This is a genomic window from Bradyrhizobium sp. CB3481 (genome assembly GCF_029714305.1).
Taxonomy (GTDB): Bacteria; Pseudomonadota; Alphaproteobacteria; order Rhizobiales; family Xanthobacteraceae; genus Bradyrhizobium.
Window position 1 is genome coordinate 3782714 of record NZ_CP121647.1, and the last position, 55430, is coordinate 3838143.

At 63.7% G+C, this 55430-nt stretch carries 57 protein-coding genes, 1 tRNA gene and 1 pseudogene (2 of these 59 running past the window's edge); 36 read left to right on the plus strand and 23 right to left on the minus strand.

The window, feature by feature from the left end:
- Positions 1–27, minus strand: partial view of an outer membrane protein assembly factor BamE gene (gene bamE / locus QA643_RS18355; RefSeq protein WP_283034482.1) — the 5' end (the start) only. 450 nt of this gene lie to the left of the window's left edge; 27 of the gene's 477 nt are visible here — the first part of the coding sequence; it begins with the start codon at positions 25–27; the stop codon falls past the left edge of the window.
- 131 nt (positions 28–158) lie between these two features.
- Here bamE and QA643_RS18360 point away from each other — a divergent pair, with 131 nt between their 5' ends.
- The 6 genes from QA643_RS18360 to QA643_RS18385 all read left to right on the plus strand — a co-directional run bounded on the left by QA643_RS18360 (position 159) and on the right by QA643_RS18385 (position 4734).
- A complete protein-coding gene (locus tag QA643_RS18360; protein ID WP_283034483.1) occupies positions 159–704 on the plus strand; it encodes a ubiquinol-cytochrome C chaperone family protein in 546 nt (181 codons plus the stop codon).
- A complete protein-coding gene (locus QA643_RS18365; protein ID WP_283034484.1) occupies positions 701–1288 on the plus strand; it encodes a DUF177 domain-containing protein in 588 nt (195 codons plus the stop codon). The genes QA643_RS18360 and QA643_RS18365 overlap by 4 nt, the downstream gene beginning before the upstream one ends.
- A 311-nt stretch (positions 1289–1599) precedes the next feature.
- The gene (gene plsX, locus QA643_RS18370) at positions 1600–2655 is read left to right on the plus strand and encodes a phosphate acyltransferase PlsX (RefSeq protein ID WP_283034485.1); all 1056 of its coding nucleotides are present in this window, start codon (positions 1600–1602) and stop codon (positions 2653–2655) included.
- Positions 2652–3629 (plus strand): beta-ketoacyl-ACP synthase III, encoded by a 978-nt coding sequence (locus tag QA643_RS18375; protein WP_283034486.1) that lies wholly within the window; start codon positions 2652–2654, stop codon positions 3627–3629. The genes plsX and QA643_RS18375 overlap by 4 nt, the downstream gene beginning before the upstream one ends.
- 133 nt (positions 3630–3762) lie before the next feature.
- The gene (locus QA643_RS18380; RefSeq protein ID WP_283034487.1) at positions 3763–4098 is read left to right on the plus strand and encodes an integration host factor subunit alpha; all 336 of its coding nucleotides are present in this window, start codon (positions 3763–3765) and stop codon (positions 4096–4098) included.
- Between the two features lie 66 nt (positions 4099–4164).
- Positions 4165–4734: a MerR family transcriptional regulator gene (locus tag QA643_RS18385; RefSeq protein ID WP_283034488.1), complete on the plus strand. Its 570-nt coding sequence runs from the start codon at positions 4165–4167 to the stop codon at positions 4732–4734.
- A 28-nt stretch (positions 4735–4762) separates the two neighbouring features.
- On the opposite strand, the gene QA643_RS18390 is transcribed toward QA643_RS18385, so the two are convergent.
- Positions 4763–4840, minus strand: a tRNA-Pro gene (locus QA643_RS18390).
- Between the two features lie 224 nt (positions 4841–5064).
- On the opposite strand from QA643_RS18390, the gene QA643_RS18395 reads away from it, so the two are divergent.
- The 3 genes from QA643_RS18395 to QA643_RS18405 all read left to right on the plus strand — a co-directional run bounded on the left by QA643_RS18395 (position 5065) and on the right by QA643_RS18405 (position 6946).
- The gene (locus QA643_RS18395) at positions 5065–5646 is read left to right on the plus strand and encodes a hypothetical protein (RefSeq protein ID WP_283034489.1); all 582 of its coding nucleotides are present in this window, start codon (positions 5065–5067) and stop codon (positions 5644–5646) included.
- A 16-nt stretch (positions 5647–5662) separates the two neighbouring features.
- On the plus strand, positions 5663–6328 hold the full coding sequence (locus QA643_RS18400; RefSeq protein WP_283034490.1) for a hypothetical protein: 666 nt from the start codon (positions 5663–5665) through the stop codon (positions 6326–6328).
- A 117-nt stretch (positions 6329–6445) separates the two neighbouring features.
- On the plus strand, positions 6446–6946 hold the full coding sequence (locus QA643_RS18405) for a hypothetical protein (protein ID WP_283034491.1): 501 nt from the start codon (positions 6446–6448) through the stop codon (positions 6944–6946).
- A 32-nt stretch (positions 6947–6978) separates the two neighbouring features.
- Here QA643_RS18405 and QA643_RS18410 read toward each other — a convergent pair whose 3' ends face one another.
- Positions 6979–7107 carry a hypothetical protein gene (locus QA643_RS18410; RefSeq protein WP_283034492.1) on the minus strand — a complete coding sequence of 43 codons (129 nt, stop codon included), beginning with the start codon at positions 7105–7107 and terminating at the stop codon, positions 6979–6981.
- A 314-nt stretch (positions 7108–7421) separates the two neighbouring features.
- Between QA643_RS18410 and QA643_RS18415 the strand changes: the two genes are divergently transcribed.
- From QA643_RS18415 to QA643_RS18425, 3 genes are all read left to right on the plus strand, one after another.
- Positions 7422–8000: a group 1 truncated hemoglobin gene (locus tag QA643_RS18415; protein ID WP_283034493.1), complete on the plus strand. Its 579-nt coding sequence runs from the start codon at positions 7422–7424 to the stop codon at positions 7998–8000.
- 157 nt (positions 8001–8157) lie between these two features.
- Complete coding sequence (locus QA643_RS18420; RefSeq protein WP_283034494.1) at positions 8158–9063, plus strand: dihydrodipicolinate synthase family protein; 906 nt, start codon at positions 8158–8160, stop codon at positions 9061–9063.
- 147 nt (positions 9064–9210) lie between these two features.
- Complete coding sequence (locus QA643_RS18425; RefSeq protein ID WP_283034495.1) at positions 9211–10179, plus strand: SDR family NAD(P)-dependent oxidoreductase; 969 nt, start codon at positions 9211–9213, stop codon at positions 10177–10179.
- A 69-nt stretch (positions 10180–10248) separates the two neighbouring features.
- Here the strand turns inward: QA643_RS18425 and QA643_RS18430 are convergent, their stop codons facing one another.
- A complete protein-coding gene (locus tag QA643_RS18430) occupies positions 10249–10734 on the minus strand; it encodes a GcrA family cell cycle regulator (RefSeq protein WP_283034496.1) in 486 nt (161 codons plus the stop codon).
- A 42-nt stretch (positions 10735–10776) separates the two neighbouring features.
- Positions 10777–10977, minus strand: coding sequence for a hypothetical protein (locus QA643_RS18435; protein ID WP_225669173.1), 201 nt, complete (start codon positions 10975–10977; stop codon positions 10777–10779).
- A gap of 254 nt (positions 10978–11231) precedes the next feature.
- Between QA643_RS18435 and QA643_RS18440 the strand changes: the two genes are divergently transcribed.
- Complete coding sequence (locus QA643_RS18440) at positions 11232–11615, plus strand: GrlR family regulatory protein (RefSeq protein WP_283034497.1); 384 nt, start codon at positions 11232–11234, stop codon at positions 11613–11615.
- 8 nt (positions 11616–11623) lie between these two features.
- Here the strand turns inward: QA643_RS18440 and QA643_RS18445 are convergent, their stop codons facing one another.
- The gene (locus QA643_RS18445) at positions 11624–12565 is read right to left on the minus strand and encodes an acetamidase/formamidase family protein (protein WP_283034498.1); all 942 of its coding nucleotides are present in this window, start codon (positions 12563–12565) and stop codon (positions 11624–11626) included.
- Positions 12566–12718: 153 nt separating this feature from the next.
- On the opposite strand from QA643_RS18445, the gene QA643_RS18450 reads away from it, so the two are divergent.
- The 3 genes from QA643_RS18450 to QA643_RS18460 all read left to right on the plus strand — a co-directional run bounded on the left by QA643_RS18450 (position 12719) and on the right by QA643_RS18460 (position 15683).
- Positions 12719–13519 carry a YdcF family protein gene (locus QA643_RS18450; protein WP_283034499.1) on the plus strand — a complete coding sequence of 267 codons (801 nt, stop codon included), beginning with the start codon at positions 12719–12721 and terminating at the stop codon, positions 13517–13519.
- Between the two features lie 72 nt (positions 13520–13591).
- The gene (locus tag QA643_RS18455) at positions 13592–14377 is read left to right on the plus strand and encodes a DUF169 domain-containing protein (protein WP_283034500.1); all 786 of its coding nucleotides are present in this window, start codon (positions 13592–13594) and stop codon (positions 14375–14377) included.
- 127 nt (positions 14378–14504) lie between these two features.
- Complete coding sequence (locus QA643_RS18460) at positions 14505–15683, plus strand: saccharopine dehydrogenase NADP-binding domain-containing protein (RefSeq protein WP_283034501.1); 1179 nt, start codon at positions 14505–14507, stop codon at positions 15681–15683.
- A gap of 87 nt (positions 15684–15770) precedes the next feature.
- On the opposite strand, the gene QA643_RS18465 is transcribed toward QA643_RS18460, so the two are convergent.
- The 3 genes from QA643_RS18465 to QA643_RS18475 form a co-directional block, all read right to left on the minus strand.
- Complete coding sequence (locus tag QA643_RS18465; protein ID WP_283034502.1) at positions 15771–17048, minus strand: O-antigen ligase domain-containing protein; 1278 nt, start codon at positions 17046–17048, stop codon at positions 15771–15773.
- Between the two features lie 186 nt (positions 17049–17234).
- Entirely contained in the window at positions 17235–18749 is a 1515-nt protein-coding gene (locus QA643_RS18470) for an undecaprenyl-phosphate glucose phosphotransferase (protein ID WP_283034847.1), read from the minus strand.
- Positions 18750–18888: 139 nt separating this feature from the next.
- Complete coding sequence (locus tag QA643_RS18475; RefSeq protein WP_283034503.1) at positions 18889–20022, minus strand: glycosyltransferase family 4 protein; 1134 nt, start codon at positions 20020–20022, stop codon at positions 18889–18891.
- Between the two features lie 277 nt (positions 20023–20299).
- Between QA643_RS18475 and QA643_RS18480 the strand changes: the two genes are divergently transcribed.
- Positions 20300–22576 (plus strand): exopolysaccharide transport family protein, encoded by a 2277-nt coding sequence (locus QA643_RS18480; protein ID WP_283034504.1) that lies wholly within the window; start codon positions 20300–20302, stop codon positions 22574–22576.
- A 114-nt stretch (positions 22577–22690) separates the two neighbouring features.
- Here QA643_RS18480 and QA643_RS18485 read toward each other — a convergent pair whose 3' ends face one another.
- Positions 22691–23881: a GNAT family N-acetyltransferase gene (locus QA643_RS18485; RefSeq protein WP_283034505.1), complete on the minus strand. Its 1191-nt coding sequence runs from the start codon at positions 23879–23881 to the stop codon at positions 22691–22693.
- 164 nt (positions 23882–24045) lie between these two features.
- Between QA643_RS18485 and QA643_RS18490 the strand changes: the two genes are divergently transcribed.
- Positions 24046–25062: a polysaccharide deacetylase family protein gene (locus QA643_RS18490; protein ID WP_283034506.1), complete on the plus strand. Its 1017-nt coding sequence runs from the start codon at positions 24046–24048 to the stop codon at positions 25060–25062.
- Positions 25063–25073: 11 nt separating this feature from the next.
- On the opposite strand, the gene QA643_RS18495 is transcribed toward QA643_RS18490, so the two are convergent.
- The gene (locus tag QA643_RS18495; protein WP_283034507.1) at positions 25074–25286 is read right to left on the minus strand and encodes a DUF2842 domain-containing protein; all 213 of its coding nucleotides are present in this window, start codon (positions 25284–25286) and stop codon (positions 25074–25076) included.
- Positions 25287–25390: 104 nt separating this feature from the next.
- Between QA643_RS18495 and QA643_RS18500 the strand changes: the two genes are divergently transcribed.
- Positions 25391–26479 carry a COX15/CtaA family protein gene (locus tag QA643_RS18500; protein WP_283034508.1) on the plus strand — a complete coding sequence of 363 codons (1089 nt, stop codon included), beginning with the start codon at positions 25391–25393 and terminating at the stop codon, positions 26477–26479.
- Positions 26480–26630: 151 nt separating this feature from the next.
- Entirely contained in the window at positions 26631–27443 is an 813-nt protein-coding gene (locus tag QA643_RS18505; protein WP_283034509.1) for an FTR1 family protein, read from the plus strand.
- Positions 27444–27589: 146 nt separating this feature from the next.
- Here the strand turns inward: QA643_RS18505 and nadC are convergent, their stop codons facing one another.
- The 8 genes from nadC to QA643_RS18545 all read right to left on the minus strand — a co-directional run bounded on the left by nadC (position 27590) and on the right by QA643_RS18545 (position 35791).
- On the minus strand, positions 27590–28459 hold the full coding sequence (gene nadC / locus QA643_RS18510; RefSeq protein ID WP_283034510.1) for a carboxylating nicotinate-nucleotide diphosphorylase: 870 nt from the start codon (positions 28457–28459) through the stop codon (positions 27590–27592).
- Positions 28456–30009, minus strand: coding sequence for an L-aspartate oxidase (locus QA643_RS18515; protein ID WP_283034511.1), 1554 nt, complete (start codon positions 30007–30009; stop codon positions 28456–28458). Before QA643_RS18515 ends, nadC begins: the two co-directional genes overlap by 4 nt.
- Entirely contained in the window at positions 30006–30992 is a 987-nt protein-coding gene (gene nadA / locus QA643_RS18520) for a quinolinate synthase NadA (RefSeq protein WP_283034512.1), read from the minus strand. Before nadA ends, QA643_RS18515 begins: the two co-directional genes overlap by 4 nt.
- A 54-nt stretch (positions 30993–31046) precedes the next feature.
- The gene (locus tag QA643_RS18525; RefSeq protein ID WP_283034848.1) at positions 31047–32009 is read right to left on the minus strand and encodes a hypothetical protein; all 963 of its coding nucleotides are present in this window, start codon (positions 32007–32009) and stop codon (positions 31047–31049) included.
- Between the two features lie 26 nt (positions 32010–32035).
- Positions 32036–32623 carry a hypothetical protein gene (locus tag QA643_RS18530; protein WP_283034513.1) on the minus strand — a complete coding sequence of 196 codons (588 nt, stop codon included), beginning with the start codon at positions 32621–32623 and terminating at the stop codon, positions 32036–32038.
- A 208-nt stretch (positions 32624–32831) separates the two neighbouring features.
- Positions 32832–34112 (minus strand): O-acetylhomoserine aminocarboxypropyltransferase, encoded by a 1281-nt coding sequence (locus QA643_RS18535; protein ID WP_283034514.1) that lies wholly within the window; start codon positions 34110–34112, stop codon positions 32832–32834.
- A 150-nt stretch (positions 34113–34262) separates the two neighbouring features.
- Complete coding sequence (locus tag QA643_RS18540) at positions 34263–34847, minus strand: CoA-binding protein (RefSeq protein WP_283034515.1); 585 nt, start codon at positions 34845–34847, stop codon at positions 34263–34265.
- Positions 34848–34966: 119 nt separating this feature from the next.
- Positions 34967–35791: an enoyl-CoA hydratase gene (locus QA643_RS18545; RefSeq protein WP_283034516.1), complete on the minus strand. Its 825-nt coding sequence runs from the start codon at positions 35789–35791 to the stop codon at positions 34967–34969.
- An 87-nt stretch (positions 35792–35878) separates the two neighbouring features.
- Here QA643_RS18545 and QA643_RS18550 point away from each other — a divergent pair, with 87 nt between their 5' ends.
- From QA643_RS18550 to QA643_RS18565, 4 genes are all read left to right on the plus strand, one after another.
- Positions 35879–36307: a PaaI family thioesterase gene (locus QA643_RS18550; protein WP_283034517.1), complete on the plus strand. Its 429-nt coding sequence runs from the start codon at positions 35879–35881 to the stop codon at positions 36305–36307.
- A 154-nt stretch (positions 36308–36461) separates the two neighbouring features.
- Positions 36462–36926, plus strand: a complete 465-nt coding sequence (gene rplM / locus QA643_RS18555) for a 50S ribosomal protein L13 (RefSeq protein ID WP_283034518.1) — start codon at positions 36462–36464, stop codon at positions 36924–36926.
- A gap of 1 nt (position 36927) precedes the next feature.
- Entirely contained in the window at positions 36928–37404 is a 477-nt protein-coding gene (gene rpsI / locus QA643_RS18560; protein ID WP_283034519.1) for a 30S ribosomal protein S9, read from the plus strand.
- Positions 37405–37639: 235 nt separating this feature from the next.
- Complete coding sequence (locus tag QA643_RS18565) at positions 37640–38851, plus strand: GGDEF domain-containing protein (protein ID WP_283034520.1); 1212 nt, start codon at positions 37640–37642, stop codon at positions 38849–38851.
- Between the two features lies 1 nt (position 38852).
- On the opposite strand, the gene QA643_RS18570 is transcribed toward QA643_RS18565, so the two are convergent.
- The gene (locus QA643_RS18570) at positions 38853–39707 is read right to left on the minus strand and encodes an IclR family transcriptional regulator C-terminal domain-containing protein (protein ID WP_283034521.1); all 855 of its coding nucleotides are present in this window, start codon (positions 39705–39707) and stop codon (positions 38853–38855) included.
- Positions 39708–39856: 149 nt separating this feature from the next.
- On the opposite strand from QA643_RS18570, the gene QA643_RS18575 reads away from it, so the two are divergent.
- The 7 genes from QA643_RS18575 to QA643_RS18605 all read left to right on the plus strand — a co-directional run bounded on the left by QA643_RS18575 (position 39857) and on the right by QA643_RS18605 (position 46943).
- Complete coding sequence (locus QA643_RS18575) at positions 39857–40783, plus strand: dihydrodipicolinate synthase family protein (RefSeq protein ID WP_283034522.1); 927 nt, start codon at positions 39857–39859, stop codon at positions 40781–40783.
- 21 nt (positions 40784–40804) lie between these two features.
- On the plus strand, positions 40805–42253 hold the full coding sequence (locus tag QA643_RS18580) for an FAD-binding oxidoreductase (RefSeq protein WP_283034523.1): 1449 nt from the start codon (positions 40805–40807) through the stop codon (positions 42251–42253).
- A gap of 2 nt (positions 42254–42255) precedes the next feature.
- Entirely contained in the window at positions 42256–43362 is a 1107-nt protein-coding gene (locus QA643_RS18585; protein ID WP_283034849.1) for a four-carbon acid sugar kinase family protein, read from the plus strand.
- A complete protein-coding gene (pdxA, locus tag QA643_RS18590; RefSeq protein WP_283034524.1) occupies positions 43359–44396 on the plus strand; it encodes a 4-hydroxythreonine-4-phosphate dehydrogenase PdxA in 1038 nt (345 codons plus the stop codon). The genes QA643_RS18585 and pdxA overlap by 4 nt, the downstream gene beginning before the upstream one ends.
- A gap of 16 nt (positions 44397–44412) precedes the next feature.
- The gene (locus QA643_RS18595) at positions 44413–45543 is read left to right on the plus strand and encodes an iron-containing alcohol dehydrogenase (protein ID WP_283034525.1); all 1131 of its coding nucleotides are present in this window, start codon (positions 44413–44415) and stop codon (positions 45541–45543) included.
- A 52-nt stretch (positions 45544–45595) separates the two neighbouring features.
- Positions 45596–46567: a tripartite tricarboxylate transporter substrate binding protein gene (locus tag QA643_RS18600; protein WP_283034526.1), complete on the plus strand. Its 972-nt coding sequence runs from the start codon at positions 45596–45598 to the stop codon at positions 46565–46567.
- Positions 46568–46706: 139 nt separating this feature from the next.
- Positions 46707–46943 carry a hypothetical protein gene (locus tag QA643_RS18605; RefSeq protein ID WP_283034527.1) on the plus strand — a complete coding sequence of 79 codons (237 nt, stop codon included), beginning with the start codon at positions 46707–46709 and terminating at the stop codon, positions 46941–46943.
- Here QA643_RS18605 and QA643_RS18610 read toward each other — a convergent pair.
- Positions 46940–47130, minus strand: a pseudogene (locus QA643_RS18610) (IS5/IS1182 family transposase); the annotation flags it as partial. The gene QA643_RS18605 and the pseudogene QA643_RS18610 overlap by 4 nt on opposite strands.
- Before the next feature lie 530 nt (positions 47131–47660).
- Here QA643_RS18610 and QA643_RS18615 point away from each other — a divergent pair.
- Positions 47661–48758 (plus strand): C45 family peptidase, encoded by a 1098-nt coding sequence (locus tag QA643_RS18615; RefSeq protein WP_283034528.1) that lies wholly within the window; start codon positions 47661–47663, stop codon positions 48756–48758.
- Between the two features lie 8 nt (positions 48759–48766).
- Here the strand turns inward: QA643_RS18615 and QA643_RS18620 are convergent, their stop codons facing one another.
- The gene (locus QA643_RS18620; protein ID WP_283034529.1) at positions 48767–50920 is read right to left on the minus strand and encodes a carboxypeptidase regulatory-like domain-containing protein; all 2154 of its coding nucleotides are present in this window, start codon (positions 50918–50920) and stop codon (positions 48767–48769) included.
- Between the two features lie 209 nt (positions 50921–51129).
- On the opposite strand from QA643_RS18620, the gene QA643_RS18625 reads away from it, so the two are divergent.
- Positions 51130–51432: an antibiotic biosynthesis monooxygenase family protein gene (locus QA643_RS18625; RefSeq protein ID WP_283034530.1), complete on the plus strand. Its 303-nt coding sequence runs from the start codon at positions 51130–51132 to the stop codon at positions 51430–51432.
- Between the two features lie 5 nt (positions 51433–51437).
- On the opposite strand, the gene QA643_RS18630 is transcribed toward QA643_RS18625, so the two are convergent.
- The gene (locus tag QA643_RS18630) at positions 51438–52559 is read right to left on the minus strand and encodes an AI-2E family transporter (RefSeq protein WP_283034531.1); all 1122 of its coding nucleotides are present in this window, start codon (positions 52557–52559) and stop codon (positions 51438–51440) included.
- Positions 52560–52708: 149 nt separating this feature from the next.
- Between QA643_RS18630 and QA643_RS18635 the strand changes: the two genes are divergently transcribed.
- The 3 genes from QA643_RS18635 to QA643_RS18645 all read left to right on the plus strand — a co-directional run.
- The gene (locus QA643_RS18635) at positions 52709–53404 is read left to right on the plus strand and encodes a hypothetical protein (RefSeq protein ID WP_283034532.1); all 696 of its coding nucleotides are present in this window, start codon (positions 52709–52711) and stop codon (positions 53402–53404) included.
- A 123-nt stretch (positions 53405–53527) separates the two neighbouring features.
- A complete protein-coding gene (locus QA643_RS18640) occupies positions 53528–54298 on the plus strand; it encodes a gamma-glutamyl-gamma-aminobutyrate hydrolase family protein (RefSeq protein ID WP_283034533.1) in 771 nt (256 codons plus the stop codon).
- 122 nt (positions 54299–54420) lie between these two features.
- Positions 54421–55430: the 5' portion of a PAS domain-containing sensor histidine kinase gene (locus QA643_RS18645; protein WP_283034534.1), read on the plus strand. The gene runs 865 nt beyond the window's last position; only the first 1010 of its 1875 coding nucleotides appear in the window; it begins with the start codon at positions 54421–54423; its stop codon lies beyond the right edge, outside the window.

Here is a 55430-nt window from a genome sequence, read left to right on the forward strand (position 1 = left end):
GGGCACGCAGGTGCTCAGCTGGCTCATTTCGGTCATATCAGGAATTAGCCCGTCCTCTTGCATCGCGCGGTGCGTTGACGTACCGGGCACCACACTGGATTGCAACACGCGTGGCCTCTGGACAAAGAATCTAGGAGGGCCCGCTTGCGGAACCCACAATGCTTTGGCCGTTCAATCACTTCAGGAAACCCCGGACGCCGTTGCGCGGCACCATCGAGGCCATCTATGGCATGATCGTGACGCAGGCGCGAGAACCGTCGTTTTACCGGGACCTTGCGGTTCCCGACACGGTTAACGGCCGTTTTGACCTGCTTCTGCTGCATTTGTGGCTGGTCCTGCGGCGCCTGAGGTCGGTGGAGGGCGGCGGGGCCCTGTCGCAGGGGCTGTTCGATCATTTTTGCAACGATATGGACGACAATCTGCGCGAAATGGGGGTCAGCGACCTCAAGGTGCCCAAGCGCATGCAGGCTTTCGGCGAGGCCTTTTATGGCCGGACCGCCGCTTACGACATGGCGCTGACGGAAGGCCAGGAGGCGCTGGCGCAGGCGATCTGCAAGAATATCATGAACGGCGAGAACCTCGAAAAGGCCCGCCGGGTGGCGGCCTATGCCGAGGCGGCGATGATCGCCCTGGACGGTATCGACGAGGCGGCGCTGATCAGCGGTTCGGCCAGGTTTCCCGTGCCCGAGAAGGTGCAACCATGATCAAGACCGGCACGACAGAAAAGCCAGATCCTTGGCGCGTCCCCATAGCGGTCGCGCAGATCCCCGAGACCGGCCTGCATCGCGATATCGCGGCCGATCAGGCGGTTCGGCAGGCGCTGGCCGAAATGGGCGGCTTGCGCGAGGTAAAGTCGGCGCAGGCATCGCTCGACGTCACACCCAGGAGCGGCGGCCGATTCCACGTGACTGGCAACGTCCGGGCGCGAATCGGACAGACCTGCGTGGTGACGCTGGAGGAGATCGAAAACGACATCGATGAGCCGGTCGACCTGATCTTCGCGCCTTCAGAACAGGTCCCGCAGATGGCCGCTCTCGTCGATGAGGCCGAGGCGAGCGACGAGGAGACGCCCGATCCGCTGGAGCCGATCGACAACGGCATGATCGATCTTGGCAAGGTTGCCACCGATGCCCTGTATCTCGCGGTCGATCCATATCCGCGCAAGCCGGGTGCTCGATTTGAACCGATGGTTGAAGCCACTGATCCCGAGGATCACCCATTCGCGGCACTGAGGGCGTTGAAAGCAGAACCGAAAAAGTCGCGAGCCAGGAAGCCCAAGGGCAAATAAAGGGCAGATAGCAGGGAGCTAAAGCGGTCGCTGAAGCTGCCATCGCTTCGAGGTCGCTGCGGTGTTTCGCCAAGAGTCGTACCTAAGGCATTGATTATCAATTGGATATTGCATATCCTTGATTTCGGGCCACAGCGCTCCGCTTTCGCCAAAAGACCGTGGTCAAGAGGTTGTGTCGGGACGGGGACACGCTATTGTCGCGGCCCGATGGGGGCGCGAGTTGCGTTTCGCCAGGCACCGCCTAACGGTGCCGTTCCAACTGCGGTCGGGCTCGATGAGGGCCGCAAAAGATCAGGTTTTCCGGGACGTTCATGCCGCAAAAGGTTCGAATCGCGCTTGACGCCATGGGCGGCGATGTCGGCGCATCGGTCGTCATTCCCGGCGCTGCTATTTCTTTGAAGCGGCATCCCGACAGCGAGTTTCTGCTCTATGGCGACAGCAAGCGGATTGATGCTGAATTGGCGAGGCATCCCGCACTGAAGGCGGCTTCGCGCGTTATCCATACCGATGTGGCCATCAGCAATGACGACAAGCCGAGCCATGCGCTGCGGCGCGGCCGCAAGACTTCCTCGATGTGGCTTGCCATCGATGCGGTGAAGCGGGGCGAGGCGGATGTCGCGGTCTCCGCCGGCAACACCGGTGCGCTGATGGCGATGGCGCGGCTCCATTTGCGCACGCTGCCCGGGATCGACCGCCCGGCACTCGCCGCGCTCTGGCCGACCGTGCGCGGTGATACCGTCGTGCTCGATCTCGGCGCCTCGATCGGCGGCGATGCGCACCATCTGGTGACGCTTGCGGAGATGGGCAGCGCGATGGCGAGTGTCCTGTTCAATATCGAGCGTCCGACAGTCGGTCTGCTCAATATCGGCAAGGAAGAGATAAAGGGACACGAGGAAATCCGCGAGGCAGCAGAGCAGTTGCGGGCGATGAACCTGCCACAGCTCAACTATGTCGGTTTCGTCGAGAGCGACGACATCGGCAGGGGGGTGGCCGACGTGGTCGTGACCGAGGGCTTTTCCGGCAATATCGCGCTGAAGGCGGCCGAAGGGACTGCACGGCAGATGTCGGAATTCCTGCGCAATGCCCTGACGAAAAACTGGTTGAGACGTCTCGGCTATCTCCTTGCCCGCGGCGCCTTCCAGTCGCTGCGCGACAAGATGGACCCTAACAAATCCAATGGTGGTGTGCTGCTTGGACTGAAAGGTGTGGTAGTGAAGAGCCATGGCGGAATCAGCGCCGAGGGCTTTGCCTACGCAGTCGACGTTGGCTATGAGATGGTCCGCTGCGATCTCCTCACCAAGATCACTCAGATGATAAATAGCGACGGCGGTGCGCTGGCACAGACCGCGCAGGAGGCTGTCTCGTGACTGCGAAACGTTCGGTCGTGCTGGGTTGCGGCTCCTATCTGCCGCAGAAGGTGCTGACCAATGCGGAACTCGCCGCCCGGATCGATACGTCGGACGAGTGGATCGTGCAGCGTACCGGTATCCGGGAGCGCCACATCGCCGCCGAAGGCGAGTTCACATCGCATCTTGCAGTCAACGCCGCGCGCGCGGCGCTGGAACATGCCGGCCTCGATGCGCAGGCGATCGATCTTATCGTGCTAGCAACCTCGACGCCCGACAACACCTTTCCGGCAACCGCCGTGGCGGTCCAGAATGAGCTCGGAATTCATCACGGCGTTGCCTTCGATCTGCAGGCGGTATGTTCCGGCTTCATCTTCGCGCTTGCGACCGCCGACAAATTCCTGCGCTCCGGGGCCTACAAGCGTGCGCTGGTGATCGGCGCCGAGACGTTTTCGCGCATTCTCGACTGGAACGACCGCGGTACCTGCGTGCTGTTCGGTGACGGCGCGGGCGCGGTCGTGCTCGAGGCGCAGGACCAGCCGGGAGCTACTTCCGACCGAGGCGTGCTCACGACCCATCTGCGCTCCGATGGCCGGCACAAGGCAAAGCTGTTCGTCGACGGCGGTCCTTCCACCACCCAGACCGTCGGGCACCTGCGAATGGAAGGCCGCGAGGTGTTCAAGCACGCGGTCGGCATGATCACAGACGTGATCGTGGACGCTTTCAATGCGACCGGTGCAACCGCCGAGGACATCGACTGGTTCATCCCCCACCAGGCCAATAAGCGAATCATCGATGCTTCAGCGCACAAGCTTCATATTGCACCGCAGAAAGTGGTGCTGACCGTCGATCTGCATGGCAACACGTCGGCGGCCTCGATCCCGCTGGCGCTCAATGTGGCGGTCCAGGACGGGCGGGTGAAGAAAGGCGATCTGGTGCTGTTCGAGGCCATGGGCGGTGGCTTCACCTGGGGTTCCGCGCTGGTGCGCTGGTGAACGTCACATAAGGTAGATCGATTAGAATTGTAGCTTGTTCCATGCTTCTGCATGATGGTCGCTGTTGACCATTGCGAGCTAACCGCTTAATTTCAGGCAATAAATTTTGTTCGCCGAGAGTGCGGGGCAGGCGATGACCGGGACCGGAAAAACAGTCACACGCGTCGATTTGTGCGAGGCCGTCTACCAGAAGGTGGGGCTTTCGCGAACGGAATCTTCAGCGTTTGTCGAACTCGTTCTGAAGGAGATCACCGATTGCCTGGAGAAGGGCGAGACGGTGAAACTGTCGTCGTTCGGCTCGTTCATGGTGCGCAAGAAGGGTCAGCGTATCGGACGTAACCCGAAGACCGGTACTGAAGTGCCGATCTCGCCGCGCCGTGTGATGGTGTTCAAGCCGTCAGCTATCCTGAAGCAGCGGATCAACGGGCACGCGCCCGGCAATGGCGAAAGCAAGACCGACATCGAGTAAGGACGGCCGCGTAGCAAGGCGAGTACCGCGTCTTCCCCAACGAGATAAGTTGAGAGGAGCTGGCCTTTGGATAAAGCGCCGGATGCGTTCCGCACCATCAGCGAAGTCGCTGAAGAACTCGATATCCCCCAGCACGTGCTGCGGTTCTGGGAGACGCGCTTCGCGCAGATCAAGCCGATGAAGCGAAGTGGTGGGCGGCGCTATTACCGCCCCGACGACGTCGACCTGCTCAAGGGCATCCGCCGCCTTTTGTACGGCGAAGGCTACACCATCCGCGGCGTGCAGCGGATCCTGAAAGAGCACGGCATCAAATCGGTTCAGGGACTTGCCGACCAGACCTCCGCCGTCACCTTCGGCGCGGTCGAAGAGGCGATCGGTCTCAGCCTGCAGGAGCCCGATGAGGGCGAGATACCGGTCGCTGCCGAGGCTGAGGACGAGGATGCGGACGCCGATTACGAGAGCGAAGACAAGGAAATCGATTACCGCTTCGTCGATACTGATGACGACGGCATTTTGCTGCCTTTCGTGAAGGGCAAGCCGGGGCCTTCGGATGCCGACCGCGAGCGCCTGGAGCGGGTCCTGCAGGACCTTGTCGCGTGCCGGCAATTGCTGGACAATGCGATGAAGGATAGCTGAGCGCCAGGCCCGAGCTCGATGGAAATGATGGTCGGAGCGAGAGGATTTGAACCTCCGACCCCTAGTCTCCCAGACTAGTGCGCTAACCGGGCTGCGCCACGCTCCGATGCCGTTCCATTAGCTGCGATCAGCGCTCGGCGCAAGGCGCGCGAATGATGGGCCGACGCTGAGGGTACCTTGCGGTTCCAGTGGCTTCTTTGCGGGTGAAAAGGCCGCAGCCGCATCGGTAAGGGCGTCTTAACCCACATTTCGCCTTCGATCCGCCATTAACGTTCCTGGCATACTAAAGGTATTAATCTACGTTCATGCAACCTATGAAGGATGTTGAACGTGGATTTCCTCAAGCGCGCGGCCTTTGTTGTGGGGGGCATCGTTCTGGGTATCAACCTGATCAACTACTTCGTTCTCGGTCACACCGGGGATTACCTGCCGGGCGGAGAACGTATGGGCGAATGGAAACAGGCCAATATTCGCGAGGCGTGCTATCCCGCGCTTGAGAGCCCCGAGCGTGATCCGCTGCTGCCCCAGCTCACGACCACTCAGCATCGCATCGACTGGCAAGACCTCACTCGCGCGAAGGAAATGACGGCGGCGCTGAATTGCTATCTCGTCATCCATCCCAACGCCGTCTGCGAGCGAAACAATCGCGCTTACATCGTCGACTATATCAATCGCTATTTCGCGAAGGTAGATGAAATGATGAGTACCGCCAAGCGATATGGCGAAGGTGAGGTGTCTACGGTCAGGAATCTCTGGGACAGTCCGCGCAACCAGGCGATCAATGCGGCCTTGATGTACGACACCAGCAACGGCCGTCTGATCAAGGCCGATTTCGGCTGGTCGGTCCCCGCGGCAATGAAGCCGATGCTCGATCGGTACAAGGGCACGACTGACAATTGCCCGAGAGCCTAGCAGGGGAGCTCGAAAAGTGGTCCGTCAGTTTCTCACGCTCCTGCTGGCGTTCGCCGGGGGCTTCCTCGCAGTCGGTGCGTGGATCTGGGCTCCGAAAATCTCGAATGCCATGTCAGGTCTCGTCTCGGTCGGGCCGCCCAGCGTCTCGTGGTTCGCTGACGCCAATCGTATCGGTCGGCCGGAAGTCGCGCCGGTCATCAAAAACTGTATTTTCCGTGTAGTAGACGTCGGCCCGGACGCGGCGAAGATGCAGCCGAGTGCCGGGTACTTCATCCTGAAGGCTGGCAGCATGCAGACGAATATTTCTGCCTTGGCCGGCAAGCCGGAAGATTCGAGGTCGGACTACCGCACGGTTTCCTTGGCTATCAAATGGGCAGAGTTGGCAGACTGCATTTATGCGCAGGATGATCGCGAACTCTGCGATCCCGATAACCGCGCGGCGATGGTCGAGGCCACCACGAAGTTTTTTGCTTTCGCGCAGCAGGCGGAAGCGTCCAAGCCGCCAATCTCAGCCGGCGAGGCACAGGTCATCGAAAATTCCAAAGGTAAATTGTTGGGCGCGCTCAAGAATCATCGCCGTTACGGCACACTTGTTGCTGCTGATTTTAGCAGCTTCGCGTCGCCTGAAATATCGCGCGTTCTGCGCGAGGAGAAACAGACCCGCGACATCTGCAAGCGCTGACGTCGGCGTCTCGGCGCTCCGGTCGGCCGCGCAGCCCGGGGGGGTCCCATCCCGGTAAACCCCGCATTAACCATAGGCCGGTACGATCATATTCGGGGCTTAAATGGAGCCAAGCTTATGCCCATCGAGATGCTGTCGTACGCCGAACTGGGCGAAAGACTCAAGATTTCGCCAGAGGCTGCGCGTGCCCTTGTGAAGCGGCATCGCTGGCCACGTACCCGCGCCAACGACGGAAAGACGCTCGTTCAGGTCGATCTCACCGAGATCAACCATTCCCCGATATCCCGTCCGCCGCAGGCGCAGGCCAATCAACAGCTGGTCACCGCTCTGAAGCAGCAGATCGAGACCTTGCAGACCGAACTGGCGGAGATGAGGGTCGTCGCCACCGGCTACCGGGGCGATTTCGAACGGGAATGCGAGCGTACCAACAAGCTGTTGGCCGAGTTGCTTAAAGCGACCACCGACACCATGGGGGCCCGGGAAAAGGCCGCTCTGCTCGAAGGAAAGCTGTCGATGCTGACGCAGCCCTGGCGACGTCGGCTGGTTGATGCTTTCACCCTAGCCTTGCCGCAGGTCGCATCAAGTCCGCGCGAAAGCGCTGCGCCGTCACCTAACTAAGCCGCCTTCCGCATGGGCGCGGTATCGGCTTACTAGATGCCGAGAGCCCAGACCGCAACGATGGTGCCGAGCACCACCAGTCCGCTGACCGTCCATCCGGTCAGGTAAGTCGCGCCATCGGTTTCCGGCTGATCGACCATGGTATCGCGCCATTGGGGCATGACGATCTCTCCAAGCCTTGTCTTCAAGTCTTGTCTTCGATGAGTCGCGGCCGGGCCCTGCCGGTTCAAAACGCGCAGTTGGTCGCAGCCGCGAAGTGCTAATGGACCATCGTCGAAACTGAGAATGCTTTGCCCATCATCGGACATTTGCGTTCATGCGCCGGTGGCGCAGCCTTGATGCTGCGCGCGTTTGCCGGGGACCTTTTCCTTTCAGCGCCATCCAATGGGGCAGCAAAGAGCGCGCCGGCGTGACGGCACGCTCAGCCGCAGCCGTGCGGGTCAGATCGGCTGCGAAACCATGATGGAGGAATCCAATGGCAAGAAATGTTTCGAATTCGATCACACGACGGGGAATGGTAGCCGGGATGGCCGTGGCGGCAACGCCGGGGGTTTTGACAGGCACAAACAAGGCTTATGCGCAGGCCGACAAGGCGAAACCTGAGAACCAGGCCAAGTCAGAGAAAAGCCTCTATGATCGGCTGGGCGGCGTGTTCGCGATCGCCGCGGTGATTGATCACTTCAGCGACGCGGTGGTGAAAAATCCCATCGTCGGTCAGAAATCCAAAAATCCGCAATTGCGGGAATGGCACACCAAGAACCTGCAACGGCTGCCCGGCCTCAAGTTCATGCGGACGCTATGGGTCTGCAACGCCGCGGGTGGTCCACTTCAGTTCACGGCGACACGACCCGGCGCGACGCCGCTCGGCCTCGAGGAAGCCCATCGCAATCTCAAGATTTCGCCAGCGGAGTTCGATGAGGTCGCCGCCGAACTCGGGCGGACGTTGGATTTCGCGAAGGTGCCGAAGCGTGAGAAGGCCGAAGTGCTGGCCGCGTTTGCCGCGCACAAGGACGAGGTAACCGCGGGCTACGTCACAGGCGGCAAACGCGGCTGAAGCGTTCCGTGTGTTCAAAGAAAGGTCCGGCGTAGCCGGATCATCTGACCTGCCATGCCAATTCCGCAACTGGATCGTCGCGCCGTGCTTCGCTAGGCTCGAAGGCGAGTGGGGGAAACACCTCATCGACAGCGGATGGAAACAGCGAGGCAGGCCCATGAAAGTGCGCCCCACAGGCGTGATACCGCCGATGACGACGCCGTTCCGGAAAGACGGCGAGATTGATTTCAAGCTCGTTGCTCCCCAGGTCGAGTGGCTGATCGGCGCCGGCAGCCACAGCATGGCGGCCGGCGGCTCGACCGGCGAGGGGCATACGCTCGACCATGAGGAATATCGCGACCTGGTGGCGGCGACGGTCGACGCCGCGAAAGGGCGCGTGCCCGTCATCGCCGGCATCATCGTCGATTCCACGCGCGATGCGATCCGGCGCGGCAGACTGGTGCGCGACATGAACGTCGCGGCACTGCAGGTGACGCCGGTGCACTATTTGTTCAAGCCGGACGAGCAGGCGATGGTCGATCACTTCCGCCGCATGGCCGATGAAACCGGCATGCCGATCATCATCTACAACGTGGTGCCGTGGTCCTACCTCTCGCCGGCGCTGCTGACGCGGATCATGAACGAGGTGCCGCTGGTCGTCGGCGTCAAGCAGAGCGCGGGTGACCTGAAGCTGTTTGCCGATCTGATGATGATGGCACCGGACAAACTGATCTACAGCGCCGTCGATGCGCTGATGTATCCGTCGTACACCCTCGGCGCGCACGGTTCGATCGCCGCGATCCTGAGCGCCGCGCCGCATGCTTCCGTCGAACTGTGGAATGCGGTCAAGGCGGGCGACCACGCCCGAGCGTTAGCGCTGCACAAGAAGCTGCTGACACTGTGGAACGCGATCGTCTCGGACAATCTGCCGGCATGCACGCGCTACGCGCAGTCGCTGCAGGGGCTGCCGGCCACATGCTCGCGTGCGCCGATGCCGGAAGCATCGCCCGCGCAACAGACCGCCATCCGAAAGGCGCTCGATGGCTTAGGTGCACTCGGCGGTTCTCGCGAGGCGGCGGAGTAATTCCGCCGCACGAAAACGGCGGCAGGACAATCGAGCTGCCCGCATCACGGGCGGCTTTACCGGCAATTCCCACCTGTTACTGTCTGTCCGCGTGGGCGGCATGGTTATGCGAGCCCCAACTCAAGAAAAATCGAGGTAACGATCTCAATGAAGGATTTTGCCGGAAAGTTTGCCGTCATCACCGGAGGCGGCACGGGTATGGGCCGCGAACTCGCGCGCCAACTGGTCGCCGAAGGCTGCAACGTCGCAATGTGCGACGTCTCGATGGAGGCGATGGCGGAGACCCAACGGCTGTGCGAGGCGGAAGGGCTGCCGCAGGGGCTGCGTGTCACCACCCATATCGCCGATGTCTCGATCGAGGCCCATCTGCAGCGTTTTCGCGATGAGCTGATTGAGCAGCAGGCAACCGACAAGATCCATCTATTGTTCAACAATGCCGGCATTGGTGGCGGAGGCAGCCTGTTCACCAATACGCGCGAGCAGTGGGAGCGCACCTTCAACATCTGCTGGGGCGGCGTCTATCTCGGGGTGCGCACCTTTCTGCCGCTGATGATGAAGGCGGACGAGGCCCACATCATCAACACCTCAAGCGTCAACGGCTTCTGGGCCTCGGTCGGCCTCGGCGTGCCGCACACCGCCTACAGCGCCGCCAAGTTTGCGGTGAAAGGCTTTACCGAGGCGCTGATGACCGATCTGCGGCTCAATGCCCCGCATATCAAGTGCTCGGTCGTGATGCCCGGGCATATCGGCACCTCGATTGTTTCCAACTCGCGCAAGATCCAGAGCGGGTCGGAATCCGATGAGCTCAGCCCGAATGAAATTGCGGCGACGCGGCTGCGCCTGAACGGCATGGGCATCGACACCGCGCCGATGTCGGACGACGACATCCAGAAGATCGCACTCGACCGTGCGCGCTCCTTCCGCGACGAAGCGCCGACCACCGCGGCGGCCGCGGCAAAGATCATCCTGGACGGCGTCAAGGCCGAGCGCTGGCGGATTCTCGTCGGCGACGATGCACACAAGCTTGATGAGCGGGTGCGGCAGGCCCCGGAAAAGGCCTATACGCCGGAATTTTTCAAGAGCTTTGCGGAAGAGGTCGGCTGGAAGCTTGGCTAGCGGGCAGTCGGTTCTGATCGAAATCAGAACCGACGCCCTCGCTTTCTCCTGTGTCGCGTTTCAGGAGCACTAAACCTTGTGCGTCGTCATGCGCGAGACGCGGGCGCGCGTGCCTGGCCGATAGGCGAGGCGGGTGTGTCCGGAGCAATAGGGCATGCCCTCCACCGGCGTGTTGCCGCAGAAGCAGAAATCTTCCGCCCCCGGTGTGCTGATCGGCCAGCGGCAGCGCTCGTTGCTGAGCTCGAGCAGCGAGCAGCGGCGCTCGCTGATGATCGGCTCTTCCTGGATCGGCTGCGGGTTTTCGTAAACGGCCTGCAGGATCTGATACTGCAGTCTGGGAATGGATTTCCTGGAGCGCTCGCGGGCCGCCTTGGTGGGACGCGGTTCGGCCCGGGCGGGGCCGCGCGTCAATTGCAGGCGCGCGAGTTTGCCGATCACCGCATTGCGGCTGACGCCGATGCTGGCCGCGATCTCGCGACAGGTGAGGCCGGCTTCAAAATGACTCTTCAGCAGTTCGACGCGATCGGTGGTCCAGGTCGGTAGATTCGTAAGCATTTTCTCGGTTCCACGTTCTGTGAAAACCGCCGCGAGCTCCCGTCAGGACGGCCGGCCGTTGTCGCGGATGGCAAGCAGCCCGTCCTTGATGGCGAGCCGAATGCCTTCCTCGATCAGAGTCCTAGCAACGCCTGGAACGCTAGTGCCGTGGGTGCCCTGTCTCACCAATCTTTCCATGTACGCGATGGTCGAGAGCGCCAAGGTCACGGGAACGCGGTCGGTTTCGGCTTTTTCTGTAGCCATGTGGAACGCTAACTTTTAAACGCTGTACTGAAAAGTGACTATTTCGACTCTATTTAGTTTTGCACACATGAGTCAAACGGCTTGTGGATAGCTCTCTATCCAATTGAAAAATAGAATTAAAATCCGGATCCGGGTCTGTGGATCGGCTGCGGCCGTGTTACTCGGCGCGTGCACCCGGCCCGAGTGGCTCTAAATGCCGCGGCAAAACGATCCAGACTCGCGACGATTTACGTGATTGCCTCGCGCGGCCTGCGATGACGAAATGCCTTGGGCAGGCGGCAGCGGGCGCGATGACGGTAACGAACGGGCTCTACACGATTCAGATCGAGATGTCGGACGGCGGGCACGGCCGCGCCCACGGCATCATCGTGCTGCGCGACGGCAAGCTCGCAGGCGGCGATTCGTATTTCTATTACACGGGATCCTACACCGCCGAGCGCGGCAAATGGCGTGGTGAACTCGCTACCCATGAGCACACGAAATCAGCGGGCGCGCGGCCGCTGTTCGGTGGCCGCGAAGTGACGTGCGGCTTCAGCGGCTCGTATTCGGCTGATGGCGCGCAGGTGCAGGGCACCGCGCTGGTCGGAAAGACCAGCGTGCTGTTTCATGCCAGGCTGCAGTTTCTGTCGGAGTTCTGAAGCCGGCCTCAGCCGTGCACGACCTTCTTGGCAATCATGCAATGAATGCCTTTGGAGCCGTTGACTGTCTGCGTGACCCGCAGATCGGCGGCGACGCTGCAGAGCGTATAGGCGTCCTCGCGCGACAAATTGCGCTTCTCGCCGAGCAGCACGATCATGTCGCGCAGCGCGCGCACCGCGCATTGATCGAGGTCGGGGTCCATTGCCATTGTGATGTAATGATCAGGCGTTTCCGCGCGCGGATAAGTGAATTGCAAATCCTTGCGCAGCGTCAGGCGAAAGCGGCCCTGCAGCGCGGTTTCGATCGCGGTGACGCAGACTTCGCCATCGCCCTGCACGCCGTGTCCGTCGCCGCAGGAGAACAGCGCGCCCGGCACGAACACCGGCAGGTACAGCTTGGCGCCAGCGCCCAATTCCTTGTTGTCGAGATTGCCGCCCATCGCGCGCGGAATCAGCGAGGTGATGCGGCCCCAGGCGGGCGGCGGCGCCACGCCCATCACGCCGAAAAACGGCGCCAATGGCAGGTCGAGCCCCCACGGCAGACGCCCCACCATCCGCTCGCGATCGAGCGGAATGTTCAAAATCCGAGTCTCATGGAAATCGTCGGGCAGGGTGCCCGCCAGCGGGCGGATCAAATTCCAGCCCCAGTCCTGCCGGAGTTGTACGTCGAGGATGTCGACTTCCAGCACATCGCCCGGCTCGGCGCCCTCGATGGCCACAGGCCCGGTCAGGATATGGCCCTGCAGCTGCCGTTCGCATCGTGCGTGCACCTCGTCGAGTTCGGGCGGCACGTGAAACTGCTTGCGGTCCGGCACCACCTCCGGGCCGCCGCTGATCGTATCGATAGTGACTTCATCGCCGCTGGCGATGGTCAGAACCGGCTTCAAGGTCGCGTCGAAATAGCCCCAGTGGCAGGTTTCGGGGCTGGAATGCAGGTGATGATGGGCCATTGCGAGACTTTCATGCCGAAAATGTCGGGCACAATCTGTCATTGCCGGGCCTGATCCGGCAATCGATCATTTTCGAATGAGGCCTGTGCGAAGAAGGATGGATACCGGCCGCAAGCCCGCGTATGACGAGGATGTCTATTCGCGAGGCTCCCGTTGTTTTTCGTGCTCTCCAAGACGCTCGGCGCGCTGTTGCTGCCGACAAATTTCTTGATCGGGGTCGGCTTCGTCGGCGCCATCCTGATGTTCACGCGCTTCGCATCGCTTGGCCGCAAGCTGGTGATTGCAGCGGTCCTGCTGCTCGTGATCTGCGGGCTGTCGCCGCTCGGGAACTTGCTGCTCTATCCGCTTGAGCAGCGCTTTCCGCCGTGGGACGCTTCGCGCGGCGCGCCTGATGGCATCATCGTGCTCGGCGCATCGATCGAGGCTGATCTTTCCACGGCGCATGGCATACCGGTAGTCCGCAGCTCGCCCGACCGTCTGATCGCAGCCGCAGCGCTGGCGCACCGCTATCCGAAGGCACGCGTCGTCTTCTCCGGGGGTAGCGCGAACCTGATCTCGAATGATGCCAGGGAAGCCGATTTCGCCGGCGCCATCTTCGAGAGCCTCGGCATCGACAAATCGCGGCTGACCATGGAACGGGCGTCACGCAACACGCAGGAGAATGCGGAATTTTCCAAGGCTTTGCTCGCGCCGAAGGAAGGCGAACGCTGGCTGCTGGTGACCTCTGCGTTCCATATGCCGCGTTCGGTCGGACTGTTCCGGAAAGCGGGATTTGCGGTTGAGCCCTATCCGGTCGACTGGCGGGTCGGCGGCCGCAACAACATCTTCAATTTCACCAATATCGCGATCGATGGGCTCGGCCGGACCGATCTTGCGTTGCGCGAATGGATGGGCCTGATTGCCTACCGCGCCACCGGCAAGATCGACGAACTGTTGCCGGGGCCTGCGAAGTAGCCGCGGGCAGCCGGCCGGGCTACAATCGCACGAACAGATGCGCGTTCAGCGCACGATTTGGGAGTTTTCGCCATGCAACAGCAGACGCCGCCGGAAGCCTTCGATTTGGCCGCCATGGTGGCCGACCTGAACAGCCTGCTCAGGCTGAAGACCACGGTCGTCGGCATCAAGATGTTCGCACGCGCCGAAGACATGATGGCGATCCCGAAAATCCGGCGGCCCTCGGCGGTGCATACCACCGACCAGATTGTCAGCATGGCCTCGCGGCTCGGCTGGACGGTCGGCATCACCGGCGAGGATCTCGTCGGCGCGCAATGCCGCGCCGTGATTGGGCTGGCGCCGCAGGACGAAAAATGGCTCGCCGGCGAAAACTATGTCGGCGTCTGGCACGGCACGGCCGAAGACGCGCGCAAGCGCCAGGAAGCGCTCGACATCGTGCCGTTCGGCCAATACCAGGCGATGGCGGTAAGTCCGCTCACCAGCGGCCGGCTCAATCCGCCGGACATTTGCCTCGTCTACGCGACGCCTGGGCAGATGATCATTCTGATCAACGGCCTGCAATACACCGGCTACAAGAAATTCGAATGGGGCGTGGTCGGCGAGACCGCCTGCGCGGATTCCTGGGGCAGGGCGCTCAAGACCGGCGAGCCGTCGCTCTCGCTGCCGTGCTTTGCCGAGCGCCGCTATGGTGGCGTGCCCGATGAAGAGATGCTAATGGCGCTGAGGCCGGAGCACCTCGCCAAAGCCATTGCCGGCATGAAGCAGCTCGCCAAGAACGGATTGCGTTATCCGATCGCGCCCTACGGCATCCAGGCCGACGTGCGCGCCGGGATGGGTGTGTCGTACGGCAAGAAATAGCCGCAACCGTCATTGCGAGGAGCAACGCGACGAAGCAATCCATATTTCCACGCAGAGATTATGGATTGCTTCGCTTCGCTCGCAATGACAAAAGAGACCAAGTTCGTTTCTGCAGGAAACTTCGCTTATGTCTTCGTCGAAGTTCGACATCGTCGTTTATGGCGCCACCGGCTTCACCGGCCAGCTCGTCGCCGAATATCTCGCCGGGCACTACAAGGGCGATGCCAATCTGAAATGGGCGATGGCCGGGCGCAGCAAGGACAAGCTCGCCTCCGTCCGTGACGCGATCGGCGCGCCGGCGGATACACCGCTGATCGTCGCGGATTCAAGCGACGTAGCGTCGCTGAAGGCTATGGTTGGCCAGACCAAATGCGTGATCAGCACCGTCGGCCCGTACCAGCTCTACGGCAATGAGCTGATTACCGCCTGCGTCGAGGCCGGCACCGACTATATCGATCTCTGCGGCGAGCCGGTCTGGATGCGGCAGATGATCGACAAGCACGAGGCGGCGGCGAAGGCGAGCGGAGCACGCATCGTGTTTTCCTGCGGCTTCGACTCGGTGCCGTTCGAGCTCGGCGCGTTCTTCGTGCAGGAGGAAGCCAGGCGCGTGTTCGGCGCGCCAGCCACGCGCGTCAAGGGCCGCGTGCGCGACATGCGCGGCACGCTTTCCGGCGGCACGGCGGCAAGCGCCAAGGCGACCTTCGACGCGGTCGCCAAGGATTTGAGCCTCGTCGCCATTCTCAACGATCCCTTTGCGCTGACGCCGGAATTCAAGGGGCCGAAACAGCCGCGGGGCAACAAGCCCGTCTATGAGGAGGACATGCAGTCCTGGGCCGCGCCGTTCATGATGGCCTTGATCAATACGCGCAACGTCCATCGCTCCAACATGCTGATGGGATTCCCCTACGGCCGCGAGTTCATCTATGACGAGATGGTGCTGACCGGCCCGGGCGAGAAGGGCGAATCCAACGCCAAGCTGGTGATGGCCGCGAACGGCGAAAAGACTGGACCTGGCGCGCCGAAGCCGGGCGAGGGCCCGTCCAAGGAAGAGCGCGAGAACGGGCTCTATGATTTGCTCTATGTCGCGATCGCGACCGATGGCCGTCAGGTCCGCGCCGCGGTGAAGGGCGATCGCGATCCCGGCTACGGCTCGACCTCGAAGATGATCTCCGAATGCGCGATCTGCCTGCTCCGCGATACGCCTGATGTGCCGCCCGGTTTCTGGACGCCGGGCGCAGCGATGCAGCACAAGCTGATCAAGCGGCTGGTTGATCATGCCGGGTTGACGTTCACGGTGGAGAAGTAGTCACAGCCTCGTAGGATGGGTGGAGCGAAGCGATACCCATCAAGTTCAGTGCGCGGTATGATGGGTTTCGCTTTCGCTCTACCCATCCTACGCGGCTTTGGACGGTCTCGCCGGCGACATGAGCGCGGAATTGCCGCTCGCCTTCCAGCGTTCGGCGGCGACGAACATGCCCCACATCACCCCCAGCATCAGCCAGAAGTGCCGCCAGTGGTCGGTGTCGATGATAAAGCTCTCACCGACGGTGCCGAGGAAGGCGGCGAAGATCGCCAGATAGGTCGGCTGCCAGGGCAGGCGCACGAAGACGTAGCGGAAGCCCGTCCATACCGTGACGAAGACCAGCGCCGGATAGCAGGCGCCGGAGAGCCAGCCGCCCGACATGAAGGCGTTCAAATAGGAATTGTGGGTGTCTTCCGGGAAGAAACGGTGGAACTGCAACGGCCCGATACCGAAGGGCAGGCCGAGCGCCATTTCGGCGCCGAGGACGTGTCGGCCGAAACGCCCGAAGCGGCCGGTGTCGTAGCTCTGGTCGAAGCTGGCGCGCTGCTTGAACAGTTGCGCGACCGAATCGAGCGACAACAGCACCGCCACCAGCGCGGCTGCGATGACAGCGGCCACGAGCGCCATCACGATGATGCGCGAGCGCTGCGCGTGCGAGCGGCTGGTCAGCACCATCATGACAAGCATGAAGCCTGCCATGACGACCAGTTGGCCCCAGGCGGCGCGCGAGAACGACAGCAGGATCGCCAGCGATATCACGCCGAATGCGATGGCGCTACGCAGCGCCTTGCCGAACTTGTCGGAGACCACGCTTTGCAGCGTGAACAGCGCGGGGAGGATCAGGAATGCGCCGAGCACGTTCGGATCCTTGAAGGTGCCGCGGGCGCGGTCGTACAGTGTCAAGAGGTCGCGCCCGCCCGGAATGAGGTTGAAATAACCGGCGATCCCCGCGAGCGAGGCAATCAGCGCACCGACAATGAGGCCGCGGCGGAGCATGTCGAGCCGGGCGGTGGTATCCTCCGAGATCACCATCGCGAACAGAACGACGGTGACCGCCATGTACCAGGAGGTCAAAATCCAGTTCGGCACGTTGGGCCGGTCGAACACGGCGACCGCAGCGATGGTATAGCCGATATTGACCAGGAACAGCAGCAGAAGCAGCGGCATGAACACCAGCCGCATCCGCAGGCCCGTGGCGAAGAACACCACGGTGGCGGCCAGCGTGGCGATCTCGTAGGGCGAAGGCTCGATGAAGACGATGGCGACCGATGCGCCGACAAGCCACACCAGCGCGCGCTGCAAGGCCAGCACGCCCGGCGCGACCGTCACCGGCGCAAGGGAATTCCCGGCTGTTGCCGCATAGCTCATCGACTACTCACACACTCACGCAACGCTACAAAACACTTTCCAACGCTTCCGTCATTGCGAGGAGCGTAGCGACGAAGCAATCCACCTATCCCAGCGCCGCGCCATGGATTGCTTCGCGGAGCCTGTCATCGGGCGCGCATTCGCGCGACCCGTTGGCTCGCAATGACGGAGGACGGTTCCTTCAACTCAATACGCGTTCTCGCTCTTGGTCATCAGCGCGATCGGGGTCTTGAGCAGAATGTAGAGATCGAACAGCACCGACCAGTTCTCGATGTAATAGAGATCGAATTCGACGCGCTTCTGGATCTTCTCGTCGGTATCGACTTCGCCGCGCCAGCCGTTGATCTGCGCCCAGCCGGTGATCCCGGGCTTGACGCGGTGACGGGCGAAATAGCCATCGACGGCTTCGTCGAACAGGCGGCTCTGCAACTTGCCCTGCACGGCATGTGGGCGCGGCCCGACAAGCGAGAGGTTGCTCTTGAACACGACATTGAAGAGCTGCGGCAGCTCGTCGAGGCTGGTCTTGCGGATGAAGCGGCCGACGCGGGTGACGCGGGGATCGTTCTTGGTCACGACCTTGGAGGCGGTCGGATCGGCCTGATGATGGTACATCGAGCGGAATTTGAAGACGTCGATCCGCTCGTTGTTGAAGCCGAAGCGCTTTTGTCGGAACAGCACCGGCCCCGGGCTGTCGAGCTTCACCGCCAGCGCGACGAGGCCCATCACGGGCAGGGCCAGCACCAGGATCACGAAGCCGACGACGTGGTCGAACAGCCACTTCATCACCAGGTCCCAGTCGGTAATTGGCGCCTCGAACACGTCGAGCGTCGGCACCTCGCCGACATAGGAATAGGAGCGCGGACGGAAACGCAGCTTGTTGGTGTGCGCCGACAGGCGGATATCGACCGGCAGCACCCAGAGCTTCTTGAGCATCTCTAGAATGCGCGTCTCGGCCGAGATCGGCAGTGCGAACAGCACGAGGTCGATGCGGGTACGGCGGGCGAACTCGACAATGTCGTCGACCTTGCCGAGCTTCGGGCTGCCGGCGCAGGTGTCCATCGCGCGGTCGTCGTTGCGGTCGTCGAACACGCCGAGCACCTTGATGTCGGAATCCTCCTGCGCATTGAGCGCCTGGACGAGCTGCTCGCCGCTCTGATCGGCGCCGACGATGATGGTGCGGCGGTCGAGCCGGCCCTGGCGGGCCCAGCCGCGCACCAGCGTGCGCAGGATAAGGCGACTAATGACCAGCACCGCGAGCCCGCCCACGAAAAACTCGGTCAGCCATACCCGCGAGATTTCGCTGCCGAGCTTGACGATGAAGGATGCGCCGATGAACAGCAGGAACACGAAGGCCCAGGATGAAACCATCCGCGTCATCTGGCGGAGATGGCCGCGAAAGAGCTGCACCTGGTAGATATCGGCGGCCTGGAAGCAGATTACCGCCGTGACGGCGACGCCGAAGATGGCCGCGATGAATTCCCAATGAAATCCCTTGAGCGGGACCATGTATCCGAAATAGAGCGCGATGCCGATCGCGCTCAGCAGCACGAAATCGATCAGGCGAACCACGCCCGCGATCACGATCGGCGAATAGGCGCGGCCGACTTTCTCATTGGCAACGGCGAGCGCGGCAGGTGTAAGCCTGCGGCGCCGTTCGACGGGCGGGCGGGCGGCGGTCGCAGTCGCCGCGGCCTCGAGCATCGAGCGTGCGTTAATCTGTTCCACTGTCCACGTCCGTTCTTATGGCAGGCACATAGGCAAGCGCCCGCCGGTGCGGAATTCCCCACACCACCGGCTTACGGGACAAATCGGAAGAAACAGTTACGTTGGTAAAGAACGGTTAACGAGTGGCAAATGCCTCGCGGTAGCCGGCAAAGACGCCCTCGACCATTGCCTTCTGCGAAAAATGCATGAAGATCCGTTCGCGCAGTGATCTGGCCCGTTCCTGCGCCGCGGCCGGATCCTTCAGCGCGGCTTCGATCGCATCGGCCATGGCAGCGGCGTTGCTCGGCTTGAACAGGGCATCGCCATGCGGGCCGAAAATCTCGGGGATGCCGCCGACATTGGCGGCGACCATTGGAATGCCGGCGGCTGCCGCCTCGATCACGACATAGGGCATCGAATCGCCGCGCGAGGGAACCACCAGCAGCGAGCCCTTGGAGAAACCGAAGCGCGCCTTGACGTGGCCGATGAAGCGGACGGCGTCGCCGAGGCCGAGCCGCTCGACCAGCGCCTTCAGGGTCGCGCTTTCCTCGCCGTCGCCGGCCAGCGTGAGCGTCACCGGGCGGCCGCCGCTGCGCAGCCGCGCCACCGCGTCGATCAAAAGATCGGCGCCTTTGATGTGGCGGAACTCGCCGACATAGATCAGGTCGGTCGCGTCGTCGGCCTTCGCGACGGGATCGAATTCGCTGGCAGTGACGCCGTTGAATACGCAGCGCACCAGTCCCCTCGGGGTGCCGATGGTGCGCTGATAGGTATCGCGTGCAAATGCGCTTTCGAACAGGAATAGGTCGGTGTCGTTCATCAATGCGCGTTCGACGCGGGCGTAGATGTTGCCCTTCAGCGTCGACAGCGGATAGTGCAGCGAACCGCCGTGCGGGGTGTAGACCCGGATACGGTCGCGGGAGGCGGTCCGCAGACGCATGAAGGTGCCGGCCTTGGCACCGTGACCATGCAGCACGTCCGGCTTCAACTCGCCGATCATGCGCTGAAACCGCGCCCACACCAGGATATCGCTCGGCAACGGCTCGCGGCGGATCGCCGTGCGGTGAACGCCGAGCTTGAGTCTTGGCGCGATTTCCGCCAGCGCCTGCTCGGCGCGTTCGCCGCCGGTCAGGCTGTCGGCAATGATACCGACATGGTGGCCGCGTTCGGCCTGGCCGTTGGCGAGATCGAGGATGTGACGAAATATGCCGCCGACCGGGGCGCGTGTCGCGTGCAGGATCCGGAGCGGTTGACCGTCAACGAGCGGCATCGATACCGCCTTCAGACGCGGGTGCGACCGGCGCGGTGCAGCCCGCGAGCGCCGGCGCGGCAACCAGACATGGAGTTCGGAAAAATACGCCGCGCATGACGGGAGTCCTGAAAAACTATGCCGCGATTAAGGGCGTTGATGGTTAACAAAAAATGACCGGACTTGCACGCTGCGCTGTTTCGCGGCGCAAACAGGGCGAATTAACCCGGCGGCAACCATAATCAAGTGTAATCGCGCCAGTTGGGTGGACCAGTCGTTGCGTCCACGGGAGTGTGCGATGCGTTTGGCGTTCTGGCGTGCAGGCAAGGACAAGCCGGTGGTGCAGCGGGTGAAGACAAGCCCCGCGCCTGCGGCGCCTAAGCCCGTCGCGGCGACCGCATCCGAAACCGGCGATCTCGATCTGCGCGCGCTCGGTCCGGCGCTGATGCGCAAGCGGAACTGGATCATCGTTCCGACTGTGCTGGCATTGGTGGTCTCGCTCGCCGCCGTCAGCATGATCACGCCACGCTACAAGTCGGAAGCACGCATCCTGATCGACGGGCGCGAGAACGTGTTCCTGCGGCCGAGCGGCGAGCGCAGCGAGGAGCGCGCCGCACTCGATCCCGAGGCCGTCACCAGCCAGGTGCAACTGGTGCAGTCGCGCGATCTCGCGCGCGAGATCATCAGGAAGAACAAGCTTGCCGAGCTGCCCGAATTCGATCCCGTGCTGCGCGGCTTTTCGCCGCTCAAGTCGCTGCTGGCGCTGGTCGGCATCGGGCGCGACCCGTTTTCGCAGACGCCGGAAGAGCGGGTACTGGAATCCTATTACGAACGCTTCACGGCGTACGCTGTCGACAAGTCGCGCGTCATTGTCGTCGAATTCCAGTCGCGCGATCCCGAGCTTGCCGCACGCGTCGCCAATTCGATCGCCGAGGGTTATCTGGTGCTGCAGCAGGACGCGCGGCAGGACCAGGCGAAGGCCGCGGGCCAATGGCTTTCCGGCAGGATCGACGATTTGCGCAAGGAGGTTTCGCAGGCCGAATCGCGGGTCGAGGAGTTTCGTTCCAAGTCGAGCCTATTCGTTGGCACCAACAATACCACGCTCTCCAACCAACAGATGGGTGAACTCAACACGCAGCTCAACAATGCGCGTGCACTGAAATCGGATGCGGAAACCAAGGCACGTCTGATCAGGGAAATGCTTGACAGCGGCCGGCCGATCGAGGCATCCGAAGTTCTTAATTCGGAGCTGATCCGCCGGCTGTCGGAGCAGCGTGTGACGTTGCGCGCCCAGCTTGCCGAACAGTCTTCCACGCTGCTCGGCGGCCACCCCCGCATCAAGGAATTGAAGGCGCAGCTTGCCGATCTCGATCGGCAGCTGCGCGAGGAAGCGGGCAAGGTGTCCCGCTCGCTGGAGAACGACGCGCGTATCGCCGGCGGCCGGGTCGACAGTGCCATGGCAAGCCTCGAACAGTCGAAGAAGCAGGCGTCCTCGACCAACAGCCAGGACGTCCAGCTCCGCGCGCTTGAGCGCGATGCCAAGGCGAAGCGCGATCAGCTCGAATCCTTTCTTGCCAAGTACCGCGACGCGAGCGCGCGCGAAAACCTCGAGGCGACGCCGACGGACGGCCGCATCATCTCGCGCGCCACCGTTTCCAATACGCCGGCCTATCCGAAGAAGCTGCCGATCGTGCTGATCGCGACGCTGGCGACCCTGCTGCTTACCTCGGGCGCGATCGCGACGGGTGAACTGCTGCGCATGACCGCTCCGCGGGCCGGCGCAGCGGCGTCGCCCGAAATCATGCGCGAGGTCGAGCCCGAGATCGTCATGGCTCCTGCGCCGGAGCGGATGCGTGCCCCGGCGATTGCGCCCGAGCTTCCCGTGGCCGACCTCGCCGCGGCGGATCACGCATCAGAGCCGGTGTTGTACGAGCCCCGTGTGGATGACCCGCGCATCAATGCCGCCGTGGAGATCGGTGAAATCGCCGAGCTGGCCGATACGCTGATCGATGCAGGTCCCGCGGCCCGCAAGGTGACTGTGCTCGGCAATGCTGCTGGCGATGGCGTCACGTTGACCGCGCTGGCCCTGGCGCGGCTGATGGCGCAACAGGCCAAAGTCGTGGTCGTTGATCTCGTTGCGTCCTCGCTGACGCTATCGGCGGCCTCGGCCGATCCGACAGCTCCAGGGTTGGCCGAGCTGATGCAGGGCGAAGCGTCGTTTGCGCAAATCATTACCAAGGATCGGCTGTCGCGCGTTCATCTGGTCAGTGCCGGACGCCCGGGTTTTGACCGCGCGCAGCTCCAGTCGCCGCGATTGACGCTGGCGATTGATGCGCTACAGCGCGTCTACGATCACGTGCTGCTGGATGCCGGCTCGGCCTCCGATCTTCCCGCCGAACTATTGACGTCGGAGGCGCGGGCGATCGTCGTGCCCGAAGCGTCGATGGCACCGGAAGCGCGCAAGCTGATGTGCGATCAGCTTACGGCGGTGGGCTTCTCTGATGTGACGATGCTGAGCAAGCCGTGCGGGGCTGAAGGCGCGGTCGAGGCGGGTCCGAGCGTGGTTGCGGCGTGAACGTTCTCGTAGGGTGGGCAGAGCGCAGCATGCCCACCATCTATCCGCTACCTTTGCCGTGAATGGTGGGCTCGCTTCGCTCAGCCCAGCCTACAGCTTCGCGTTATGGGTTAGCTATCCGAACGCATTGCGCAGCTTCTGCGCCATTTCCAGCAGCGCCGGATTGTGCTTCACCAGCCGCTTGGTGCGGTTGACGCCCGACATCACGCCGGCGGTGAGCTTGCCGCGGGCGCTGAGCGGAATGAAGCTGTCGAAGATCGGCTCGTCATTCTTGCAGAACAGCCGCTTGTAATCGTCGGATCCGATCCCGAGATCGAGGGCGCGATAATCCTGTCCGGCGTAGTGATCGATGATGTCGCGCATCAGGATCAGGCCGGGGCTGTATTTCGAATTCGCCGACATCGTGTAGGTATTGAACATCATCGAGAACCGATGGCCGTCGGCGACGCCGGCGAAGATCGCGATCACTTCCTCGTCGCATTCCAGCGCGTGGATATCGATGGCGTGCCTGCCGCCGCCGAGCGCTGCAGTGCAGGCGCTGCGGACGAACTCCTCGATGCCGGGTTCGGCGAACACGTTCGGCAGCTTCTGTTCGGCCATCCGCAGCGGCTTGACGCGGAAGAACCAGTCGAGTAGGCGCGTGATGTCGGTCTCCGATGAGGCGACATAGCTGCGATAGCCGGGCAGGGAGGCCAGCTTGCGCTCCTTGCCCTTGAGGCGGCGGCGGAACGAATTGCTGATCAGCGCGGTGGGCGCGGCGCCGGGCTCCATGACCAAGAGCGGGCAATCATTCGCTGAAGGCTGGTGCGGCAGCAGGGCGAGCGGATTGGGCAGATCGCGCCAGCGCAACGGCTGCTGATGCAGCGCCAGGACGTCGGCTTCACCTCGCTGCGACATCGCCGACATCAGGCCTTCGAGATCGGCTTGGGTCGCGCTTACGGCGAAATCGCGGTCGAACAGCGCCATGTTGAAGGTGGAATGCTTGCCGCCCATGAAACTGGCGCAACGCGCGCCGTAGGCGTGCCGGAGCGCGAGCGGAAGCAGCAGCAGCGGACGGTGTTCCCTATCATAGGCGACCACGATGAAGGGCGTGAGGCCTTCGCGTGTTCCGACCTGTTGCTGCCAGGAACTGAGGAAGTCGAACCGCTGATACGGTGTGAACGAGGTTTGCGTGCCTTCCAGGCCGCGCCAGATGCCTTCCGCCGCCGTGAGATCACGAAGGATGTCGATGCCGGCGATAGGGCCCGCTCCAGGCCGCTCATCCTGATCCGCCGTGCGGTCTTCAATCGCGGCAGCCATGGTCATCGCAAAGCCCGTGCTATATGAAATTGTTTACAATTTTGGCGTTGGCCGACCTTCGCAGGGAAATGTCAACAAAGGGTAATACAATGCGGCGTGGCGGGGCAGCGCGACCGCATGGTGAGGGCGGGACGTTGGCGTCGGATATCGGGATTTTGCGGCGGGTTCGGATGGAGCTCGCCTATTTCAGCGGCTACTTCGCGCTGAAGCAGGGCAAGACCGGCGCCGCCGGCGCTATTTTGCGATTCGAGCGCGTGCGTCCGCGAGATTCCCGCGCCTTTCAGCCTAACCGGTGGCGTGAGGTCACGCCGCAGTTTCTCGACCGGCTGATCCATGCGCTGAAGCGCTGGAACTTCGACCTGGTCACGATGGACGAGGTGTGCCGGCGTGCGGTCACACTGCCGAAGAAGAACCGCTTTGCCTGCCTGACTTTCGACGGCGGCTGCAAGGATGTCATCACGGAAGCCTATCCCGTGCTGTCGAGGCACGGCGTGCCCTTCACCGTCTATCTGCCGACGGCGTTTTCGGATGGGATCGGCGAGGTCTGGTGGCTCGCGCTGGAAGAGATCATCGCGCGCGAGGAACGCATCAGCCTGGTGATCGACCGCAAGGAGCGACGTTTCGCGACCGGCAGCGCCGCGGACAAATACGACAGCTTCAAATTTCTGGCGAGCTGGATGCGGACATTGCCGCCGCAGGATCTGTCGTTTGCGATCCATGACCTCTGCACGCGCTATTCCGTCGATATCGTGGCGCTGTCGCGCCAAGCTTCGATGAATTGGGAAGATCTCGCCAGGCTCGCCGCCGATCGTTTGGTCACGATCGGCAGCGCAACGGTGAACTATCATGCGCTGTCCAACCTGAAGGAGGCGGATGCGCAGCGCGAAATGACCATGGGCAAGGCTGTCATCGAGAACGCGTTGCGCCGCCCGGTCACGCATTTCGCCTATCCGTTCGGCGATCAGCAATCCTGGCGCCGGGAGCATGTCGTGATGGGGCAGGAGGCAGGTTTCGCCAGCGCGGTATCGACGATTCCGGGCGTCGTCCAGGCCAAGGGCTACACCAATCTGCACGCGCTGCCGCGCATTGCCTGGGACGGACGCGAGACCTCGCTGCGCATGATGCGCGTGCTGCTGTCCGGCATCCTATTTCCGCCGGTCAGGCCGAGCAGGGACAATTGGGTTTAGGTGGATTGCGTTCAGGCCGCGCGGTCCGGCCGCGACATCCAGCTCACGATCGGCATCGCCGGCAGCACCCATCCAAGCCCGGCCACGACATAGAAGATCGCCTGCAACAGCCCCGAATTGGCCAGCCATGGCGTCTGGGCGATGGTCATTCCGAGCAGCGACCAGACCGCGACCAACACCAACAGCGCGAGGGTTCCGAAGAATTTGCGGGTGCGGATCGTCATGGCGGATATGTCAGCCTCGTGGCGGGTTGCGCGCGGGAAGGGGCGGACTATAAGGGGCGCGCCGTTTCAATCAAGCACGCCTTCGGGGCGACCCAGACAGGTTTATGACCGCCAGTTCCGCACAACAGACCACGCATGCCGCCGCGGTCAGGTGGTGGCTGATCGTGGTCGCCGCGCTGATTGCGGTCATGGTGCTGGTCGGGGGCGCCACGCGATTGACCGAGTCCGGACTGTCGATCGTGGAGTGGAAGCCGGTGACCGGCACGCTGCCGCCGCTGACCGAGGCGCAATGGGTACAGGCCTTCGAGGGCTACAAGGCCATCCCGCAATACCGCGAGCTCAATGCCGGCATGAGCCTTTCGGAGTTCAAGACCATTTTCTGGTGGGAATGGAGCCACCGTCTGCTCGGACGCGTGATCGGCGTCGCCTACCTGCTGCCGTTCCTCTATTTCCTGTGGCGCGGCGCTTTTGGTGCCGAGCTGAAGAAGCGGCTGTGGTTGATCTTTGGCCTCGGCGCGCTGCAGGGCGCCGTCGGCTGGTGGATGGTCGCCTCGGGCCTCAGCCAGCGCACCGAAGTGTCGCAGTATCGGCTGGCGACGCACCTGGTGCTGGCGCTGATCATTTTTGCCTCGATCGTCTGGACGCTGCGGCGGATGCGCGCGCGGCCGCAGCCGCTGGTTCCTGCGCGACTGAAGGTCACCGGGGTGGCATTGCTCGTCTTGACGTTCGTCCAGATCTATTTCGGCGCGCTGGTCGCGGGCCTGCGGGCGGGCAGGGTGTACAACACCTGGCCCGAGATCGACGGCGCTTTCATTCCATCGGCGGCGCGGCTGTGGTTCGAGGAGCCGTGGTGGCGCAATCTGTTCGACAATACGCTCACGGTGCAGTTCGAGCACCGCATGACCGCCTATGCGCTGCTGGTGCTGGCGATCCTGCACGCGATTGACGCAACCCGATCGCGCGCCGGCGCGGTCGTATCAGGTGCATGGTGGCTGGTGGCGGCCATCGTGCTACAGGCCGCGCTCGGCATCCTCACGCTGCTACATCAGGTGCCGATCGACCTCGCGCTGGCGCATCAGGCCGTCGCGATCGTCGTTCTGACGCTGGCCGTGCTGCAGGCCGAACGCTTGGTTGCGCGGCGTGCGCAGCATGACCCGCAGAAGTTGGGTGCGCCGCTCGGGCAGCCCGGCTGAAATTGAGCGATTCTAATCTGGCTCGATGGCCGAAAACCCCTTGTTTGCAGGGTTTTCTTGCCGCCCGATCGCACTGACGCGTTTGTGTGGCTTCGCGCCGCTTTACTTGACTAGCTCGGCGGATAAAACGGGCAAAAACAGGTCCCGCCCCATGTCCTCAGCTTTCGTCCAGGCCGCCGTCATCCTGCTCCGCGAGGGGCTCGAAGCCATGCTCGTGATTGCCGCATTGGCCGGCTACCTGACCAAGGCCGGCGCGGCGCACCGCGTGCAGGCGCTGTATGGCGGCGCGCTCGCAGCCGTCGGCGCCAGCATCATCGCGGCCTGGCTGTTTGCGGTGCTGAACTCGGGCGAGCATAGCGATATCCTCGAAGGCTTCATCATCCTCTTTGCGGCCGCGCTGATGCTCTATGTCAGCGGCTGGCTGATGGTGAAGCAGGATCCGCGGGGCTGGCAGGAGTACCTTACCCACAAGGCGGATCACGCACTGTCGCAGGACACGGTGTGGGCGGTCGGTGCGCTGGCCTTCCTCGCGGTGTTCCGTGAGGGTGCCGAGACCGTGCTGTTCATCAACGCGCTGGCTTCAGCCGAAGGGGGTTGGAGCGCCGGGCTGTTCGCCGGCCTCGTGGCCGCGACTGCGGGCCTTGCCGTGCTGTTCTATTTCATCAACCTGATTGCGCGAAAGCTGCCGCTGCGGCCGCTGTTCATCATCACCTCGGCGTTCCTGTTCATCATGGCGATCAAGTTCGTCGGCGAAGCCGTGCAGGAGTTCCAGGAGCAGGCGATTATCACCGTCACCGAGGTCAAGGGTTCGGCGTTCCTGACCGCGATCGGCCTCAACCCATCCATGGAAGCGCTGTCGATCCAGGGCCTGGTGATCCTGCTCGTGCTCGCGGGCTATTCGGTAGTCCAGCGCAACAACCGCCTGATGCGCGAGGACCGGGCGGCGATGCGCGCGGCCGAGTAGTCGGCCGCAACTAGAGCATGATGAGTCGGGTTCGGTCCGATGCTGCGCTGACCGCCCAAAACAAGAATATCGAAAACAACCCCATGCACAGTAGCCGTCAAGGGCGGGCTGGCAGGCGATGGCCTGAAACCTGATCTCATCGAGCGCTAAGCTGCCTGCCGGTTGAGGTCGAGATAGTCGAGCCCAATATCGAGCGCGGCGGAGCTGTGGGTGAGCCAGCCGGCGGAAATCAGGTCGACGCCGGTTGCGGCGATTGCCCTGGCGGTCTCGGCCGTGATGCGGCCGGAAGCCTCCGTGATCGCCCGGCCGCTCGTCATGGCGACCGCCTGCCGGAGTTCCTCGACCGTCATGTTGTCGAGCAGCACGGCGTCGACGCCGATCCCAAGCGCCTGCTCGAGCTGCAGCAGCGTGTCGACCTCGACCTCGATCTTGACGAGGTGTCCGGCATGCGCTTTGGCGCGTTCGATCGCGGTTCGAACGCCACCCGCCAGCGCAATGTGGTTGTCCTTGATCAGCACGGCGTCGTCGAGGCCGAAGCGGTGATTGCTGCCGCCGCCGGCGCGGACCGCGTATTTTTCCAGCGTGCGCAACCCGGGCGTGGTCTTGCGGGTGCAGACGATGCGCGCCTTGGTGCCTTGCGCCGCCGATACCAGCGAGGCCGTAGCGGTGGCGACGCCGCTGAGATGGCAGAGGAAGTTCAACGCCGTCCGCTCGCCGGTCAACAGCCCACGGGCCGGCCCCTCGATGGCGGCGATCACGTCTCCCGGCGCCACGACGCTGCCGTCGGGCCGCTCGGCGGTGAGGCGGATCGCAGGGCTAACCAGATGAAACGCCGAGCGGGCGATGTCGAGCCCGGCCACGACGCCCGGCTGGCGCGCGCGCAGCACCAGCGAGGCGTGCCGATCGGCCGGCACGATCGCATCCGCCGTAATGTCGCCGGCGCGTCCCAAATCCTCGAGCAGGGCGGTTCGAACCAGTGGCTCGTACATCAGGGGGAGAAGCGGGGTCAGTGTCACGGCTGGATGCTCCCAACAGACAGAGGTTCGGTCTCAAGAATTTCACGCGCAGCGCCGAGCGCTTCCGCCAGGGAAATGGACGACGGCTCGGCCGAGGGCAGGGCGTCCGGGAAATCGCTGCGAAAATGCCCACCGCGGCTTTCCTCGCGCCGCCAGGCGGCGACGGCGATCATCAATCCGACCAGTGCCGGGTCGGTCGCCGCGGTGCGGCCATTGGCGATCGGATAGAGGCTGCGGATCGCGCGTTCGATGCCGTGCCGCTCGCGCAGCACGCCAAGGCCCTGCGACAGGATCGTCCGCACCGCCGAAGGATCGGACGCGGGCATCGGCGCACTGGCCGCGCGCGCCTTCACCGAAGCAGGGCCCGCGCCCCTGACGCTCTCGGCTACCCATTGGGCGCAGACGATGGCTTCCATCAGCGAGTTGCTGGCAAGCCGGTTGGCGCCATGCAGCCCGGTGCGGCTGACTTCGCCGCAGGCCCAGAGGCCATTCACAGTGCTGCGTCCCTCAACATCCACCGCAATCCCGCCCATGTGGTAGTGCACCGCCGGCCGCACCGGGATCGGATCGGTCGCGGGATCGATCCCGGCCATCTTGCAAAAGGCGGAGATCACCGGATAGCGCTTGGCAAAATCCGCGCCCGGATGTTTGCGCGCGTCGAGGAAGACGCGATGTCCTTCGGCCCGGCGCCGCCAGACCGCGCGCGCGACAATATCGCGGGGCGCGAGCTCGGCGCCCGGCTGGTCCGCCATGAAGCGCTGGCCGGTATCGTCGATCAGTGTCGCGCCGTCGCCACGCACGGCCTCCGTCACCAGCGGCATCGGGCGTGACGGGCCGTCGAAGGCGGTCGGGTGAAACTGCACGAATTCGAGGTCGGCGAGTTTTGCCCCCGCGCGGGCGGCCAGCGCCAGCCCCTGGCCGTAGCAGCCGCCGGGATTGGTGCTCTCGAGGAACAGGCCGCCAATGCCGCCCGTCGCCAGCACGACGCGGGCGGTTTCGATCACGAACTGGCCTTGCGCGTTTACGGCGAGCACGCCGTTGATTGAATTGTCTTCGACGATGAGGCTCCGTGCCTCGACCCCTTCAAGCAGGGTGATGGACTGGCAGCGCCGCGCCGCTGATATCAGCGCGCGCATGATTTCGCGCCCGGTGCCATCGCCGGTGGCGTGCACGATGCGGTTGCGGCTATGGGCAGCTTCGAGACCCAGCCGCCAGCCGCCATCGGGCCGCCGGTCGAAAGCGACGCCAAGCCTTGCGAGGTGCTCGACGGCCGCCGGCGCCGCATCAACGATCCGGCGAACCACGGCCGCGTCGCAGAGCCCTGCGCCCGCCGACAGCGTGTCGGCGAGATGCAGGGCAGGGTCGTCATCCCTGCCCATCGCCGCGGCCAGCCCGCCTTGGGCCCACAGGCTGGAGGCTTCCGCGCCAAGCGGCGCCTTTGACAGCAGCACGACCGGCTCGGGCGCCATCAAAAGCGCCGTCATCAAGCCCGCCGCGCCGCCGCCGATGATGACGGGACGACCCGCCAGCGTTGAAATCTCCGTGCTCATATCGCCAGCATCCTTTCGACGGCGCGCCGGGCTGATACCGCGATGGCGGGATCGATCGTCACCTCGTTCCGACCGGTCTCCAGCGCATCGCGAATATTCTTCAGCGTGATCCGCTTCATGTGCGGGCAGAGATTGCAGGGCCGGATGAATTCGACATCGGGATGCAGCACCGCGACATTGTCGCTCATCGAGCATTCCGTCAGCAGCACGACGCGCGGCGGTCGCTTCTTTCCGACAAAGTCGGACATCGCCGCCGTCGAGCCGGAGAAGTCGGCTTCCGCGACCACGTCGGGCGGACATTCCGGATGCGCCAGGATGGTCACGTCAGGGTGGTTTTCGCGCAGTTGCCGGACGTCGGACGCGGTGAACAGCTCGTGCACCTCGCAATGGCCTTTCCATGCGATGATCTTGACGTTCGTCTGCGTGGCAATGTTCTGCGCGAGATATTCGTCCGGCAGCATGATGACGCGCTCAGTGCCGAGCGACTCCACGACCTTGAGCGCGTTGCCCGAGGTGCAACAGATGTCGGATTCCGCCTTCACCGCCGCCGACGTGTTGACATAGGTGACCACGGGCACGCCGGGATAACGCTGCCGCATCAGCCGCACGTCGTCGGCGGTGATGGATTCGGCAAGGGAACAGCCCGCCCTGAGATCGGGGATCAGCACGGTCTTTTCCGGGTTCAAGAGCTTGGCGGTCTCGGCCATGAAGTGCACGCCCGCCAGCACGATGATATCGGCGTCGACCTTGGTGGCTTCGCGCGCCAAAAGCAGGCTGTCGCCGACGATGTCGGCCACGCCATGGAAGATTTCCGGCGTCTGGTAGTTGTGCGCGAGAACGACCGCGTTGCGCTCGCGCTTTAGCCTCAGAATCGCGTCGACATCCTCGGCGAAAACAGCCCATTCAGGTGGCGGAATGACCCGTTTGACCTTGTCGTAAAGCGGGGCGGTGCGCGCAAGCGCGGCGGAGCTGAGGTTGGCCATTTATACTCTCCGTGAGCATAAGATGGCTTATACTTATCCTGAGCATAATCGAAGTCAAGTGCGCGACAGGGGAAGCTTGGTTCCGGCGACGGCCCGCTCCGCCAGCACGCCATGGCGGAACCGGAATAATTTGGCCGGGCGGCCAACCGCCTCCGTGGCCATTGCGCCAGTCTCTTCAACGAGTTGCTGCTGCTCAATCAGACGGCGAAAGTTCTGCTTGTGCACCAGGCGGCCTGCAAGCGCCTCAACACTGCGTTGCAGTTGCAGCAGGGTGAATTCCGCCGGCATCAGCTCGAACACCACGGGGCGGTATTTGATCTTGGCGCGCAGCCGCGCAATGCCGGTGGCGAGAATGCGGCGGTGATCGCCCTTCATCGGTCTGCCGGGAACGACCGATGTGGCCGCGGCGCCGTCACGTACGGCTTCCGGGATCAAGCCGGCTTCATAGAGCAGCTCATAGCGCTGCAGCACCAGCTCTTCGTTCCATTCCCGATCGTCGAAGCCGAACGTGATGGCGGCGCGCTGCCAGCGTTCGCGCTGCAGGCTGGTCGTGGCCGCCGATTTTGCCCACGCCTTCAGACGGGACGTCAATGTCTTCGCAAGCGATGCAGGCAGGCCGGCCCGCTGATCCTCCCACGGAAAGTAGTCGTACCAGCCGGACCAATGCGCCTCAAAGCCCTGGCCGACCTTGTCTTCGCGAGTCAGGCCGAGATAACTGATCGAGATCGAGTGCGACGATTTGGCTTCGCCTCGCCCGCGATCGGCGAACGTATAGAGCTGCTCGACATAGCCGAGCGGATGGCCGGTCTGCGCCTCGACCCAGGCCCGCAATCCCGTCTGCAGCGAACGGTGGGTGAACTCGAACGGTCCGCTCGGTAACGCGCCGTCGTTTGCGATGGTCATGATCTTTGGTTCGCCGTCGGTGACGGCGACGAGCACAGCGACCAGATCCGCCGTGATCGCATTGGCTGCGTTTGTCTTTAAGGCTTTCCGCGGTGCCCCTGCCACGTCGCTTATCCGTCTCCGTTGTCGCTAATGCGCGTTTAGCAATATCCGTACACGCCGCAAGCATAGGGTAGGCGGTTCCAATAAGGTTCATAGGGGCCGCCATAATAGGGGCCGTCATAGCTGTAGGAATGGCTGGTCCCGTAGTAGCCGGGCAATGTCGATGATCCCGGCAGCAGGGGCGTGTTGAAGCGCGGCGCGTAGGCCTTGATGATGCCGCTAGGCGCCAACAGCACCTCGGGCCTCTCTTCCTCCAACACCACAAGCGCGCGGCCGCGCCGCACGTAGCGAGGAGCTGCCGCCGGGGCAACGGTGGTGCGATAATTGTAGTGCGCGCGGGGCAGGCCGGGCGGCAACTGGCTGGCGGCGCGCGCTGCGGCACGCCTTCCGGCGGCGGCTTTCTCGGCGCGCTTTGCTGCAGCCGGGCTGTTGGCGGGCTTGGCGACCGTCGGGCTATCGGTCGGCTTGGCGGCTGCCGGCTCGTCGGCCGGCTTGGTGCCAGACGGAGGCTCAGCGGGCTTTGCTGCCGCCGGGCTGTCGGTGCTTGGGGCGGCTCCGGGACTCTGGGCCGCAGCGGCTCCGACCGCAAACATCGCGATCAGAAATGGCGTCATCCAGCGCAGCATCGTTGGCTCCGAATCATCGAGGGCCGCTCAGTGCCATTTTATGCCGGAATGCGGGTTAACGAGAGGCTTGTGATTTCAAGCGTTTGCCGTCATGGCCGGGCTCGTCCCGGCCATCCACGTCTTCCTTGGCGGCTTCCAAGACGTGGATGCCCGGGACAAGCCCGGGCATGACGAGTGTTCTACCAATACTTCCGTTCGCCGCAGGCACTCAGGCGCCCAGCGCCTGCTCCAGGTCGGCGATCAGGTCTTCCTTGTCCTCGATGCCGATCGACAGGCGGACCACGTCGGGCGCGGCGCCGGACTTCACCTTGGCGGCGTCGTCGAGCTGGCTGTGTGTGGTCGACGCCGGGTGAATGACGAGCGAGCGGGTGTCGCCGACATTGGCCAGATGCGAGAACAGTTTCAGGTTCGAGACCAGGCTGACGCCGGCGTCATAGCCGCCGCGCAGGCTGAAGGTGAAGACGGCACCGGCGCCCTTCGGCGCGTATTTGCGCGCGAGCTTGTTGTACTTGTCGCTGGGCAGGCCGGCGTAATTCACGGAGGCCACTGCGGGATGGCCGGCGAGGAATTCGGCGACGGCCTTGGCGTTCTCGCAGTGCTTCTGCATGCGCAGCGGCAGCGTCTCGATGCCGGTCAGAATCATGAAGGCGTTGAACGGCGACAGTGCCGGGCCGAGGTCGCGCAGGCCCAGCACGCGGCAGGCGATCGCGAAGGCAAAATTGCCAAAGGTCTCCTGGATCCGGATGCCGTGATACTCCGGCCGCGGCTCGTTGAGCATCGGGTATTTGTTGTCCTTCGACCAGTCAAAAGTGCCGGCGTCGACGATGATGCCGCCGAGCGAATTGCCGTGGCCGCCGAGAAACTTCGTCAGCGAGTGCACGACGATATCGGCGCCATGGTCGATTGGCTTGATCAGGTACGGCGTTGCCAGCGTATTGTCGACGATCAGCGGAACACCGGCCTTGCGGGCGACCTCCGCGATCGCCTCGATGTCGGTGATGCTGCCGGCGGGGTTGGCGATCGATTCGATGAAGATCGCCTTGGTGCGCGGCGTCACCGCACGCTCGAAGCTTGAGATATCATCAGGATCGGCCCAGGCCACATTCCAGCCAAAGCTCTTGAACGCATGCGTGAACTGGTTGATCGAGCCGCCATAGAGTTTTCGCGCGGCAATGAATTCGTCGCCCGGCATCAATAGCTGTTGAAGGACCACGACCTGCGCCGCATGTCCGGAGGCAACCGCCAGCGCCGCGGTGCCGCCTTCCAGCGCGGCGATGCGTTCTTCCAGCACGGCGGTCGTGGGATTGCCGATGCGGGTATAGATGTTGCCGAACGCCTGCAGGCCGAACAGTGAGGCGGCATGGTCGGCGTCGTTGAAGACGAAGGACGTCGTTTGATAGATCGGCGTCACCCGCGCGCCGGTGGTGGGATCGGGCTGCGCGCCGGCATGCACGGCAAGGGTCGAAAATCCCGGGAGACGGTCGGTCATTCTGGCGTCCTGTTGTTTGGCTCTGCTTTAAAGGCGCGGCATGCTGATCGGACCCGCGTCCGCCGTCAAGGCGAGGGGTTCACAGATGGTGGATCGAAAATGGGACTGCTTCGTCAGCGCTTGTCTTCGAAATAATCGCTTCGCATGGCTTCACGTCAGCTCGTTTTTGTTCTTTGCGGCGCGGTCCGATGCCGTGGTGGCGCCGCCGCCGACGCTCATCCGGTTCAGCGACAGGCGCATGCCCTGCGTCGGGATCGGTGCGCGCTTTGAGCTCAGCGTGCGCGAATTGACTCCCATCCAGGAAATTTCCGATGACAGCCGGCCATATTCGATCTTCGGGCAGCGGTTCATCACGACCTTGATTCCGGCGGCCTCGGCCTTGGCGGCGGCCGCGTCGTCACGGGCGCCGAGCTGCATCCAGATCACCTTGGGCAGCGGCGACAAGGTCAGCGCTTCGTCGACAACGGGCATGATATGCGCGGAGCTGCGGAAGATGTCGATCATGTCGATGGGGCGGCCGATCTCCGAGAGCGAAGCGACGAACGGCTTGTCGAGCAGGCTCTTGCCGACATGGCCGGGATTGACCGGAATCATGTCGTAGCCGCGCTGCGCCAGATATTTGAAGGCGAAGTAGCTCGGCCGCACGTTGACCGGCGAGGCGCCGACCATCGCGATTGACTTCACGGAGTTGAGGATGCCGCGGATGTAGTTGTCGTCGTAATTGTCGTGGTTCATTTGTCTTCCTCAGACCCTCATGGTGAGGAGCGCGGAACGCGCGTCTCGAACCATGAGGCCCCAGTCGGGCCTTCATCCTTCGAGACGCCGCTTGCGCGGCTCCTCAGGATGAGGAGTAACTATTGATCCTGCCATTTCGGCTCGCGCTTTTCGATGAAGGCGCCGATGCCTTCCTCGGCGTCGCGCGCCATCATGTTCTCGGTCATCACTTCCGCCGCATACTGGTAGGCCTCGGCGAGGCTCATTTCGGCCTGACGATAGAACGCTTCCTTGCCGAGCTTGACGGTGTACGCGGATTTCAGCGCGACCTTCTGCGCCAGCGCGATCGCCGCATCACGTTCGGTGCCGGCGGCCACCACGCGGTTGATGAGACCAATGTTCTTTGCCGTCGTCGCCGAGATCGGCTCGCCGGTCAGCAGCATCTCCATCGCCTGCTTGCGCGGGACGTTGCGCGACAGCGCGACCATCGGTGTCGAGCAGAACAGGCCGATGTCGACACCGGGGGTAGCAAAGCCCGCGGCCTCGGAGGCGACCGCGAGATCGCAGCTTGCCACAAGCTGGCAGCCGGCGGCGGTGGCGATGCCCTGCACGGCGGCGACGACGGGTTTTGGCAGATGCACGACCGCCTGCATCATTGCACTGCAGGCGTTCATGATCTGCCCGAAATAGGCGCGGCCGCGGTCGGGATCGCTGCGGCGTGCGGTCAGTTCCTTCATGTCGTGCCCGGCGGAAAACGCCGGACCGTTCGCCGCGATGACGACGGCGCGGACGCTGTTGTCGCCGTGGATTTCCTTCAGTGCGCCGTGCAGCTCGGCGATCAGCCCTTCGGACAGGCTGTTGCGCGCCGCCGGGCGATTGAGGGTGAGCACGCGAATGCTGCCGACATTTTCCTGCAGCAGGATCGGAGGTTGCGGTGTCGGTGCGCGGGCAGTCTGGGCGGGCATATCAGGGGTTTCCACTCCGACGATTGTCATATGTGTTTTGCTGTCAACTTAATGTAACAGGCAGTCTTGTTCGAGGGCAGGGGCGGCATGGCAGAAGCGAAAATGAGCGTGGCTGAGCTGGAGAAGTTCCTCCGCGAGGAATTTCCGCAAGCCTTCAGCGACGGCGACATCACCATCGAGAGTGCCGACGGCGAGACCTGCCTGCTGCGCCGGCGCTATGATGAGCGGATGCTACGGCCGGGCGGCACGGTATCGGGCCCGACGCTGATGGCGATGGCCGATTTCGCGATGTATGTGGTGCTGCTTTCAGCGATCGGCCCGGTGGGGCTGGCGGTAACGACTAACCTCAACATCAATTTCCTGCGCAAAGGCCTGCCCGGACAGGACGTGCTGGCCGCGGCGAAGCTGCTCAAGCTCGGCAAGCGGCTGGCGATCGGCGAGGTCAACCTGCTGTCGGGCTCGTCGCCCGATCCGATCGCCCATGTGACGGCAACCTATTCCATTCCAAACAAATAGGGTTTTGAGCGGTAATATTGCACCATATTTGCAAGTAGTTGTTTTTGCTGGTGTAATTTCCAAACATTGGCGTTGACTGTCAACATTCCGTTCTCTAGAAACCCGCCAGTTCGGCGCATCTGGCGCCGATTTCCATTTTCACGGATTTCCTCACATGAAAACCTATTCGGCAAAGCCCGCCGAGGTGAACAAGAAGTGGGTCGTGATCGACGCCAAGGGTCTGGTCGTCGGCCGTCTCGCCACCCTGGTCGCTATGCGCCTGCGCGGCAAGCACCTGCCCACCTACACCCCGCATGTCGATTGCGGCGACAACGTCATCATCATCAACGCGGCGCATGTCGTGCTGACCGGTCGCAAGCGCGACAACAAGGTCTACTACAAGCACACCGGCTTCATTGGCGGCATCAAGGAACGCACCGCCAAGCAGATCCTCGAGGGCCGTTTCCCCGAGCGCGTGGTCGAAAAGGCCATCGAGCGCATGATCCCGCGCGGTCCGCTCGGCCGTGTGCAGATGGGCAATCTGCGCGTCTATCCCGGCGCCGAACATCCGCATGAAGCCCAGCAGCCCGAGAAGGTTGATATCGCTTCGATGAACCGCAAGAACATGAGGGCCGCATAAGATGTCGGATACCATGCAGTCGCTCGACCAGTTGGCGTCGTTGAAGACGGCCGCTCCGGAAGCGCCGAAATACGTCAAGAAGGTCGACAAATACGGCCGCGCCTATGCCACCGGCAAGCGCAAGGACGCGGTCGCCCGCGTCTGGATCAAGCCGGGCGCCGGCAAGATCACGGTCAACACCCGCGAGGTCGAAGTCTATTTCGCCCGTCCCGTGTTGCGCATGCTGATCCAGCAGCCGCTGGTCGCCGCCGCACGCGCCGGCCAGTATGACGTCATCTGCACCGTTGCCGGTGGTGGCCTGTCGGGCCAGGCGGGTGCCGTGCGTCACGGCATCTCGAAGGCGTTGACGAATTTCGAGCCGGATCTGCGCGGCGTGCTCAAGAAGGGCGGCTTCCTGACCCGCGACTCCCGTACCGTCGAGCGTAAGAAGTACGGCCGGGCGAAAGCGCGCAAGTCGTTCCAGTTCTCGAAGCGCTAACCGCTTCGCTAAAATTGCAGCGATACCGCTGCTTCAATCGAAGAAAAGAGGGCGCCGAACGGCGCCCTTTTTTGCTTACCATTTAGTGATCGCTTACCACGGGTTTTCCTGAAAACTTGCTTACCCGCGCAAACGGATTTCGAACACGGCCCTCCTAGTGTCGAGCCTGGAATGGCGCGAAATGCATTTTCAGTGTGCGCCGAACAAGTAGCATCACACGCGTTCGGGTGAGCCCATGTCGTTCGATACTTCGACGTTATATTTGTTTGCCACGATGGTTGCAGGCATGCTGGGGGCCATGCTGGTGCTGTTCGGCAAGCAGGAAAACATCTTGGCTTTGAAGTGGTGGGGAGCGGCCTATCTGCTTGGTTCGGCCTCGGTGGCGGTTTGGACCATCGGCGGCGCCAAGCTCGGCGAGCCGCTGCTGCTGGCGCTGCATGCCATCGGGTTCATGGCCTGCGGCATGGTCTGGAACGCCTCGCGTGTGTTCCACGGCCGCGAGCCGAATCTGCCGGGGCTGTTGCTGGGCGCGGTCGTCTGGGTCGGCATTGTGCTGACCGTGCCAACCTTGAATCCGGCGATGCGGCTGATCGTCGGGGCCTTGATCGTCGCTGTCTATGCCGCCCTGACGGCTTCCGAATTGTGGAGCGAGCGGCGACGCACGATGCAGAAGCGCTGGCCGACGATTGCCGTGCCGGTGATGCATGGTTGCGTGCTCGCGCTGCCGATCCTGCTCGGCAGTCTTCTTCGTCCGCATGACGAGACCTTCGCCAGCAGCGTCTGGGTGACGGCGTTCTCGATCGAACTGATCCTCTACGCGATCGGCACCGTGTTCGTGATCTTCATGCTGGTGTCGGACCGCGCCGTCACGGTGCACAAGACTGCGGCTTCGGTCGATCCTCTGAGTGGCATGCTGAACCGCCGCGGGTTTACGGAAGCCTGCAACCAGGTGATCGAACGCGAGGCCGCCGCGGGGCGGCCGGTAACCGTGATGATCTTCGACATCGATCACTTCAAGGGCATCAACGACCGCTTCGGCCATCCCGCCGGCGACGAGATCCTCAAGCTGTTCTCCACCGTGGTGATCGGCAATCTGCGCATCAGCGATCTCTCCGGACGCATTGGCGGCGAGGAATTCGCGGCGCTGCTGGCGTGTCCGCTGGAGGAGGGCGTGATCGTGGCCGAGCGGGTGCGCGAGGCGTTCGAAGCCTCCAACATCGTTTGCGAGGAAGGCCCTGTTGTCACCACCGTCAGCATCGGCGTCGCCGGCGGGCCGGCAGGCACCGAGCTCGAAGTGTTGCTGGCGGCGGCCGATACCGCACTCTACCAGGCCAAGCGTAGCGGCCGAAACCGGGTCGAGGCCGCGGAAGAGCTGCCGCTCTCGGTGGCCAACTGGCGACGCAATCGCGCCGGCAGTGCAGCGTCGCGACGTCCGGCGACGGCTTGAGCTAGCCGGATACGCCGGATTTGATCGCCAGATCCTGGACGAGCGCCGCCGCGCGTTTCAGTTGCGGAAGCGCGCGGTCGTGGAAGGCGGTCATATCCATGCGCGTCGCATCCACCGTGACGCTCAGGCCGGCGATCACCGAACCCTGCGCGCCGAAGATCGGCGCCGCCAGCGTGCGCAGGCCATAGGCGTTTTCGCCGTCGGACACCGCGTGGCCCTGCTGCCTGACGAAATCAAGCCGCTCGAGCAGGGCGTCGAGATCCGTTAGCGTGCGCTCCGACAATTTGATGCGCGGCCGTGCTTCCAGGCGACTGATCTGCTCGTCCCTCGGCAGGTAGGCCAGCAGGACATGGCCGAGCGCGGCGCTGTACGCCGGAATCCGCGTACCGGGCCGGCGGTCGATCTTATGCCGGTCGAGCCCGGTGCTGACGCGGGCGAGATAGATCACATCGCCCCCATCAAGCGCGCCGAGCGATGCCGCATCGCCGGCGGAAGGCGCGAGTTCGCGCAGCAACGGCTCAGCCAGGGCGCGCAGCGTTCCCCCTGATAGCACCGTGTAGCCGAGATCGAGACAGGCAACGCCAAGCCGAAACCGCCGGCTCTGCGGAACGGCCTTGATATAGCCAAGCTCGACGAGGGTCTGGATCAGCCGGAACGCCGTGCCGCGATCGAGATTGGCGCGCGCGGCAATCTCGCTCAGCGTCAGCTCGAAGGCGTCGCTGGAAAAGCTCCGCAGCACGGCGAACGCCTTGCCGACCGATGCCACATAGTTCTTCGGGTTGCCCGCTGAATTGCTCTTGGGGTCTTTCCTGGCAGTCTTCGGCTTGTTGTTCGCGGCGAGCGCCTTGGCCATCATTACAATATCTGCCTTGCAAGGAACGACCGGCCACCACCCTTGACGGGAAGCCGGCACGGTTCTAGGGAAGCGCAACATCAGATAACAAATGTTCGCAATCCGAACAACAATATTCGAAGCCGAAAGGTTTCATGCGATCGGAGGAAATCTTGTCGACATCGTCTCTTCATCCGCAGGGTGTGTTCTGCGCCGCGCTGACGCCGCTCGACGCCGAGCTGGCGCCCGACCATGCCCGCTTCGTCGCGCATTGCCGCTATCTCCTGAGCGAGGGGTGCGACGGCATAGCGATGCTCGGCACGACCGGCGAAGCCAATTCCTTTTCGGTCGGCGAGCGTACCTCGCTGCTTGAGGCGGTGCTGCGGGACGGTATTGCGCCGGGCCGGCTGCTGCCCGGGACCGGCGTCGCGGCGCTCAGCGACACGATCGCGCTGACACGCCATGCGCTCTCCGTCGGCGTCGATACCGTGGTGATGCTGCCGCCGTTCTACTACAAGGGCGTCAGCGATGACGGCGTCTATGCGTCCTACAGCGAGGTCGTGCAGCGGATGGGCGATGCCCGGCTCAAGATCGTGCTCTATCATATTCCGCAGATGTCGATGCAGCCGATCTCGCATGCGCTGATCGAGCGGCTGCGTGCGGCCTATCCGGCGACTTTCGTCGGCATCAAGGATTCCTCGGGCGACTTCGCCAACATGACCGCCATGGTCGAGCGTTTCCCGAACTTTTCGGTTCTGACCGGCGCCGATCCGCTGCTGTTGCCGCTGCTGCGCAAGGGCGGCGCGGGATGCATCACCGCGACGTCAAATCTCGTGGCGCGCGATCTCGCCTATGTCTACCGGCATTTCCGCGACCGCGACGATGACGCCGCGCTTGCGGCGGCTCAGGCCCGCATCGTCAAGGCGCGCGAGCTCGTCTCACGCTTTCCGCAGATGCCGTCGCTGAAGACGATAGTCGCAGAGCGCACCGGCCATGCCGGATGGCAACGTCTCCGGCCGCCGCTGGAATCTTTGCCGTCTTCACAGGTGAAGGAGCTGCTTGCCGCCGCCGGCGCGTTTGCTGCGGCGAGCGTCGAGTAGGGTGGGCGACGAGGCGACCTGATGTCCGAATCCTTCCGGGATATCGTTACTGGACTGGCTGCTATCGTCGGCGACAATCATGTCATCGACGCCGCCGGCGATCAGGAGCCTTATGTGGTGGATTGGCGCGGGCGCTATCGCGGTCGTGCCGTGGCCGTCGTCCGGCCGGGCGCGACCGATGAAGTCGCGGCCGTCGTCCGGCACTGCGCCGAGCGGCGGCTGGCGATCGTCCCGCAGGGCGGCAACACCGGGATGTGCGGCGCGGCGACGCCGGATGACGGAACGTCCAATGTCGTGATCCGCCTCGACCGCATGCGGCGCGTGCGCGACGTCAGTCCGCTCGCCAACACGATCACGGTGGAGGCCGGCTGTATCCTTGCCGATGTGCAGGCCGCGGCAACGGCCGTAGACCGTTATTTTCCGTTGAGCCTCGGGGCAGAGGGCTCCTGCCAGATCGGCGGCAACATCTCGACCAATGCCGGTGGCACGGCAGTGCTGCGCTACGGCCCGATGCGCGATCTGGTGCTCGGGCTGGAAGTGGTGCTGCCGGATGGGCGCATCTTCAACGGCCTGCGCGCGCTACGCAAGGACAACACGGGCTACGCGCTCAAGCAGCTCTTCATCGGCGCGGAAGGCACGCTCGGCATCGTCACCGCGGCGGTGCTGAAGCTGTTCGCGCCGCCGCGCAGTTCGGCTTTGGCGCTGCTCAAGTTGGGGAGCGTCGAGCAGGCCCTGCAGATCATGCAGCGGCTGCGCGGCGCGGTCGGCGACCGGCTCGGCAGTCTCGAAATCATGTCACGCAGTCAGATCGAGGCAATCGCCGCGACCGTGCCGCATGTCACCATCCCCTTCGAACTCACGACACCGTGGTATCTGATCGTTGAACTGACTGATACGCTGGCCGGGGTCGACCTCAGCGAGCCGCTGGCGACTGTGCTGTCGGATGCGATGGACGCGGGATTGGCCGAGGACGCGATACTGGCATCGAGCCTTGCCCAGGCGAGGGCAATCTGGGCGGTGCGGCACAGCGTCTCCGAGGGCAACAAGCGCAGCGGCTATGTGGTATCGCATGACAGCGTGGTCCCGCTGGAGCGGCAGGCCGCCTTCGTTACCAATGTCGAGGCCAGGATCATGGCGGCTGTCCCCCATGCCCGCGTGGTCATGCACGGCCATATCGGCGACGGCAATATCCACGTGATCGCCCTGATCGACCGCGATCGCTGCGCTGATCCTGTCGCGACCGCCGCGCTGATGGCCGAGATCAACGAGATCGTCGACGACGAGACGGCGGCGCAGGGCGGCGCGATCAGCGCCGAGCACGGTATCGGCATCACCAATCGTGGCCGGCTCGCGCGCGTGACCGATCCGCTCGACATCGACCTGATGCGCGGCATCAAGCAACTGCTCGATCCGAACGGCCTGATGAATCCCGGCAAGATTTTCGCGACCAGCAACGCGGGAGCGGCATGACGATGACGAGCGTCCGCCTTCTCGCCGACGATCTCACCGGTGCACTCGACACCGCGGCAGAGTTCGTGGGGTTGTGCGGACCGTTCCACGTGACCTGGCCGGAGGCGCTTTCCGCCGCCGCCTCGCCGAGCCTTGCGATTGATAGTGGCACGCGCGAGCTTGCAAGGGCCGACAGCATCGAGATCGTCGGACGGCTGGCGCCGCTGCTGAACGAGGGCACGATCGCCTACAAGAAGGTCGACAGCCTGCTCCGCGGCGCGTGGGCGGCCGAGCTTGGCGCCTGCCTGCGCCGCGGCCATTGGGCTTCCTGCGTCGTCGCGCCGGCCTTCGCCTATCAGGGCCGCCGAACGCGTGACGGCCAGCAATTCGCGCGCGCGCCGGAGGGCGATTGGTATCCGGTCGGCAACAATCTGCTGGCGCAACTCAAGGCGGAGAACATCGACGCCCGCCAAGGCGGGCCGAACACGTGGCCGCATGGCGGTGTTCAGGTCTTCGATGCCGAGAGTGATGACGATCTTGATCGCGTGGTCGAGATCGGCCGGCGTCTGCCCGCGCCGGTCCTCTGGTGCGGAAGCGGTGGTCTGGCCGGAGCCCTGACACGCGGCATCCGTGCCGATGCGCAGCGCCAATTGAAGAGGCCGGTGCTGGGATTGTTCGGCTCCGATCAGGCTGTCACGGCGTCGCAGCTCGAGGCCTGCGGTGAGGCTACCCTCACGCTTGACGAAGGCGAGGGTGCGGGCCGGGTGCAGCGCAAGCTCGCCGGCGACGGCGTGGCACTGGTGAAATTTTCACTACCCGAGAAATTGTCGCGCGCCGAGGCGGCGCGGCGGATCGCGCGTGAAATGACCGCGCTGACGTCGGAGATCGATCCTCCCGGTACGCTAGTCGTCGCAGGTGGCGAGACCTTGAAGGCGCTCTGCCTGGCGCTTGGCGCGCAGGCGTTGCAGGTCACCGGGCGCCTCGTGCCGGGCTTGCCCCGTTCCATCCTTCAAGGCGGCCGCTGGGCTGGCGTCGAAGTGATCTCGAAATCCGGCGCGTTTGGTACAAGGGAGCTCTGGCGCGATCTGCTCCAGGACAATGATTTGCTCAGCACGAGGAGCCCGACATGACCTCTCGCCATCTCGCGATCACCATGGGCGATCCCGCCGGCATCGGCCCGGAGATCATCGTCAAGGCGTGCATCGGCCTGCTGGACCGGATCGCGCGCGGCGATCTGCGGCTTTTGATCATCGGCAGCGGCGCCGCATTGGAGGGCGCAAAGGCCGCGCTCGGTGCAGGCATGGCGATCCCGGAGGTGAGCGCCGAGGATCATGACTGGCCCAATCTCTGCTATCTGCAGGCCGACCCCGAGGGTGCGCCGATCCGCCCAGGTGTATTGAGCGCCGATGGCGGACGCTTTGCGTACAAGGCGATCGAGCATGGCGTGCGGCTGACGCAGGCCGGCCGGACCGCGGCCATCGTGACAGCGCCGCTGAACAAGGAGGCGCTCAACAAGGCAGGCTATCACTATCCTGGCCACACCGAGATGCTGGCGCATCTGACCGGCGTGCGCGGCTCGGTGATGCTGCTGGCGCACGGCAACATGCGGGTCAGCCACGTGTCCACCCATGTTGCATTGGAGGACGTGCCGAAGCGTTTGACGCCGGAGCGGCTGCGTCAGGTGATCGATCTCACCGACGACGCATTGCGCCGCCTTGGCATCGCGCGCCCCAAGATCGCCATCGCCGCGCTCAATCCGCATGCCGGCGAGGGCGGGCTGTTCGGCCGGCAGGATATCGACGTCTCGGCGCCGACCATCGCCAAGGCGGTCGCCGACGGTCTTGATGTGGTTGGCCCGGTGCCGGGCGACACCATCTTCGTGAAGCTGCGCGCCGGCCAGTTCGACGCTGTTGTCGCTATGTATCACGACCAGGGGCACATTCCGGTGAAGCTGCTCGGCTTCCAGGTCGATCCCGCGACCGGCCGCTGGCAGGAGCTTTCCGGCGTCAACATCACGCTCGGCCTGCCGATCATTCGCACCTCCGTCGATCACGGCACGGCATTCGACATCGCCGGCAAGGGCATCGCCAACGAGCTCAGCCTGATTGAAGCCATCGATTACGCCGAGCGCCTGGCCGCTGGTACATCCATCGCTCCAAAGTGACGAGAGCAGACGTCTCATGACCAATTCATTTACGCCGATCGAAATCCTTCGTCCCACCGCGGTCGAGTTCGGATGCGGAACGATTGCCGCAGCCGCACGCTTCGCGGAGCGGATCGGCGCTCGGCGGCCGCTTGTGATTTCGGATCCGTTCAACGCGCGGCGTGTCGATCAATTGGGGCTGCCCGGTGCGGTCAAGGTGTTCGGCGACGTCAAGCCTGAGCCGGATCTGCCCAACCTCGAAATGGCGGTGGCGATGGCGCGCGAGGCGGCGCCCGATCTCGTCATCGGTTTCGGCGGCGGGAGCGCGATGGATCTCGCCAAGCTGGTAGCCGTGCTCTGCACGAGCGAAGTGGCCTTTGCCGGCATCATCGGCGCCGAAAAGGTGGCCGGCCGCAGCGTCGCGCTGATGCAGATTCCGACCACCTCGGGCACCGGCAGCGAGGCCGGCGCCCGCGCGCTCGTCACCGATCCGGCCAGCCGCAACAAGCTCGCGGTGCAGAGCCGCTTCATGCTGGCTGACATCGCCATCGTCGATCCTGATCTCACGATGACCGTGCCGCGAGAGGTCACGGCAGCGACCGGCGTCGACGCGCTAGCGCATTGCGTCGAGGCCTATACCAGCCGCAAGGCGCATCCTGCGATCGATCTCTACGCGATCGAAGGCGCGCGGCTGGTCGGACGCTATCTGCGGCGTGCGGTGGACGACGGCAGCGATCGCGAGGCGCGTGCGGGACTCGCCCTGGCCTCGCTCTATGGCGGCTATTGCCTCGGCCCGGTGAACACGACGGCCGGTCACGCCGTGGCTTATCCGCTCGGCACGCGGCATCACGTCGCCCATGGCCTCGCCTGCGCGGTGATCTTCCCGCATACGCTGGCGTTCAACATGCCGGCGGCCTCGACGAAGACGATCGCCGTGCTGCACGCGCTCGGCCTGTCGGAACGGAACGTTCCGGCGGCGGCGTTCGAGGCCACATATGGCTTCTGCGCCGATCTCGGCATCGAGATGCGGCTGTCCGCGCTCGGCGTTCCCAAGGATGATCTCGGCGTCATGGCAGATGAAGCGCGTGCCATCCGCCGCCTGCTCGACAACAACCCGCGCGATCTCGGCCGCGACGAAATTTTGCAGATGTACGAGACGGCGTTTTAGCCGGCCCGCCGCACGGCAGAGAACCAATAACAGTAAGCAGAGGAAACTTTCGATGAGATCAATGTGGCCTGTTCTTGCGTCGGCGATGGTGCTGGCGGCGGCTCCCGCCAAGGCGGAGGAGGCATATCCTTCCCGGCAGGTGAGCGTGATCGTTCCGTTCGCCGCCGGCGGCACCGCGGATATCTTTGCGCGGATGGTCGCCAATCATCTCCAGGCCAAACTCGGCAAGCCGTTCGTGGTCGAAAATGTCGGCGGCGCCGGCAGCATCGTCGGCGTGACGCGGCTGGCACGCGCGGCGCCGGATGGGCTCACGCTCGGTCTGGCCAGCACCTCGGCGCTCGCGATCAACCCGTCGCTGTATGGTCCGAAGCTCAGCTATCAGCCCGACAAGGATCTGCAGCCGATCATGCAGATCAGCGTCGTGCCCAATGTCCTCGTGGTCAATCCCGACAAGATCAAGGCGCGGACCGTGCCTGACCTGATCGCCTATCTGAAGGCCAATCCGGACAAGGTCTCGTTCGGTTCGGCCGGCGTCGGCACCTCGCAGCATTTGGCCGGCGAATTGTTCATGCAGTTGACGGGCACCAAGATGGTGCATGTGCCCTACAAGGGCTCGAGCACGATGCTGACCGACCTGATCAGCGGCCAGATCGACCTTGCCTTCGACAACGTGCCGCTGCTGCTGCCGCAGGCCAAGGACGGCAAGCTGGCGCTGATCGCCGCCGCAACGCCCAAGCGCGCGTCGTTCGATCCGAATCTCCCCACCGTCGCCGAGTATCTGCCCGGTTTCGAGGCGGTCGCCTGGCACGGCTTCTTCGTTCCGGCGGCGACGCCGAAGCCGGTTGTCGAAAAGCTGTCGGCGGAAATCGGCACCTTCATGCAGCAGCCGGAGACGGTGCAGAAGATGGCCGAACTCGGCGCCGATGCCGTGGCGCTGCCCGCCGAACCGTTTGCCGCCTACATCGCGTCGGAGACGGCACGCTGGAAGAAGGTGATCGAGTCAGCCAACATCAAGCTGGAGTAGGGCGCACATCGCGCCTTCCGAATCATCGCGCGCAAACAGGGCGATAGCTCCGGAGATTAATTCGATACTTTTGAATTGGTCTCCGGATGGACATGATTTGGTAATATTCCGTTTACCATTCCATTCCATCATCTGCGCCATGGATTCACATCGCAGATCAAACCCCCAGGCCGCCCTGATGTCGCTCGAAGCGGCCGCGGCCTCCGCGCGTGGCGGGTTCGGCTGCAGGTTCTCGACCTCGGAAGAATTCGAGATGGCGCTCATCACCGAGCGCCGTGCGCAGGGGCGTTACGATCAGCGCAGAATGCGCTGGCCTGCCATCCTGTTCATCGGCTGCGCGCTGATGGTGGCCGGCACCGTGCTGCTGTTCCGCTAGGACGTGGACTGATTAGCGCGCTGCCATAGCCTGATCGATACGAATTGAACGAAGGCAAGGTCCGTTGGCGGCGAGTCATAGCGCGCCGCAACACAGCGGCAGTGCTTGATTTTTTGAAGAAGCGCTCAACCAGGCTCCGAGCGCGGTAGAGATACGTGCTGAAGCAGATGGGCTCGGATCCAGAATTTGATGCTTCTAGCGCGCGGTAGGTTGACTGACCTTTGCTTTGCAACCCATTATCCATCGCCAAGTCGCCTGAAGCGTTCAGCGGGCGATAGCTGTCTATAGGCTCTGCGAGGCGATCATGATCTTACGGCCCGGCAATTTGGTTCGGCATAAGAGCGGCGGCCCCGTTATGATGGTCGACGATCTCGTTTCACGAGAGCGGTTTGGAAGAAGTTCGTTTGTTCGCGATGCACCTCATGACTGCACTTGGCTTGAGAACGGCGTCAAAAAAATTGGCAGTTTTCGACCCTCAGAACTGCAATGCGTGTACGCGGACGGAACGCCCAGAAATTATGACGACGAGGCGTGAGCGAACTTTCGCACCTGGCCCAAGAACGGACTTGGTGTCGGCTGCTTGGCGAAGTTCGGTAGTAACCAAAAGTGACCAAGCGGCTGTGGACACGTGTGCTGTGTTCAACAAGCCCGGCTTGCGGCCGCTCTAGGCTATCGATAGAGGCATAGCCTGCGCGTCCGGTCCCATGAGGCACGAAGATGCCGTCCGCTGCCAAGATGCTCCGCGTCAGCTTTGTGCAATGTCGCGGCACGCCCTATGAGGTCGGCCGCGCGCAGGCTGATGTCTTTGCGGTGACGCGCAAGGGTAAGGCATTTCTCCGCAAGAAGGTGCAGCTGCCGTCTTGGTTCAAGATTCGCAACGAGGAGCGCGCGTTCAGAACTTATGCTCCCGACCTCTGGGAGGAGATCGGCGGGGTCGCGGAAAGGCTCAATATCCCGATGGAGCAAGCGGTCCTTTGTTTCGGTAACGATGGCTTGCGCATGCCGACCGGCGGTTGCTCGGCGATCATGAGCGGTGGCGTGTATGGCCGCAACTATGATTTCTGGCCACGGGGGTATGAGGCGCGGTTCGCTCTCGTGCAAGTCCGCGGCAGCTACGCCAGTATCGGCGGCAGTCACCAGTTAACCGGGCGCCTGGACGGCATGAACGAGCACGGGCTTACCATCGGCTTGCACTTGGTAAAGGTGCTCCCGCGATTCCCCGGTCTCACCAGCACGTTGCTGGTCAGGCGGGTGCTCGACAGTTGCGCGACCACCGCGGAGGCAATCGATCTCCTGCGTCGATTGCCTCACGCCATGAAGTACAACTATTCCCTGCTCGACGCTGGCGGTGTAGCTGCCGTGGTGGAAGCAGGAGCTGGGGCGGTAGTCGTTCGCCGTGGCGACTGGCTCGCCTGCACCAATCATTTCCAGTCGCCGCAACTAAGGCGTCTGAACCGCCGCCCCGCGCACTCGATTGGCAGGCTGCCGCCGCTTGAAAACTGGGCTGCACGAGAACTCACCGCTGAGCAGACCTTCAAGGCGCTGAACTTCTCTGCCTCGCCGGCCTTCCATAACTATGGCAACGCCCAAACGCTGCATACCATCATCACCGAACCGCCCAAGCGACGGCTGCTAATTGGCATTGGCGGCGATGCCGCCGCGCTTGAGGAAGACATGATGGACGTCGACTTCAAGCTGTGGGTTGCCGGTGAGGATCTGCCGATAAAGCATCTCAACGGTCAACTCGGCTTAGGTTTGCCATCATCGCGGCGGCCGAGAGCGAGGCCGCCGCTCAAAGTCCAACCCAGACCCTAATCACCTTCTCATTTCGCCAGCGGATCCGGGCGCACCTGGATGTGCACCGCCCGCGGCCTTGAGCCTTTTCCACCTTCCATCAGCCATGGCGTGCGGTCGCCGCTCGAACTCCAGAGACCGCGTCCCTTCCAGCCCGCGTTCGGATCGTCGATGCGGCCGTCGAGGCCCTTGGCGAAGAAGCCGAGCGGATAGGGGATGCGCAGCATCACCATCTGCCCGTCCTTGAGGGCGACGAAGCCGTCGTTGAGGTTGGCTGTGGAGATCGGAATGTTCTCGCCGAGGCCGACCGTGTTGTAGTGGTCGACCCAGGTGTAATAGCTCGCCTCCGCGCTGGAGTTCTCGAAGCCTTCGAAGCCGGGGCCGGGATATTTGAAATAGGAGAAGCCTTCCGGGCAGTGATTGCCGGTGGCCTCCGGCCCGTTCAGCAGCGCCTTGCACTTGTTGCGGTCGAAGCGGATCAGGCTGCCGTTGGAGCCCGAGCCCCATAGTACGCCGTTCTTGTCGATGTCGCCGCCGCGAACGCCGATGCCTTCCTTCGGAATGGCGTAGAATTCCGACAGCTTGGTCTTGGGATCGAAGCGCATGAAGCCGGGTTGCCCGACGAACACGTTGACGGTGTACCAGACCGAGCCGTCGGTCGGATGCGGCATCACGGCGTAGGGACCCGAGCCCGCCACCCGCATGTCCTTGCCGGGCTCGGCCGGCTTGCCCGGCTCGGTGTATTCGTCGAGCTTGCCGTTGCCGCTGGTGTCGAGCACGAACGGCGCCCAGCCCTGCGCTTTGACGGCATCGCCAGTCTCGTCCCACAGCCTGGTGTTGATCCAGCCGGCAACCGGGCCGGTGCCCGACATCCAGAGCGTATCGTCGGCATCGTAGCCGAACTGCGGGTGATGGGTGCCGAAGCAGGTATCGACAAAACTGTATTTCTGGGTCTTCGGATCATACACCGTCACCTGCCTGCCCGACCGCTCAAGCGGGAAGGCCTTGGCCGACGGATGCTCGGAGCCCTTGCGGCAGTAGGCCGGATTTTCGATGCCGCGCACCGCCGCCGCGAGCCAGACGCGGCCCTTCTTGTCGAGCATGCTGTTGTGATTGTTGACGTGGTTGCTCCAGATCTTCTCCTCGCCCCAATAGGCCGACGGGCTGACCGGATTGAGCAGGGCGGTACCGTGCAGCGGCGGACCAAACGATTCCGGCGCGTTGGGATCGGCGACCGGAATTTTCGAGAACGTCACTCTGTGCGTCTTCGGATCGAGGATCGGCATATCGTCGGACGAATATTCGTTCGCGCCGTACAGCGGGCCGTAGGCGTTGACGGTCGGATAGCGGCGGTCGGACGAGATCAGGTCATGCACGAAGTGTTTTTCCGTCGCCCATTCCCAGGAGGTGATGACGACATTGCGCTCGATGCCGGCCGGCCGCGGCGGCTTGGATTTCGGCAACTCGCCCTTGGCGACGCGGTCGGTCCAGTCGCCGAAATATTTGAACGGCACGCCGCCGAGCTGGCCGGCGAGCCGATTGACCATCCATTCGCCGGTCTGTCCTGAGGAGACGCGGCGCATCCAGGCTTCCTCGTGCGATTGGAATTCGCCAAACCCGCCCGGGATGGTGCGGGTGGATTCCTGGCCGAGTTGGTGGCAGCCGATGCAGTCGACATTGTTCATCCGCTGGCGCCAGATGTCCTGCGTGATCTCTTTCGGAATCTCGGTCGAGCCGCCGAAATCCTTTGCCGGCGGAATCTTCATCATCGCGTACCAGTAGATCGCGGAGTAATAGTGCGCCGCGGCCGCTTCGTTCGGCGCCGGCACCGCCGTGAGGTTGACCTGCTGGCCGGGCTTGGCGCGCAGCTTCGGCGAATCCACCAGCCCGTAGCCGCGGACCCAGATCGAATAATTCACGTTTGGCGGCAAATCCGGGATCACGTAGCGGCCCTGGTCGTCGGTGACGACGATCTTGGTGAATTTGGTCGGCAATTCCGTGGTCTCTGCGATGACCCAGACTCCGGCTTCCGGGCCGCTGGGTCCTGATACCACGCCGCCGATATCGTCATTGTCGATGGCGACCGCTGATGATTGCTGCGCGTGGGACGGCGGCGCCGTGAAGCCGAGCATGCCTGCCGATGTTGCCAAGGTGATTGCGAATAGGGCCCGACCGAGACTCATCGTTTCTCTCCCCGTGACCGCGAGCTTGCCGCTCTTCGTTGGGTTGTAGCGTACATCAAACAAGGGTTGAGGCGGGAGCATGTCACGCGCGCGATTTCCTCATGCGTGATGCCTCAGACGGCTCAGCGTGCGTCGCAGCAACGGTGTTTGCCTTTTGCTTTTCGAGCGGCTGGGCTAGACACGGCCATTCTCATGGGAAGGCGCAAGCAATGATCACCGAAATCGCACAAATCGACGTCAAGCCGGGCACCGAGAAGGACTTTGAAGCCGCGGTCGCCAAGGCCAAGCCGCTGTTCCTGCGCGCCAAGGGCGGCAAGGGGTTCGAACTGCATAAGTCGATCGAAAAGCCGCAGCGCTACCGGCTGGTGGCGAAGTGGGAGACGCTGGAAAACCACACCGTGGATTTCCGCGGCTCCGAGGATTTCACCGCCTGGCGCGCATTGGTCGGGCCGTATTTTGCCTCGCCGCCCGAGGTGGAGCATACCGAGACGGTGCTGACCACGGCCGACTGAAGCCGTCAGCCGGCCGCGATCGCCACGGGCGAGGGTTCCGCCTTGAAGTGATCGATCATCACCTTGGCGATCGCCATCAGGGGCAGCGCGAGCGCCAGCCCCCAGATGCCGAACACGACGCCGAGCAGGATCTGGAACGCGAACAGCGTGGCCGGCGGAATGTCCAGCGCCTGGCGCTGGATGATCGGCGTCAGCACGTAGCTTTCCAGCGCGTGCACGCCGAGGAACAGGATGAAGGCGGAGAAGCCCGCGACCCATCCGGAAGCGAGGCTGGCCAGCACCACGATCAGCCCGCCGAGAATGGCGCCGACGGTCGGGATGAAGGCGAGTAGCCCGGCCTGGATGCCCAGGATGAACGAGCTCTGGATGCCGATGATCGATAAGCCAATCCAGGTCACCAGGAATACCGCGACCATGGTGATGATCTGCGCGATCAGCCAGCGCTCCAGCGTCTCGCCGATGCGGTCGACGATCATGATCGCCCGCGTGCGATGCCTGTCCGGCGCCATGAACAACAGCCCGTCGCGGTAGACGCCGGGCTGGGTCGCGAAGGCGATCCCCAGAAACAGCACGATGAAGAAGTTTCCGACCGCGCTGGCGGTGCCGAGGATCAGCTTCAGGCTCTGGCTGAAGATCGCGCCGCCGCTGGCCGCGATCGTGCCGGCGCTCGGCAGCGCGTGCGGCGTCGTGGCGGGGGCCGGCGCGCCGTCATCCGATGTCGACGACAGCGTGCCGAAATCGAAGAAGCTGGTGTCGATGCCGTTCTGGTCGAGGAATCCCTTGACGTTGACGAGCTGCGACTTGAGCGTCTTGCTCAGCGCCGTGGTCTGCTGGGCGATGGTGGTGCCGCCGAGGAAGACGATGCCCGACAAGAGCCCTGCGACCACCAGGCACACCGTCGTCAGCCGCAGCGCATGCGGTAGCCGCACCACGCGCCCGAGCAGGTTGCTCATGGCGTTGAGGGCGACGCCGAGCAGCATGCCGGAGAACAGCAGAAACAGCGTCGCGGCGAAGTGCCAAGTGAAGGCGAGCAGGGCGGCGAACAGCACCACGCCGATGCCGCCGACCGAGATCGCCCACGCCAGATCGGTGCGGGCCTGAAGGCGATTGTCAGCGGGACCTGTCACGTTGATTCCTTCTCGTGAAATATCGGGCGGGAAGTCTTTGGCCAAAACGTCGCCGGGATCAAGCGGGCGCAGACGCGCCGGTTTGACGCTGCGGCATCCACTGTGCCAAGCGGTATCTCATCGGCTATGACGGCCCGGCGAGGGTGAGGATGTTTTTCAAGTGGTTCGGCCCGCTCGCGCTGCTGGCGGCGCTGGTGATCGGCGACCAGATCAGGATCAACCGGCCGGCCCATAAATATCGCCTGACGGTCGAGGTCGAGATGCCGGAAGGGCGCAAATCGGCGTCCAGCGTCCTCGCCGTCCACCCCGATCGCAGCTATACGAGGCGCGGCCAGACTCGCACCCTCGGCGACGCGGTTTTCGTCGATCTCGGGCGGGGCAGGAATCTCGTCGCGCTGCTCGCCCATCTCGACAACAACAAGCTCGTGCTCGACGACATGAACTACGTCGCCTTGCGTGCCTATGGGGCGGCTGGCGGCAAGCGCGTGCCGTTCAGCGAGATGAGCCGGCAGACCGGCACGGTCCCGGTGAAGGGCGAGGTGATTCCGCTGCTCATCAGCTTTGCCGATCCGGTCCGGCCGGGCACCGCGCGGCTTGTGGCGCCTGACGCTGCCGAGGCCGTGCTCGGCAAGGGCTCCCGCATTCAGGGGATATCCGCGGAGGTGGTGCCGAACGGCTACTGGCCGCTCGATTTCGGCGGGGCGCTGGGCGAGCCGGTGACGCGCGGCATCGAGGCCAGATTGCCGTGGCTGAAGGACGAGGGCGCCGCCGCCACCGCGCTCCGGGCCGCCGGCCTGCCCGGAGCTGAGGGCATCGACGCCCGCGAGGCCTTCACGCGAAAATAGCAGGGCAGCCCCGCTGCTTGCCCGCGGATATTGATCCGCCGCGCTGCCGGGGGCATTATCTTCTGCAGATATGGCCCAACCCGGAAGATCCTTGCACGGGACGATGACAGCGGAAGATTTGCGATGAAGCGGCCCGTCGTCGGGGTGATCGGGAACGCCCATCGTGTCGAGAATCGTTTCCAGACCCAGATGGTCGGCGAGCGCAATTTGCGCGCGGTCGCCGACGTTGCCGGCGCCCTGCCGCTGATGTTCGCCGGCTCGCCCGATATTACCGACATCGGTGCGCTGCTCGACGTCGTCGACGGCATCGTGCTGACGGGGGCGCGCGCCAATGTTCATCCGACCCGCTTCAAGACCGAGCCGCACGAAAAGCACGAGCCCTACGACATCCACCGCGACGACGTCGCGCTGGCGCTGGCGGAGGCCTGCGTCGCCCGCGGCGTGCCGATCTTCGGCATCTGCCGCGGCCTGCAGGAGATGAACGTCGCCTTCGGCGGCTCGCTGCATCCGGAAATCCGCGAGATTCCCGGCCGCATGAACCACCGCATGCCACGGCTGGAGAATGGCGAGATCCATCCCGACCCGACGGTCGTGTTCGCCGATCGTCACGATGTTCACCTGACGCCGGGCGGCACGTTTGCCAATTTGCTCGGCTGCGAGACCATCCGGGTGAACTCGCTGCACGGGCAAGGCATCCTCGAACCGGGGAAGCGCGTCGTCATCGAAGGCATCGCGGAGGACGGCACCATCGAGGCGATCCGGATCGCGGACGCCGTGAGCTTCGCGCTCGGTGTCCAGTGGCACGCCGAATACGACCCGCAGCGCAACCCGATCAACCGCGCCTTGTTCGAGGCGTTCGGGACGGCGCTGAGGGAGCACAAACGGGCGAACTGACCGGATACACGCAGGGCGTGAGCGCCTCGGGCCGACAATATCGTAATTTTACGGGGCCGAAAACATGGGATCGGTTCTCCGAAGTCGGCTAAGTCATTTTGCATCTCCAGACTGGTAAAGCCATGACGCACCGAAGACGTCTCGTGCTGGCGATGATTTTGCTCGTCATCGTGACGTCCTGCGTCGTGAGCGTGGTGACCTATTATCTGGCGACGTCGGTCGCCCCGGCCGGGCCGTTTGCCGCCGCCGCCGGGGTACTTGGAGTTGTGGCTGCGGCCGCCTTTGCGAGACTCTGGCACAGGCCGCTTTCCGATCTTGCGGCCCCTGCGGATGCCGGTAAGCCACACGGGCAGGCCCGTGCGCACCAGCCGCTGATCGACAGTGAGATGGCACAGGCCATCATCGAGGGCACGCTCGACGCCTTCGTCCAGACCGACGAGCGTTGCGTCATCCTGAACTGGAGCCCGCGGGCCGAAGCCCTGATGGGATGGACGCGCCTTGAGGCCATCGGGCGGAGCGTGGACGAACTGGTGTTTCCGGAGACGCAGCGCGCGCTGCACCGGCAATGGGTCGACCGCTTTCTCGGCGCGGCGGCAGGAGATGCCGTCGGCGGCCGGTACGAGACGCCGCTGCTGCATAAGGACGGGAGCGAGTTCTTCGCCGAGGTGTCGCTGACAGCGGTGCGCCGCGGGGCGGGCTTCATCGTCAACGCGTTCGTTAGGGACATCACCGCCAAGCGCTCGGCGGCGGAACAACTGTTCCAGGCGCAGAAGATGGAATCGGTCGGGCAACTCACCGGCGGCATCGCCCACGACTTCAACAACGTGCTGACGGTGATAACAGGCACGATCGAAATCCTGACCGACGGCGTCAAGCATGATCCCGCGCTCGCCTCGATCGCGCGGATGATCGGCGATGCGGCCGACCGTGCCTCGCAGCTCACGGCCAATTTGCTCGCCTTTGCCCGCAAGCAGCCGCTGCGGCCGCGCGAGACCGACGTCAATGCCCTGGTCGATGAGGTGGTCGAATTGCTGTCGCCGACGCTCGGCCGGCAGATTCAGATCGCAACCGCCTTGGGCGAGGAGGTCTGGCCGGCTCTGGTCGATCGCAGCCAGCTTTCTTCCGCGCTCGT

What these genes read in the sequence shown, in the direction of transcription:
- QA643_RS18360 (WP_283034483.1), top strand. Translation starts at nt 159, where the DNA reads ATGCTTTGGCCGTTCAATCACTTCAGGAAACCCCGGACGCCGTTGCGC.
- QA643_RS18365 (WP_283034484.1), top strand. Translation starts at nt 701, where the DNA reads ATGATCAAGACCGGCACGACAGAAAAGCCAGATCCTTGGCGCGTCCCC.
- plsX (WP_283034485.1), top strand. Translation starts at nt 1,600, where the DNA reads ATGCCGCAAAAGGTTCGAATCGCGCTTGACGCCATGGGCGGCGATGTC.
- QA643_RS18380 (WP_283034487.1), top strand. Translation starts at nt 3,763, where the DNA reads ATGACCGGGACCGGAAAAACAGTCACACGCGTCGATTTGTGCGAGGCC.
- QA643_RS18405 (WP_283034491.1), top strand. Translation starts at nt 6,446, where the DNA reads ATGCCCATCGAGATGCTGTCGTACGCCGAACTGGGCGAAAGACTCAAG.
- QA643_RS18410 (WP_283034492.1), bottom strand. Translation starts at nt 7,107, where the DNA reads ATGCCCCAATGGCGCGATACCATGGTCGATCAGCCGGAAACCGATGGC.
- QA643_RS18415 (WP_283034493.1), top strand. Translation starts at nt 7,422, where the DNA reads ATGGCAAGAAATGTTTCGAATTCGATCACACGACGGGGAATGGTAGCC.
- QA643_RS18420 (WP_283034494.1), top strand. Translation starts at nt 8,158, where the DNA reads ATGAAAGTGCGCCCCACAGGCGTGATACCGCCGATGACGACGCCGTTC.
- QA643_RS18425 (WP_283034495.1), top strand. Translation starts at nt 9,211, where the DNA reads ATGAAGGATTTTGCCGGAAAGTTTGCCGTCATCACCGGAGGCGGCACG.
- QA643_RS18430 (WP_283034496.1), bottom strand. Translation starts at nt 10,734, where the DNA reads ATGCTTACGAATCTACCGACCTGGACCACCGATCGCGTCGAACTGCTG.
- QA643_RS18435 (WP_225669173.1), bottom strand. Translation starts at nt 10,977, where the DNA reads ATGGCTACAGAAAAAGCCGAAACCGACCGCGTTCCCGTGACCTTGGCG.
- QA643_RS18440 (WP_283034497.1), top strand. Translation starts at nt 11,232, where the DNA reads ATGACGAAATGCCTTGGGCAGGCGGCAGCGGGCGCGATGACGGTAACG.
- QA643_RS18445 (WP_283034498.1), bottom strand. Translation starts at nt 12,565, where the DNA reads ATGGCCCATCATCACCTGCATTCCAGCCCCGAAACCTGCCACTGGGGC.
- QA643_RS18455 (WP_283034500.1), top strand. Translation starts at nt 13,592, where the DNA reads ATGCAACAGCAGACGCCGCCGGAAGCCTTCGATTTGGCCGCCATGGTG.
- QA643_RS18460 (WP_283034501.1), top strand. Translation starts at nt 14,505, where the DNA reads ATGTCTTCGTCGAAGTTCGACATCGTCGTTTATGGCGCCACCGGCTTC.
- QA643_RS18465 (WP_283034502.1), bottom strand. Translation starts at nt 17,048, where the DNA reads ATGAGCTATGCGGCAACAGCCGGGAATTCCCTTGCGCCGGTGACGGTC.
- QA643_RS18470 (WP_283034847.1), bottom strand. Translation starts at nt 18,749, where the DNA reads ATGCTCGAGGCCGCGGCGACTGCGACCGCCGCCCGCCCGCCCGTCGAA.
- QA643_RS18475 (WP_283034503.1), bottom strand. Translation starts at nt 20,022, where the DNA reads ATGCCGCTCGTTGACGGTCAACCGCTCCGGATCCTGCACGCGACACGC.
- QA643_RS18480 (WP_283034504.1), top strand. Translation starts at nt 20,300, where the DNA reads ATGCGTTTGGCGTTCTGGCGTGCAGGCAAGGACAAGCCGGTGGTGCAG.
- QA643_RS18485 (WP_283034505.1), bottom strand. Translation starts at nt 23,881, where the DNA reads ATGACCATGGCTGCCGCGATTGAAGACCGCACGGCGGATCAGGATGAG.
- QA643_RS18490 (WP_283034506.1), top strand. Translation starts at nt 24,046, where the DNA reads ATGGAGCTCGCCTATTTCAGCGGCTACTTCGCGCTGAAGCAGGGCAAG.
- QA643_RS18495 (WP_283034507.1), bottom strand. Translation starts at nt 25,286, where the DNA reads ATGACGATCCGCACCCGCAAATTCTTCGGAACCCTCGCGCTGTTGGTG.
- QA643_RS18500 (WP_283034508.1), top strand. Translation starts at nt 25,391, where the DNA reads ATGACCGCCAGTTCCGCACAACAGACCACGCATGCCGCCGCGGTCAGG.
- QA643_RS18505 (WP_283034509.1), top strand. Translation starts at nt 26,631, where the DNA reads ATGTCCTCAGCTTTCGTCCAGGCCGCCGTCATCCTGCTCCGCGAGGGG.
- QA643_RS18515 (WP_283034511.1), bottom strand. Translation starts at nt 30,009, where the DNA reads ATGAGCACGGAGATTTCAACGCTGGCGGGTCGTCCCGTCATCATCGGC.
- nadA (WP_283034512.1), bottom strand. Translation starts at nt 30,992, where the DNA reads ATGGCCAACCTCAGCTCCGCCGCGCTTGCGCGCACCGCCCCGCTTTAC.
- QA643_RS18530 (WP_283034513.1), bottom strand. Translation starts at nt 32,623, where the DNA reads ATGCTGCGCTGGATGACGCCATTTCTGATCGCGATGTTTGCGGTCGGA.
- QA643_RS18535 (WP_283034514.1), bottom strand. Translation starts at nt 34,112, where the DNA reads ATGACCGACCGTCTCCCGGGATTTTCGACCCTTGCCGTGCATGCCGGC.
- QA643_RS18540 (WP_283034515.1), bottom strand. Translation starts at nt 34,847, where the DNA reads ATGAACCACGACAATTACGACGACAACTACATCCGCGGCATCCTCAAC.
- QA643_RS18545 (WP_283034516.1), bottom strand. Translation starts at nt 35,791, where the DNA reads ATGCCCGCCCAGACTGCCCGCGCACCGACACCGCAACCTCCGATCCTG.
- QA643_RS18550 (WP_283034517.1), top strand. Translation starts at nt 35,879, where the DNA reads ATGGCAGAAGCGAAAATGAGCGTGGCTGAGCTGGAGAAGTTCCTCCGC.
- rplM (WP_283034518.1), top strand. Translation starts at nt 36,462, where the DNA reads ATGAAAACCTATTCGGCAAAGCCCGCCGAGGTGAACAAGAAGTGGGTC.
- rpsI (WP_283034519.1), top strand. Translation starts at nt 36,928, where the DNA reads ATGTCGGATACCATGCAGTCGCTCGACCAGTTGGCGTCGTTGAAGACG.
- QA643_RS18565 (WP_283034520.1), top strand. Translation starts at nt 37,640, where the DNA reads ATGTCGTTCGATACTTCGACGTTATATTTGTTTGCCACGATGGTTGCA.
- QA643_RS18570 (WP_283034521.1), bottom strand. Translation starts at nt 39,707, where the DNA reads ATGATGGCCAAGGCGCTCGCCGCGAACAACAAGCCGAAGACTGCCAGG.
- QA643_RS18580 (WP_283034523.1), top strand. Translation starts at nt 40,805, where the DNA reads ATGTCCGAATCCTTCCGGGATATCGTTACTGGACTGGCTGCTATCGTC.
- QA643_RS18585 (WP_283034849.1), top strand. Translation starts at nt 42,256, where the DNA reads ATGACGAGCGTCCGCCTTCTCGCCGACGATCTCACCGGTGCACTCGAC.
- pdxA (WP_283034524.1), top strand. Translation starts at nt 43,359, where the DNA reads ATGACCTCTCGCCATCTCGCGATCACCATGGGCGATCCCGCCGGCATC.
- QA643_RS18595 (WP_283034525.1), top strand. Translation starts at nt 44,413, where the DNA reads ATGACCAATTCATTTACGCCGATCGAAATCCTTCGTCCCACCGCGGTC.
- QA643_RS18600 (WP_283034526.1), top strand. Translation starts at nt 45,596, where the DNA reads ATGAGATCAATGTGGCCTGTTCTTGCGTCGGCGATGGTGCTGGCGGCG.
- QA643_RS18605 (WP_283034527.1), top strand. Translation starts at nt 46,707, where the DNA reads ATGGATTCACATCGCAGATCAAACCCCCAGGCCGCCCTGATGTCGCTC.
- QA643_RS18615 (WP_283034528.1), top strand. Translation starts at nt 47,661, where the DNA reads ATGCCGTCCGCTGCCAAGATGCTCCGCGTCAGCTTTGTGCAATGTCGC.
- QA643_RS18620 (WP_283034529.1), bottom strand. Translation starts at nt 50,920, where the DNA reads ATGAGTCTCGGTCGGGCCCTATTCGCAATCACCTTGGCAACATCGGCA.
- QA643_RS18625 (WP_283034530.1), top strand. Translation starts at nt 51,130, where the DNA reads ATGATCACCGAAATCGCACAAATCGACGTCAAGCCGGGCACCGAGAAG.
- QA643_RS18635 (WP_283034532.1), top strand. Translation starts at nt 52,709, where the DNA reads ATGTTTTTCAAGTGGTTCGGCCCGCTCGCGCTGCTGGCGGCGCTGGTG.
- QA643_RS18640 (WP_283034533.1), top strand. Translation starts at nt 53,528, where the DNA reads ATGAAGCGGCCCGTCGTCGGGGTGATCGGGAACGCCCATCGTGTCGAG.